Origin of the sequence: Dactylosporangium sp. NPDC049742, assembly GCF_040674675.1 — a bacterium.
Classification (GTDB): Bacteria; Actinomycetota; Actinomycetes; order Mycobacteriales; family Micromonosporaceae; genus Dactylosporangium; species Dactylosporangium maewongense.
Genome location: NZ_JBFANF010000003.1, coordinates 55489 through 113159, shown reverse-complemented (window position 1 = coordinate 113159; position 57671 = coordinate 55489). Strand labels below are relative to the sequence as shown.

The following is a 57671-nucleotide window of genomic DNA, read 5'->3' as shown; positions in this document are numbered from 1 at the left end:
CTCGAACTCGCCGCGGAGGGTCGCCCAGCCGTCGACGACGAGGAACACGTCGCCGAACGGGTCCTCGGCCGCGGGGCCGCCGGTGCGCTGGCTGCGGCGGTAGGCGGCGATGCCGTCCATGCCGAGCTTGGCGAACAGCGCGTCGCGGGCCTGCAGCAGCCCGTAGACCTCCGCGACGGTCCGGCGCACGGTGTTGACGTCGCGCCGGTTGGCGATCCCGCCGACGTGCGGCAGGCCGGAGAGGGCGCTGAGGCCGCCGCCGCCGAAGTCGAGGCCGTAGAACTGGACCTCGCGTGGGGTGTGCAGCAGGGCGAGGCTGCTCACGAGGGTCCGCAGGAACGTGGTCTTGCCGGTGACCGGGGCGCCGACGATCATGACGTTGCCGCCGGCGCCGGACAGGTCGAGCCACATCGGGTCGCGCAGCTGCTCGTAGGGCTTGTCGATGATGCCGACGACGCCGTGCAGGCGGCCGTGCAGCGACGCGTCGGCGACGGTCAGGCCGCGCTCGGGCGACTGGACGAACTGCGGCAGCAGCTGGTCGAGGGTCGGCGGCTCGTCCAGCGGCGGCAGCCACACCTGGTGCGCGGCCGTGCCCTGGCCCTCCATCCGCCGCACGAGGACGTCGAGCAGGGTCTCCCCGACGTGGGTCTCCTCCGGCTCTGGTGCCTCGTCGGCCTGCGCGGTCTCACGCGGCGGCGTGACGTAGGCGGTGGTGAAGTCGCGGACGGCGTCGACGGCCCTCCCGCCGACCATCGGCAGGGCTCCGTCGCGCCGGTAGGCCCCCGACACGTACGCCGCCTTGAACCGGATCAGCCCCTCCGTGCCGGCCTTCAGGTAGCCGTGGCCGGGTGAGCGAGGCAGCTCGTAGGCGTCGGGGGCGCCGAGGACGGTGCGGCTCTCCATCGAGGAGAACGTCCGCAGTCCGAGCCGGTAGGACAGGTGCGTCTCCAGGCCGCGCAGGCGGCCCTCCTCGAGGCGCTGCGAGGCGAGGAGCAGGTGCACGCCGAGGGACCGGCCGACCCGCCCGATCTGCACGAACATGTCGATGAAGTCGGGCCTGGCGGTCAGCAGCTCGCTGAACTCGTCGACGATGATGAGCAGGCTCGGCAGCGGCCCGAGCGGGATCCCGGCGGCGCGTGCTCGCTCGTAGTCGCGCTGCGACGCGTAGTTGCCGGCCTTGCGCAGCAGCTCCTGGCGGCGTACGAGCTCGCCCTGGATCGCGCCGAGCATGCGGTCGACGAGTGACAGCTCATCGGCGAGGTTGGTGATGACGGCGCTGGTGTGCGGCAGGCGGTCCAGCGCGGTGAACGTCGCGCCGCCCTTGAAGTCGACGAGGACGAAGTTGAGGATCTCCGGGTTGTGTTTGACGGCCAGGGCGAGCACGAGGGTGCGCAGCAGCTCGCTCTTGCCGGAGCCGGTGGCGCCGACGAGCAGGCCGTGCGGGCCCATGCCGTCCTGCGCGGACTCCTTGATGTCCAGCTCGATCGGGCGTTTGTCGGCGCCCATGCCGATCGGCACGCGCAGCCGGTCGCGGTTGGGCCGGCTGGCCCACGCCTGCGCGAGGTCGAACTCGGCCGGGTCGCCGAGGTCGAGCAGCTCGGCGAGGCCGAGGTCGACGGCGACGGAGGTCGACTCGGCGAAGGAGGCCGCCGACAGCCGCAGCGGTGCGAGCTCCCGCGCGAGCACCTCGGCTTCCGCGGGGTGCAGCCGGTCGGCCTTGCCGATCTGGATGGTGCCGTCCATGGTGATGCCGGAAACGGCGCCGTCCGCCGCGATGTCCAGCACGACGGTCGTGTCGTCGAGTAGCCGCGGCGGCGGGTTGGACAGGTCGATGATGGTGACGCCGGCGACACCGCCCTCGGTCATGAGGTGGTCGGACCCGGCGGTGGAGCCGCCGTCGATGACGACGACGGTGTGCGGGCCGGCGAAGTTCTGCGCGACGGCGGGGTCGAAGCGGGGCCGGTTGGCCAGGACGTCGTCGAGCATGGCCTCCAGGCCGGTGACGCCGGGCGTGAAGAGCCGCACCGCACCGACCGCGTCGACCTTGGTGGGGTGGGCGGCGTGCGGCAGCCACTTCACCCACGACCACTGCGGTGCCTGCGCGTCGGCGACGGCGACACCGATCAGCAGGTCGTCGGGCGAGTGGAACGTCACCATCTGGGCCAGCAGCGCGCGGACGAAGTCACGGACGGTCTGCTCGTCGGTGCCGCGGATGTAGACGTGGGAGAAGTCCCGCAGCGCGATCGCGACCGGCAGGTCGGGCACGACGGTGTAGGTCGCGACGAACTTGCGCAGCGCCATCGCGCACAGCGGCTCGAGCTCGTCGACGGGGCGGGTCTGCGGCGGGATGAGCGGGGTGGCGACCTCCTGCGCGCCGAGGCCGATCCGGACGACGCTGAAGTCGGCGTCGCCGCGGCGGCGTTCCCACAGCCGGGCGCCGGTGACCAGCGACCACAGCACTGACGGGTCGGGGTGGCGGTAGTAGATGGCCTCGCGCTGCTTCTTGATCGTGTCGCGCAGCTGGGCGCGCAGCTGGCTGAGGCGCCGCATGTACTGCCGGCGGGCCTCGATCATCTCCTTCTTGCCCGGTCCGTTGGTCTGCGTGGCCATCATGGCGATCATGCCGAGGATCGAGACGCCGTACATACCGCCGGCGACGTAGACGAGCGGGCCCGAGCGGCCGCTGGCGCCCATCATGAGACCCATCGCCACGGCGCCGGCCGCCATCGGCAGGATCATCAGCATCCGGGTCCAGGTCTTGCCGGCCGCGTTCGGCACCTCCGGCGGCGGGTCGAGCAGCACGTCCCCGGTCGGCAGCGGCGGCGCGGCACGCCGCGGCGGACGCTTGATGATGACGGACGTCACGTGCTTGCCTCCCCAGTCTGACCAGCGCGACCAATCCTATAGACCACCGTGCACCCACACTTCATCGCTCTCGTGCGTGGTGGTGGTCGTGCCCGCGGCGGGGTTCTCTGGCTCCCACAGCAGCAGTGCCTGCACGTCCTGCGCCGGCAGCTCGATCCCGAAGTCGGTGCGCGGGTTGACGGCGAGGCCGGTGTCCTCCGGCCACACGCCGAGCAGCAGCACGAACGGCATCGTCACGCTGTGCACCCCGCCGGTCGCGGGATCGGTGCGGGCTGTCGGGAACGCCGCGAAGAACGCCTCCTCCGACGTGAAGACCTCCAGGACCGGCTCCTGCTCCGTCCCGGCGGGCCGCCACCAGTCCTGCTGGTCGAGCAGCTGCTCGGGGTCCTCGACGGCGTGCGCGGTCGGCACGACGACGGTCGAGTCGAGCAGGGTGTCGATGTACGTGCCGGGATCGTTGCGCTCGGCGGCGTCCCGCAGGACCGTGTCGGTGTCGAAGACCTGCGTGGCCTGCTCGTCCTCGGCGAACCCGGCGACGATGACCTGGGCGGCGGTCGGCAGTTTGACGTCGCCCTCCGCCGCCGCCGCGACCGCCTCGACGGGCAGATACGCGTCGATCGGATAGCCCGGGTTGACCGCCAGCCGCCACTCCGGCTGCGGCCACCGCTCGAGCAGCTCCTGGTAGGTGGTGACCGTGTAGGCGTCGGCGACCCCGGCGACCGAGGCCGTCAGTCCTTCCAGCGACGTGTACACCACCAGGACGGTCTGACCGAACAGCTCCGCGGTGATGAACGTCTGCTCCTCGGTCTCCTCCTGGCCGACCTGCGGCAGGTAGAGCTCGGCGGAGGCGATGATGCCGAAGAACGCCTGCTGGTCACCGTCGGCGAGGGCCTTGGTTAAGGCGCGCTCGGTCTCGTTCGCCGGCTCCCACTGCGGAGGCTGTTGGTCAAGGGCGGGGTCGGTCATCGGGTCGCTCCTCCGCTCGCCGGTTGCGGGCCGGTGGGGCGTTTCGCGGCCGGCAGCGCGGCGCCCATCCGGTCCGGGTGCAACTGTGTCACGTCGGCAGCCGCGGCCGCCGCCCGCAGCGGCTCCGGCGGCTCGCACAGCATCTGCCAGAACGCCTTGAAGTCGTCGGCGCAGTGGTGCAGCAGCCGCTCGCACACGTCTTCCGCGGTGTCGTCGTCCTTGGCCCGCGGGTCGTCGTCGTCGAACCACCACACGGAGCCGGTCGCCTCGCCACGCACCTTCACCGCGATCAGCCCGCCCTGGACGTAGCCGGCCGCGACGTAGTCGGCGGTGAACCGGTCACCGAACCAGGCGTTGGCGTAGAGCAGGTCCTGCAGCGCGTCAGGGCGGGCCACGCCGAACATCGGCTGGTCGGCGACGAACCCGAGACCGACGTGCACGACCGCGACGTGCGGGCCGCCGCCGTTGCTGTCGCGCAGATACTGACGGTAGTCCGCCGGCAACGCACGGCCGAGGTGCTCCTCCACCTTCGTGAGGGCGTCGTCGGCGACGGTGGCCTCGACCCGGCTCGGCACCGGCCACCGGCCCGGCTCGCCGAGATAGCGGCGGGTCCGGTCGGTGCGGGCGGTGCTCACGCCGCCGAGGTGCCGGTGCGCGCCGTGCAGCTCGATCGGCACCAGCGCGGCCCGCCGCGGCGCGCCGGGTGTGACGACCGGCAGGTGCGCCCACGTCCAGCCGGCCGGTCCGCCGCCGGTCGGGGCGTCCTCATGGAGCGGGTCGGTGCCGGCGACCACGCGGTTGGCGGCGAGCACGTCCACGACACGGTTGGCATGGGCGCCGAGGTCGTCACGGACCGGTGGTAGCTGCACGACGGCCCGCGCAAACGGCACCCAGTCGGGAAATCCGTGCGCGTCCACGACGATCCCCGCCCGGTAGCGCACCCGCAGCATGGGTGAGCCCGGGTGCAGCACCTGGAACGCATGCCGGCCACCGGCGATCATCGACCGCTCCTTCCCCGTCAGGAGGCATCGAGGCTAAGCTACCGCCGTGGGTCGTCGGCTACCACGGGGGAGTTCACGCATGCTACGGGTCGCACCGCCGGTCGCCGCGCTGCTGGTGGCGGCGGGTGCACTGAGCGGCTGCAACACACCGGCGGAGAGCCCGCCGTCGGCGGCGAAGGTGACCCATACGGTGACCTATGAGCTGTTCCACTCCGGCGGTCCCGGATTGAAGATCGTCGGTGCGTACACCGACGAGCGGGGCGCGTCGGTGTCGTTCGAAAACCCGCAGTCGACCTGGAGCAAGCAGGTCGACGTGGTGTATCCGGACGTCACGATCGTGGTCCTCGGCGGTAACGCCGCCCCGGACGGCGACACCGTGATCGGCGCGCAGATCCCGCAGCTGCAGTGCATTTTGTCGGTCGACGGCTCGATCGTCGCCCAGCAGCACTCGCTGAGCCCGCGGTGCGAGGCGAAGCTCACCGGCACCGTTACGACGCCGAAGCCCGGCTCGCCCGCGCCGTCAGCATCCCGCTGACCTGTCAGCCTCGCAGCAGCTGCGCCAGGGCGGCCCTGGCCTGATCGGCCGTCGCCGTGGTGACCGGCGGGCACATGAACCCGTAGCGCAGGATGTGCCCGGCGAACGGCGGCTCGGGCAGCAGATGTTCGTGCTCCAGCCGCTCGGCCAGGGCCGGTGCCCAGATCCAATGGCCGTCGGTGCGGTAGCCGCCGCCGACGGGCGCACCGGCGCGCAGATACCGCAGATACCGCTGGCGGCGGCCCGGATTGTCCAGGTGCTCACCGCCGGCCTCCCCGGCGAGGACGAACTCCCCCACGGCGTCTCCGTTCGTCACCACGGCGGCGCCAGCGGCACGCCGTCGGCCACCGCCTCGCAGTCCCACGCCGCGGGCGCGCCGTGGGGAGCCTTCGGGATCCGGACGGTCCACCGGCTCACGTCGAGCACCGGCCTGCCGCCGACGACCTCGGTGGTCTGCCGGGACGCGAAGAACGTCAGCTGCGTCGCGTCATCGGTGTCCCGTACCTGCGGCGCCTCCACCTGCGGTAGGTCCGCCTCCGGCGGATACTCTCCGCGCCACGCGGCCGGATCGGTCACGACCTGTTTGAACCAGCCGCCCGGCCACTGGCACGAGGCGAGCACCTCCGCGTACGCCACCGGGTCGAGGTCGCCGGTGACGACGAGCGCACCGAGCGCCGCGACGGTGCCCGGGTCACGCAGGTGCAGGGCCTCGCCGTCGGTGCGCAGCAGGAAGACGTCCTGCGGCGCCGGGCCCTCGACCTCCTGGTCCTCGCGGATCGCCACGACGAGCGCTTCGACCCACGGTGCCGCACCGACGCGCAGCAGATCGGGCACGACCCGGACGTTGAACAGCCGGTCGCTGGTCTCGACGGCGAGTGCGGGATGCGGCGCGTAGTCCTTGCTCCACACGACGGTCTCGTCGTCGAAGAACACGAACCGTCGCAGGAGATCCAGCAACACCGCACCACTGACCATCGTCTGCCTCGCGTCCGCCCGTCGACTGCCGTGGGCAAGCGTAGCGTGAGTAAGGTCGTCGGCATGGTCCTGCGACTGGCACGCACGAACGTCGAGGCACACCTGTTCATCGAGTTGCACCCGTGTGAGACGTGTGGCGAGACCCGCTTCATCCCGCCGAGCTCCGTCGTGGTTGTCGATGGCGACCTGGCCAGCCGATATACGGGGCCGTGTCCGAGCTGCGGCACCGAGCGGGAGTTCACGTTCCGCCTGCCGGAGCAGGTGACGGTCCCCGACGAGGAGGAGCCGGCCTTCGGCGTCGACGGCGGCGCGTCGGAGATCATCGACGCGGGTGAGTGGCTGTGGGTGGCCGACCTCATCATCCGCAACGCGCCCGCCGAGCCGGACGAGGGGATGACCGCCGAGCAGCGCCGGCAGGCGTTGATCGACCTGCGGATCGCGGCCGCCGCTGTCGGTGAGGCGATCAAGTTCGTCCCGCCGGGCGCCGACGCCGTCCCCGTTCATGCGCTGTGGACCGAGCGCGGTCGGTCGGTGTACGACGCCGAGCCGGGCAGGTTCCGCAAGATCCGGCTCGAAGCGGTCCAGCGGACATACCGGGAGCTCTCCGACGGCTTCGCCCCCCGCTGACCGCGCAATCGGCTGTCAGGCCGTCAGGGCCAGCAGCGCCTGCCGGCACGCCTCGATGCGCTCCTGCAGGCGTTCGCGGGTGAAGGCGGCCGGATCCGCGGCGTACCTGGCCCGTCCCGTCTCCGACGTGAACGCCGAAGCCGGCACCGCGGACGCGTGCGGCGGTACGAACTTCAGCACCTCCTCCGCGGCGGCGAGCGCGTCGGAGGCGGCAGTGCGCGCGTCGTCGCGGCGGGGCCCGGACGCGTCCGCGGGGACGGTCGCGTGCTGGGCCGCCCGTTCGCTCATCGCAAGGAACTCGCCCGGGTCGATGATCCGGGACGGTTCCGGTCCCCCGTAGGCCGGCGGCGGCACCGCATCCGGCGCGATCACGAACTCGAACCGGCGGGACGCGCCGCACGACGGGCAGGGCCCTTCGTACGCCGACTGCGGACCCGGCCCGCGGTCGTGCCGCGACCACGGGAAGTCCCACTCGCCGCACCCCTCACACGGGTGCAGGGCCATGTACAGATGGCACTCGGTCACCGACCGCGCGACCAGCAACGCAACCTCCCTCTAGACCGGCCTCTAGACCGGCACGGACTCGGCGACGGTCCGCACCTGCCAGGTGGCCGGGGCGTCGGGCGGTACCGACACCGACCACACCGACACGTCCAGCGTGAACCGCCCGGACAGGTCCGGCACCTGCCGGGCCGCGGCGAACGTCAGCGTCATCGTGCCGCCGGCCAGTCGCACCGACAGCGGTTCGACGTCCGGCAGCGGCGCACCGGCCGGGTATCTGCGGCGCCACGCGACCGGGTCGCCGACGACCTCCTTCGCCCAGCTGCCCGGCCACTGCCCGTACACGAGCAGCTCCGCATACGCCGACGGCGGCAGGTCACCGGAGAGCACCCGCTCCCCCAGCGCCGCGACCGCACCGGCGTCGGCGAGGCGGACCGCGGTGCCGTCGTGCCGCATGAGCAGATACTCCCGCGGCGCCGGGCCGTCGAAGTCCTCGTCCTCGCGGGTGACGGCGACGACCGCCGCGACGAAGGACGCCCGCTCGGCCTGCAGCAGCCCGCGCACGACCCGCACCGACAGCCCACGCTCCGCCGTCGACAGGTCCACGACCGGCGTGTCGGTGCCGTCGCCGACGGCCTTCATCCACTCGATCGTCTCGTCGTCGCGCAGCACGTACCGCCTGGCGAACTCGACGAGCCGGTCAGCACCGATCGTCACCGGTCGCCCTCCGTCCAGTCACGGATCGCGGCGTCCAGCAGGCGCCGCTGCACGAACTGCCCCAGCGGTTCGGTGTCGAACCGCACCGTGCCGACCTGCCGGCCCGGCCGCAGCCGCACCGCCAGCTCGTCGAGCAGGTCCGCGGTGACGGTCGCCACCACGTCCGGCAGCACCACCCAGGCCCGCTGCGGCGACCACCGCGGCACCGGGTCGTCCGGGCCCGGCCGCCACGGCCCACGCAGGTCCCGCACGTGGTCCCGGACGCCGGCGGCGTGCTCGGCGAGGCCGACTGGGCGCGGGACGTCACCGTCGAAGCGGACGAACGACACCAGGTGCTCGGCCGGGCGCAGCCCTTCAGCGCGTTCCCGCCAGTCCGGGCCGGCACTGCGGTAGAGGCCGCCGAGCAGCTGCGCGGCTGCGTCCGCCGCGTCGAACCGGACGCTGAAGTCGGTGCCGCCGGCCAGCTCCCGCGGGCTCGGTGTGGCCGCCGCGGCGAGCCGCGCGGCCGCTTCGAGGCGGTCGGCGGCGGCCGGCATCGGCAGGCCGGTGGCGAGCGGCTGCGGCCCGCGCAGCGACGGGCGCGGCCGGGGCGGGTGCGGGGCGCCGGTGACCGCGGTGCGCAACGCGGCGGCGAACTGTGCCGCGACAGCGCTCAGCTCGCCTCCGGCAGCACCGACCGTCACGGCCGGCCGGCCCGGGGCGAGGCGGCCGGTGAGCTCACGCAGCAGCCCTCCGGCGAGCGTGTGCCACAGCCCAGGCATCGCCACGATCGTGCCCGGGGCGGGCGGCGGCGCCGCGGTGATCCGCTGCTCCCACGCCCGGACCGCGTCCGCGATCCCGACCGGGCGGCCGTCCTCGTCCACTGCGGACACCAGCTGCCATGCCGGGTCGGCGGTGCCCGGCAGCGTCGTGCGCGGCAGTGCGGTCAGCAGCATCTCCAGCTCCGACCAGCGCCTGCGGCGCTCCTGCGGCCAGTGCGCACGGCCGGCTGCCGGGGCGTGCTCGGTCAGCATCCGCGCCGCCGCGGAGTACACCCGTTCGTAGCGCTCCTGCACGTCAGATCAGCCTGCCGGGACCGTCAGGGCTGTCGGGGCTGTCGGGGCGCAGCAGCGCCGCGAGTGCGCGGGCGTTGCGCGGGGACAGGGCGGCGTCGTCGAGGTCGGGCAGGAACCAGCCGGCGAACTCCGGGCCGTCGGTGGGGAAGAAGTGCGCGGCGGAGAGCGGCACGAGATCCCGGTGTAGCTCGGCGAGGTCGACCAGGTCGAGCCGGACCGCGTCGGTGATGACCCGGCGCAGCTCCACCTGGTCCATGTGACCGCGGACGAGGTCCAGGACCGTGCGGTGCGCGACGGTGACCGGGAGCCTGCCCCGGACGGTCACCTCGTCCGGGCGCAGCGTCTCGACCAGCACCCGGGTCGCGCGCGGCGCGGGCAGCGGCTCCGGTGCGATGAAGCTGACCCGGCCGAGGCTCGGCGCACCGAGCCGCCACGCCCGGGCCGCGGCCTCGTGCGACAGCACCGCGTCGGCGGTCACATCGCCGCCGGCGCCGGGGCGTTCCCAGGCGAAGACGGCCGGGCGCAGTGCCAGCCAGGCCGCGTAGGGATGCGCGTCGATCGGTGGGGTCGGGCTGCCGCGGATCTCGAACACGTCCCAGTCGACCCGGCTCAGCAGCATCCGGCGGGACAGCTCGGCGCGCGTGGCGGGGTCGACGCCGGCACGTTCCAGCTGCGCGGCCGTCACCAGCCCGCCCTGCCGGCCCGCCGCCGCCGTGACCGTCTCGAACGCCCGCTCGACCGTCATGCCCCGCCCATCTCCGTCGACATCCATCATGCCGCCGGTCCCGGCCCGCGCTCGTCGCCACGCCGCCCGCCGTCCGTGCCGCGGCCCGGATCCCCCGGATCCCCCGGATCCGCGGAGCGACCGGGGCCGCCGACCCCACCGGCTGCGCTGTCGTCACCAACAGCACCACGCCCGGGACCACCGGCCCTCGGCTCACCGGCCCTCAGCTCACCGGCAGCGGTCCCGGCACCCGTCCCCGGCCCGCTGATGCCGCCCGGCTGCGGACCGGCCGACGCCGGCTCGGCCACGCCTCCCGATGCCGGCCCGGTCACCACACCGGGAACAGTGCCGGATGTGTGCGGCCGGACCGCGCCGCCCGGACCCTGCACCGTGTCGCGGCTCGCGCCCGGTGTCGCCTCCACGATCGCCTGCGCCAGCCCAGTGGCCGCGTGCTGCCAGGTGTACTCGGCCAGGACGGTCTGCAGCCGGCCCGCCTCGACGCGCCGCTGGACGTAGTCGCGGCGCAGCTCAGCGACCGCGTCGGCCCACACCGCGGCCCGCGCCGGCTGGTTGCCCGCAAGCCCGGCGTCCGGCACGACCGCCACCGCGCCGGCGGTACCCGGGATCCGGCCGGAGTCGGCCAGGAACTGCCCGAACCCGCTCTCGGCGGTGACGAGCACCGGCAGGCCGTGCGCTGCCGCTTCGGCGCCCGACAGCCCGTACCCCTCCACCTTCGACGGCATGACGGCCGCGTGTGCCCACTGCATGTCCTGCAGCAGTTCACCGCGATCGGTGGTGTAGGGCAGCAACTCCACGACGCCCGGGCGGCCGACGGCGGCGTCCGCCTCGGCCTGCAGGACCGCCAGCTCGTCGGGCTGGACACCGCGGACCCGCACCTGCACGGCGATCCCCCGGCGGTCGAGCTCAGCGACGGAAGCGATCATGTCGGTGTAGCCCTTGACCGGGTCCGATGCCCGGCCGGTGAAGAGCAGGTGCATCCGCTCGCCCGGCGGCGGCCCGGTCACGTCGCCGAGCAGCTCGATACCGGGGATGAGCTCGTGGAAGCTCGGCGGCCGGATCGCGCCCTCGGCGAGGTTGCGGGCCTCGGCGGTCAGCAGCGGGCCGACACCGACGACGAGGTCGCTGTTGCGCACGACGACAGCCTCGCGGCGGGCGTACTCGGCGCCGAGCTCGGCCCGGCCCTGGATCTGTGCGTACCGCTCGATCGGCATGTGCAGCACGTCGACGAGCGCGGCCGACGGGTACCACCGGTTGCGGATCTGCATGGCGGCGGTGCTCGAGAAGCGGGAGTGCCCGACGACCACGTCGTAGGCGTCGCTGTTCGCCGGTGGCAGGCCCTCGACGGCGTCGGGCTGTTCGCGGCGGCTCAGCTCGTACAGCTGCTCACGCGGGGTCATGCCCTCCTTCGGCGGGACGGAGCGGATCATCGCGGCACCGTGCGGTTCGGTCTCGCCGACAGTGAGCAGGGTGACCTCGGCGCCGGGGTGCGCGGCAAGCGCCTTGGTGATCTCGCCGCTGGCGACCGGCAGGCCGCCGAGCCCGGCACCGCGGCCGCTGGCGTGTGCGACGACGAGGACCCGCAGCCGGCCCGCGGCGGCCACCTCACCGGCGGGCAACGGGTCGGCACCGGCCCACACCTGCCGCGCCGGATCCCACACGCCGGTCGCCTCGCGGGTGCGGTTGAGCAGCGGGTCGAGGAACGCCCTCGCGACCGGCAGGGCCTCGGCGACGGTCCGCAGCGGCAGACCCGGTGTGCCGGACGCGTACTCCGCGTAGCCGGCGTGCCAGTCCGGGTTCGGGATGTAGAACTTGGCCGGCACCCGCAGCGGCTCGCCCTGCTCGATCCGCCATGTGAACTCCTCGAGCAGCATCCGTTGCACGGCGGCCGCGTCCCACGGGCGGTTCACGATCAGCATCATCGTGTCGACGAGGTCCTGCACCCGGTAGGGCAGGTCACCCGTCTGGCACGACCACGTCCCCTGCGTGCGGGGCAGGCAGTCGCCGCACTTGGTCTGCTCGGTCTTGACGCCCTGGGTGAACATGCCGGACACCTTGTGGGCGAGGGTGTCGGTGAGCGAGATGAGCCGCAGCTGCGGGCTCTCCCCCGGTACGCCGGTGCGCATGATGTGCTCGGGGAAGTCGACGAGCTCCGGCTGGGCCCACAGCTCCCGGCTGCGCGGCGGGGCCAGGTCGACGCTGACCTCGGCGACGAGCCGGCCGTTGAGGTAGGCGTCGTGCTTGAGCCGGGCACCCTTGCCGTGCTGCAGCGGCGCCTCGTACGTCTGCGTGAAGGTCAGGTGGTCCCCGAGGCTGCGCTGCAGGGCCTCGGTGTACTGGCGCACCATCTCGGTACGGGACGCGCCGGTGTAACCGACGAGGTCGATGTCGCTGGTGACCCGGGCATCCGGCCAGCGGGCCAGCAGCGTCTGCCCGCCCTTGATCATCCAGTGCTCGGGGTGGGCGGTGAACACCCGGGCCATCACCCGCTGCAGGACGAACTGCCGCAGCTCCTGTGCGGCCGTCGTGCCGCGCCGTTCGGCGACCTCGGCGACCCGGTCGCTGACCTCGTGCCAGAACAGGTCGGCCGGGGTGATGCGGTCCGGGCCGAACACGGCACTGATCAGCTCCGGGCCGTTGGGCTCGGGGTGCAGGTACCGCGCCGCAAGCCCGGCGTCGAGGTCGGAGCCGTCGGTCAGCCAGCTGGCCCGCGGCGCCAGCTCCGCATTCTCCGCGGAGGTGAGCCGCTCCAGGCCGAGCAGGAATTCGCGCTGCCGCTCGTGGGCGGGTCGCTCACGGTCGATGGTGACCTTGGCGAGGGCGGCGTCACGGTCGGCGGCGGTGGCGTTGTCGGCGAGGCCCTCAAGGCTCTCAAGGGCCGCCCGGCGCTGGGCCTCGCGGCTCGGCTGCATCGCGTGCTCGGTCTCGTGCACGACGCTCGCCGCCGCCTCCACGAACGGCGTGCCCGGCCGCAGGAACACCGCACCGGCCCGTTCGCTGTAGCCGGCGTAGCGGTGCACGCCCGGCGCGACCTGCTCCAGCATCGCGGCCGCGACCCGCCTGCCCCGTTCGCCGAGCACCGCGGCGGCGTGCTCGCCGTCCATCGGCACCGCCCGGGACAGCTCCTCGGCGTAGCGGGCGGCGAAGCGCGGGCCGAGGACCTTTTCCGCGAGCACGACCGCGACCGCCTGGTCGAGCACGTGGAACCGGCGCGTGGCCGGGTCGACGCCGAACACCCGCCGGGCAAGCTCGGCCGGGTCGAGCGGGTCGGCGAGCTCGTCGCCGAAGGCGCGGATCCGGTCGCTGAGGTCCTGCAGGGCTTCCTTGAGTGGCGTGAGGTCGCCGCTGTGCCGGGCGGCGGCGGCCAGTTCCTCGACGTTGTCGGCGGCGGCGCGGATGACCTGCAGGTCACCCAGGCGCGGGTCGCTGCGCGGCAGGCCGGCCGCGACGGCGTCGACCGAGGTGCGCACGTCGCCGGGGATCTGCGCGGCGGTCGGCCGCGACGGATCGGCGGGGCGCGGCGCCCAGCCGCCGAGTTCCGAGTCGATCCCGCGTAGCTCGGCGGCGGCGGGGTCGGTGAGCGCGGCCCGGATCGCGTCGCTGAACGTGCGGTGACCGTCCGGGTGGCGGGACCACCGCTGGAACTCCTCCCGCAGGTCCAGGCCGTGCCGGTGGGCCTGCTCGACGAGCGCCGGGTCGACGCTCGCCCGGGCGGTCGCGAAGCCGGTGTCGGGGAAGTCGGTCTGCAGCGTGCCGTCGGGGGCGGCCCGGTAGCGGCGGACGGTCCCGTCGGTCTCGGTGACGTCCAGCAGCACGTCCGCGCGGCGGACCTGGGCCAGCTGCAGCGCCGCGGTGATCGGGTCGGCGGCGTCGGGGTGCCGCGACGCGGTCGTGGAGAGCTTGATGAGGGCTGTTTCGGTGCTGCCGCGCGGGTCGAACCGCCACTGCGGGCTCGTCCCGGCGCCGGCTTCCTGCCCGGCGCGGATGGCGTCCAGCTCGTGCTGGAAGAGGGTGAGCACCGCACGGCCGGAGGCGGCGTCCGGCATCTGCACGGACGCCTCGATCGTCTCCCGCCCGCCGGGCTCGACGGTCTTGGCGACGAACGTCAGGTGGTAGTCGACGCGGGTGGTGACGGTTCGGGCGGAGCTCTCCTGGAAGTCGCTGGTCTCCAGGCGGGCACCGGACGGCGCGGATGTCTGCTCGGCGGCTGCGGCGCCGCCGGTGAAGCGTTCGCTCAGCCCGCCGAGGTTCGTCTGGTCCTCGGCGAGGGTCCGGCCGGTCAGGGCGAGCCGGGCCCGTTCGTCGCCGATGCCGACGGTGCGCTGCGACCGGTTGACCCGGCGGATCTCGGCGACCTCGATCTCGGAGGTGACTCGCAGCTGGGACTGCTCGGCCCGGACCCATACCTGGACCATCCGGTTTTCCCGGGCCGGGTCGCTGAGCGTGATCGACGGGTGCCCGCCGGGGCCGGCGATGCGTTCCAGGGCCGGGGTGTGCGCCAGCGCGGACAGCTGCCTGCGCAGGTCGGCGTCGCGGGCGGCGAGCCCGGCGCGGCCCAGCAGGTCCTTGCCGGCGAGCCGGTCGCTGATCACCTCGTGCAGGCGGCCGATGTCGGCGGTCTCGACGACGGAGCGGTCCGGCATCGGTAGTTGCCGCGGGTCGGCCGGGCCGTCCACGACGGCCGACGAGCGGGGCACCAGCTGGTCCTTGGTGGCCAGCTGCACCAGCGAGCCGCTGACGACGCCGTGGGAGCTGTTCGGGGCGCCGTGCCGGGTGACCAGGTCGGCCATCCGCTGCGGCAGCTGCTTCAGCGGGTGCGGCACCGACCGGGACACCTCGATGTGGATCTCGATCGGCCGGCGCATCCGCACGACCCCGTCGGCGATCATGAGGCCCTGCACGACGGTGCGCTGCCCGCCGACGGTGCCGGACCTGGTGTAGCCGCGGTTGGTGCCGCCACTGGCCTCCGGTGTGTCCAGGGCGGTGCCGTGCCCACTGCCGCCGGTGCCGTACCCGTACCCGCTCACCCGTGTCTGCTCATGCTGGGCGTACGCGTAGTCCTGCAGGATCGGCAGCACGTCCGGCCTGGTGCCGATGGGTGTGCCGGCGCCGAGCGTGACGGTGATCCGGACGGTGACGTGCTCGACCCACAGCCGGCCGGACGGCACCGGGAACGAGGCCGTGAACCCTTCCGGGGACAGCATGCTGTCGAGCTGACCCGTCCAGCGTTTGCCGGCGAGGCTGCCGGACAGCCCCTGCCACAGGCCGGGCAGCCGCTCGGCAGCGCCCGGCACGACCTGCTCGACCCGGGCCAGGACTTCCTGGAACAGCTCGACCGGGCGTCCGTCGCGGGCCGACAGGCGGATCGCGGGCTCCAGGACGCTGTGGCCGAGGGCCTGACCGAGGTGGTCGGCGAGGCGTAGCGCACCTTCCGCCGGCGGCACCGCCGGCAGTCCCTGCTCCTGGCGGATGATCGCGCCGATGCGGGCCGCCGGATCCGTGACGGTCCTCGGCACCGACGCGTCCGGGAACTGCTCGCCAAGCTTCCAGGCGATGCCGGTCGCCAGGTCCGGCGGCGTGCCGTACCGGTCGAGGAGCCCGGCGACGACCTTGCGGTCCAGCGTCAGGTGCCCGGTGCTGTAGCGGTGCAGTGCGTCGGCGATCATGTCGGCCGGGACGGGGTGCTCACCGGCCGCGTGAAGCTCCAGCGCGACGCGTTCCGGGATGGCGTAGACGACGTCGCGGGCCGGGAGGCTCTCGTGTGCGGTCCGGGTACCGCCGAGGACCTTCGGGTGGTGCTCGACGCCGGTGATCTCCACGTCGACGGGCATGCGGTAGATGTACTGCTTCTCGTTGCCGCTGGTGTGGATCCGCAGCCGCTCACGACCGTAGATGCGGGTCGAGGTGTGCGACTCGGCGTCGAACCAGCTGCGCGAGCCGCGCAGGCCGCCGGCGGCGTCGCCGACGGGTTCGCCTGCCACGTCGGTGTCGGCGCCGAGGTCGAGTCCGCCGCGCAGCGAGCCGCCCGCGTCGCCGCCGACCTGCCGGCCGAACGTGACCGCGTCGGCGCCCATCGTGAAGTTGATGTCGCCGACGACGAGGTCGGTCTCGCCGACGAACTGCGACGCGCCGGCCCGGCCCCGGATGGTCAGGCCGGCCCGCAGCGGGGTCACGCCGCGCGGGTCGACGGCGAGGTCGGTGCGGTGGCCGGTGAGCAGCCACTCCGGGTTGGCGACCAGGCTGCGCACGTTGGCGAACGACGTCAGGTGGGCGTGTGCGGCCGACTCTGGCCGGGCGCCGTCGGGCAGCACCCGGGTGACGGCGTCCCACACTCCGGCGGCGTCGAGGTGCAGCACGGTCGCCCAGCTCAGCGCCGCCGGCGATGTCGGGGGTCCGGTCCGTGGCGCGGGCGGCAGGACCGGCGCACCGGCGCGGGGCAGCAGGTCGGCGGGGAACAGCACCCGCGCCGAGCCGTCCCGCGACGCGACGAAGCTCTCCCCGCCGTGGGCGTCGACCCGCACGACTTCGAGGACGTGCGGCACGGTGAAGATCGCGGTCCGGCCGCCCTCGACGAGGGTCACCTGGTTGACGGTGCCGCCGGTGCGCCAGCCGGCGCTGCCGGTCACGGTGCGGGCCCCGCCGAGACCTGCCCCGCCGGGGACGACCGCACCGTCGCCTGGGGTCAGGCCGGCGACGCCTTCGCCGCGGACCGCTAGCGTCGAGGTCCGCCCGCCGGTGCGCGCGAACGTCGACGAGCCGATGTCGAGGTTGACGACGGTCTCCGCGGTGGTGTGCCCGACCAGCTCGGCGCGGTCCCAGTCCTGTTTGATCCGCAGCCGCAGCGTGACGTGGTCCGGTGCGAGACCGGGGCGCTGCCGGACCAGGTTGACCAGGATGCCGTCCTGCGCTGCCTGGTCGTAGGCGGCCTCCAGCCGGGCGGCGGAGATCTCGGTCAAGGCCCGCAGGTTCGCCTGCTCCGCGGCCCGGCGCAGCGGCTCGCCGGACAGCCGCGGGTTGCCCTCGGCGTCAGGTCTCGGCAGCAGGTTGTCCTGTGCGAGCTTCGCGGCGACATCGAGGCGCAGCGCGTCGGCCCCGGTCAGGCGCTGCACGAGGGCGGGCCCGGCGCCGTCGATGCCGCGTGCGCCGATCCAGTCCGGGAGACGCTCCGCCCTGTTCGGCGGTGCGCCGGTCACCGGGTCGTCGCGCAGGACGATGCTGCCGTCGGGCCGGTGCTCGACAGCGGCCTTGTCGACGGGCAGGCCGTAGCGGTACGCCTCCGGCTCAGGCATCCGGAACAGTCCGGTGCTCTCCACCGAGCGGGTCAGCATGTCGGGCCGCGACGGTTTCCACCCGGACGGCTCCACCGTGACGTCGTGCACGACGCTCAGCCGGTAGCCCTGGGTGTGCCCGGAGTAGCGCTGCACGCTCGGGTGGATGGCGGTGCCGCCGGCGCTGATCCCGTCGCGCGCGCTCGACCCGGGCGATACGGTGCCCTGCAGCCCGGCGGTGCCGAACGGCAGCTCGCCGGCGTCGGTGCGCGGCCCGGCGGTGATGTCCGCCTGCCGGGAGCCGCCGATGGTCACCGACCCCGAGGCGCCGGAGAACGCGATGCGCAGCCGCTCCTGGTGGTACCTGTCGCTCGCGGTGCCGACAAGCTCGGCCGAGCCGGGCACGACCCGGGTGTGCACGGTGACGGTGGCGACGACCCGGCCGCCGTCGGTGATCGGCCGCTGCACCCCGGCCGGGTCGTTGATCGCGTCGGCGAGCAGTCCCGGCAGCTCTTCGACGACGAAGGTGCGGACCTGCTGGCGGATCGGCCCGCCGACGTGGCGGTACTGCTCCGGCAGCATGCCGACGACGGTGTCGTTGAGCCGTTCCAGGCCGGTGAGCCCGGTGACGACGTGCTCCGGGAACTGTTCCGCCCGCGGCCGCCCGGCCGGCAGCGTGTCCGTCGCCGTCTGTGGCAGCGCTGGTTCGGTGTACGGGTGCGGCACCCACAGCCGCAGCTCGGCGGCCGGCCCGGCGGCGCGGTCACCGACGGGGACCGGGTCGGTCCAGACCGCGCCGGGGCGGCCGGGCCGGACCTGGACGGTCCAGTGGCCGTCGACGTCGAACAGCGCTGACTCGCCGCGGTTGTCCGCGACGGCGCCGGTGAGGCTGAAGTCGTTGCCGGACCCCTGCACGGAGAACTGCCGGCGCAGCTCGCCGCCGAGGTTCAGGGTGGCGTGCCGGGCGATCTCCTTGACCACGCCGAGCGTGCCGGGGGTGCCGTCGGCGATGGCCGCGTCGAGGGCCGCGGCGACCGGGAACGCCACCGCAGGGCCGGCGTTGCGGTTGAGGGCCGCGCCGAGGGTCCGCCCGGCGGTCGCCTGCGGCATGTGCCCGGTGATCACCTCTGACGAGCGGGTCGGCGGGCGGGGCACCTCGACCGCGTCGCCCGGGTGGAACCGGACGCGGACCTCGGCGGCGCCCATGCCGACCGGGAACACGGCCCCGTCCTCGCCGCCGGCCTGCCGCCACACCGACTGCAGGATCCGGTCGGCCTCGTCCGGTCGCAGGGCGACGTCGACGTCGGCGGCGTCGAGCAGCGCGTTGACGGTGTCGGTCACCGCGTCCAGGTGCGGCATCCGGCCGCCGGGCACGCCCGCCGTCAGGACCTCGTGCAGCGGCTGGGTCGCCGCCACCGCCTGCCGGTAGGTTTCGAACGCGGCCGTGGCGGCGTCGACGTACTCGCGCAGCCGCGCCGGATCAAGCTCGGCGAGTTCCAGCCGGACGAGCTCGAACGCGTCGCGGGCGGCGGTCGCGGCGTCGCGGGCCGCCCAGAACCGTTCGGCCGCGGAGTAGTGCCGGGCGGCCTCGTCGGCTGCCTGCTGAGCCGCGACGCTGGCCCGTTCGGCGCGGGCGTCGGAGCTGCGATCGGTCCGGTCCTGCTCCGCGTCGCGGTCGGCCGCCTTCGCCGCGGCGGTCTCCTCGGCCTTCAGCGCGGCCTCGATCCGGGCGGTGACCCGCTCGTCGAGGGCCTTCGCGGCCCGGTCCAGTGTGCCGGTGAGTTCCGTGACGGATGTTGCGGTGGGCGTGCTTGCAGCGACCCGCACCTGCTCGGCGACCTGCCCTGTGCGCAGCGGCGCGTACGGGTCGGCTCCGTCACCGGTCCGGTCGGCGGCACGGGCCGCCCGTGCCGCGTCGCGGGCGTGACCGGCCAGCTCCTGTGCGGCGGGCGGCAGCACGTCGCGGCGCCACGCGTCGGCGGGGTTGTCCGTGACGACCCGCTCCGCGACGGCACGGGCCTGCTCGGCGACGGTGTCCGGCAGGCGGCTCAGGGCGGTCAGGGCACCTTCGGCGCGGGTGCGTCCGCCCCGGCCGTAGACGTCGGTCTCCGCGCCCAGGATCGCCGCGGCTTCGGCGCGCAGCAGCGCGGCGTCGGCGCCGTCGGTGAGCCTGGAGCGCAGCCAGTCGCGCAGTGCCGCGACGTCTTCGGCCGGCAGCTGCCGGACGTGACCGTCGTGACCTGTCAGGTGCAGCGACCCGGCGGCCGGGCCCGGCGCGACGCCGGCGGCGAGCGCGGCCGGGTCGGGGCCGACGAGCAGCGGCCACGTCTCGGCGAGGATCGCCTCGGCGAGCAGGCCGTGCAGCGGCCCGGCGACGCCGTCGGGCAGCGGCTCGCCGCGCAGCGCGTCGAGCTGTGTGGCGTCCAATGTGGACAGCCGGTCGAGCAGGGCAGTGCGCCACACCTCCCGCAGCTCGGCCGGGGCCGCGTCGTGGCCGCGGGCGAGGACCCGGGCGGCGGCGAGGTCGGCGTCACCGGCCCAGAGCACGCCGAGCCGGTCGCCGAGGGCGGTGACGACGTGCGCGGCGAGGTCCGCCGCGGCACGCACCCGCAGCGGCTCACCGGCCGGCCCGGCGGTCCGGTCGGTGAGTGCCGCGAAGGGCTCGTGCACCGGCAGCGTCACCGTCTCGCCGCCGGCGGTGCGGACCTCGATCACGGCGTCGCCGCCGGGGTGCGGGCGGGCGTGGTCGACAAGACCCGCCGCCGTCAGCTCGGGCAGCGCCCCGTTGACGGCGGCCTGCACCTCCGCGTGCCGCTGCTGCGCCGCGTCGGCGCGCCACGACGCACCCGGGTCGGCCACCTCGCGGGCCGCCGCGGCCAGGTCCGCGGGGAGCCGGTCGACGACACGGGCGGCGGACTCGGGGCCGAGGCGGTCCAGCAACTGCCCGATCCGTGTGTCGGCAGCGGCGTCGGCGGCGCGGCCGTGCAGCTCCGTGGTGAGCTCGGAAAGGACGGCCCGTTCCGGACCGGTCAGCGGGGTCCGGCCGAGGAGCCGGTCCTTCAGCGTCGGCCCCGGTTCGGGCGGCGGCGGCGCTCCGCGTTCCACAGTGGACGGTGAGGGTGGTAGGGCGGCGACGTGCTCCCAGCCGGGTTCGCGCAGGTTCAGGTACAGCTGCTGCTGCGCCGGGGAGAGCCTCTCGGCGGGCACCTCGGCGTCGATCATCCGCCACAGCGCCGGGGCGTTCGGCCCGTCGAGCCCGAGATGCCGCAGGTGCGCCCGCAGGTCGGCGATCAGCGCCGCCCGCTCCGCCGGGCTCTGCTCCGCGACGATCCGCCCGACGCGCTCCTGCACGTCGCCGACGCCGCCGCGGTCGTGGTCGGAGAGCCGGTCGCCAGCGGGTGCGCCCGTGCGGTCGGTCAGCACGTCGGGTCGCGGGTCCGGGCCGGCCGGTCCCCACCATCCGCGGCGGTTCAGCCGGGCGTCGACCTCCCACGTCTCGTGGGTGAACGTGCCGAGCAGGTCGGGGCTGTCGGCGTGCCGGTCCGACAGCACGACGGTCGCTTCCGGCTCACGCGCCGGGGCGCCCTCGGCGACCTCGGTGCGGGCCCGCAGGTCGCCGACGTCACCGGCGGTGACCCGCATCCGCAGCGGCTCGCCGGTCCAGCGGTGCACCTCGACGTCGGCGGCGACGACGGTGCCGTCCGGGCCGGTGTGCACCTGGACCGGGCGGACCTCCCGGATGACGGAGTCGCTCAGCCGGTGCAGTTCGGTCGGCTGGACGCGTTCCCAGAACGACCCGCCGACCCGGGCGGCGTCCGGCGCGGGAAGGCGGTCGGCCTCCGAGCGCGTGCCGTGCACGACGGTCGCGGTCACCGGCCGCTGCGGCGGGCGGTCGCCGGGGGTGTCGGCCCAGTCGATCCGGTCGTGGCCGAGCAGCGGTGTGGCCAGCGCCGCCGGGTCGTGCTGCCCGACGACCCGGGCGCGGACGGTGAACACGTCGACGCCGGTCTGCTCGATGCCGAGGAGCCGCAGCCGGGTCCCGGCGGCCAGCAGGACGCCGGCGTCGGCCGGCCCGTCGGTCAGTTCATCGATCCCGGTCAGCCGGGTCTGTGCCGGTGCCTCGATCGCCAGCCGGATCCGTTCGAACCGCTGCGGTGTGTGCGCGGACGCGGGCAGGAACCCCTTGTGCGTGACGGTCGCACCGACCATCCCGGCGAGCCCGGTGACGTCGGGCAGGCCGAGGGCGGCCGGCGACACGGCCGCGTGCAGCAGCAGGTCCGCGCCGGCTGGGCGCATCGCCGCCTGGATGCGCAGTGCGTCGGCCCGTTCGTCGCGGCCGCCGATGCGGCCGTCGTGACCGATGTAGGTGTCGACGTTGTGCCCGGTCGTGGTGGGGTACCGCTCCAGCGCCGCCCGGATCGGCTCGGGCAGGCCGGCGGCGGGTCGCTGCGCCTGCTCCAGCGTGCCGAACCTGGCGCTGTCGGCCGGTTCGCGCCACGGCACCTGCGTCGTCACGTCCAGCGCGGTGCGGGCCTCGTGGTGAGCGCGCCCCAGCGGTGTCTCCAGCCACGCGTCGACCTGCGAGCTGTAGTGCCCGCGGCCGGGTGTGCCCGCCGTGGCGTCGAGGCCGTCGACGACGCGGGCGGCCTCGGGCACGGTCAGCCCGGACACCCCCGTCGGGGACGACCTGCCGATCCGGGTGCTCTCCTCGCGCAGCATGTCGTAGAGCTGCTCCGGCGACCGGGCAGCGGCCAGCATTGCCGGGCCCTCCGCCTGCAGCCGCGCCACTATCCGCGGGTCGACGATGGCCGGGTACCGGGCGAGGACCTCGGCCCGCATCGCCTTCAGCGGGGTGCCGTCGGCGCCGACGGCGGCTGCGGCACGGTCGATCTGGCCCTCGCCGACGGCCCGCACGGCGGTGACGGCAGCCGTGGCCCGCTCCGGCGGCATCCGGCCGTCGAGCAGCTCACCGACCAGCTGCCGAAGGTCCGGCAGGAGCGGCTCGACCCGGGCCGGCGCCGCCGATCCGCCGGTGTCGCGGGTGGGCAGCGGCGGCCCGGCCGTCTCGGCCATCCCGAGCTCGATCCGGGCGCGCAGCAGGTCCGCGCCGAGCCAGGCGAGCTGGTCGTCGCCGGTGAACACCTGCCGGTCGGAGGCGAACGACAGCGCGTCCTCACCGGCCGGGCGCTTCGTCGACAGCAGGTTGTGCACGTTGGACACGTCGACGTCGAACGTGACGCCGCGGGTCGTCGTCACCCGCAGCACCGCACCGGGAACGCCGAGCTCGTCCTGCCGGGCGACGGGGCTCGTGGTGACGCGGTCGACCCGCGCGACGCCGGGGATCTCACCGGGCCTGGCGATCTCGCCGACGGCCGCCGTGAACGCCTGCTCACCGCGCAGCCGGCTGTAGCGGCTGCTGTCGCTGGCACCGGACTCGACGTCGAACATGCTGACGTCGGCACCGCCCTCGCGGGCCTTCTCCGCCAGCATCCAGGCGTGGTCGACGGTCGGGACGTAGTGCCCGCTGCGGCCGCTCACCGACACCTGGCGGCCGTTGACGGCGACGAACTCACCGGCCGACAGGGTGTCGCCACCGGCGAGGAACGACGCGTGCTTCGCGTTGAACCGGCCCATCTGCGACTCGTGCAGCGCGTAGGTCCGCAGCGTGCCGGGCTCGACGACGAAGTGGTACAGCCCGTCCAGCGGGACCCCTTCGGCGTCGTACCACAGTCCGTCACGCAGGTGGATCTCCATCGACGCGCGGGTCTGTGCGTCGAAGTACGACACGCGGTCGCGGGCGTCCTGGAGGCGGATCTCCTCCTCCAGCCGCATCGTCGGCAGCGAGTCGTGCGTGCGCGGGCCGGTGACCTCGACCCGCGGCACCGGCACCGGGAGCTCGACCGCGTCGGTGAACAACGCGGTGTCGACAGGCTCGCGGACGTGTTCGAGCCGCCGGGCCAGTTGCAGCTCGATGCCGTCGGGCGCGCGCAGCTCGATCCGCGGTGGCCGGCCGTCGGTCCAGTAGGCGGGGTCGGCGGCGGCCCGCAGCAGCCCCCGGACGTGGCCGGTGAGCGCGTCGACGGCGTGCGAGTCGAACCGGCCGGCGCGCGCCACGACCTCCGGCGGCGGGGTGCTGACCCAGGTCCGGCCGCCGTCGGCCGCCTCGAGGAGAGCCCCGGTCAGCTCCGGGGAGCGCGGAAGGTCGGGCAGGCCGGCCAGCTCCGGGCCGGGTCGCGTGCCGGGCACGAACGCGGGCGGCTCCAGGTGCTGGGTGCCGTAGGTGCGCCGGACCCCTTCGATGGTCTCGATGATGCCGGGCAGGGCGTCCTCGGCGAGGTTGTACTGCACATGTGCGCCGGACTGCCCCGGCCGTTTGAACATCTGCCGGTCCAGGTCGAGGAGCTCCCGGGCGATGACGCCGCGCTGCCCCGCCGGGGCCTGCTCGAGGGCCTCGGAGAGCACCTTCAGCTGGGCGAGCAGCTGCCTGTCGTCACCGTTGAGCTTGAACGCCCGGCCTTCCGGCCGCAGCGCGCCGGCCTGCTCGCTGTCCTGGCCGAGGAGCCGGTTGACGAAGCCGCTGACCTTGCTGCGGGTGCCGGCGACGTCGACGGCGTGTGCCTCGAGGGCGCGTGCGGTGAACCTGTCGAGCCGGGCCGGATCGTGCAGCACCGACTCCGGCACGACGACCTCGACGGCCGGCTTTCCCGCCACGGTCGCGGCCGTGCGCACCGGCGTCGAAGGCTCGGCCGCCGGCAGCTCACCGGCGCGCGGCACGGGTTCGGCGGCGGTCCGGAAGACGATCGGCTGGCCCTTCTCCGGCTGGACCACGACGTGGTCGGCACCGGCCGACACGCTCCACCGGGCGTCCGCGGGTAGGCCTCGCTGCACCGAGTCGGCGATCGCCGGGACCTGCTCCGGGCCGCGGGCGCCGCCGGCGAGCCGGTCGGCCGGCGCGGCACGGTCGAGCCCGTCCGCCACGGACGTGTCGAGCCACTCGGTGAGCGCCGTGCGCAGCTGCTCCGGGTGCAGCCGGCCGGCGAGGGACTGGGCGACCCCTGACAGGTCGGCGACGACCGGTGCCCGGCCGGGGACTGTGACCCGCACCTGACCGTCCGGCAGGGCTTCGATCCGCGAGCCGGGGACCGCCGCGTCGACGCGGGCGGCGTAGAGGTCCACCACGTCCTCGACGGCCTGCCGAGCCGCGCCGTCGAGTCGCACCGGCTCCATCCGCGGCTGCGCCACCTTGAACGACAGGTCGATCCCGGCCCGGCCCAGCACGTCGGTGACCTGGTGCAGGTACTCGGGGGCGATCCGCTCGCCGGAGAGGAACTGGACCACACCGTCGACGACGGCGATCCTGCCGTAGCCGGCGAGCGGCATCCCCAGGCTGCCGGGGGAACGGTCCGGCGCGACCACCAGGAACGTGCCGTCGGTGCCCATGCCCCACAACGCGACGCCGTCCGGGGCGAGCGCACGGGTGTCGAGGCGGCGCCCGTCACCGTCGAACAGCGCCGACCGGCCCGGCACTACAGGGTCCGGTCCTGCCGTTACCCTGGCGCGCGCCTGTTCGGCGGCGCTGAGTGGTACATCCCGATATCCCGATGCAACGTCCGGCCAGGCGTGCAATGGCCGGGACCCGCCGTCCGCCGGGCCGCGTTCGAGCTCCGCGCCGTCACCGAACGCGTCGTGGGCCAGCTGCTTGCCGTTGGGCAGGGCGCGGACGTACTCGTTGATGATGTGCTGCCGGACTCGGCTGTCGGACTCCAGCAGCCACTGGTAGTCGCGGGGCACCGCGGCGTCGTGCCCGTCGCGGGCCAGCTGCGCCGCCGTCCGGCTGCCGGCCATCCCCTCCAGGAATTGGCGCTGCTGCTGGAACGCCGCGTATTCGCGCTCGAACAGCCGCTGGGCGATCGCGACGTCCTGCGCGTACGGGTCCGCGATCTCCTGGCGGAAGGCCGCCACCTCCCGGGACCAGCTGGGCTGCCGCGCGTGCGTCGTCTCGTGCACCGCCGTCGACGCGACCTCCATCAGCGACCTGTCCGGCCGGATGAGCAGCCGCTCGAGCCTGCCGTCGTAGAGGCCCTTGACGTTGCCCTGGATGTGGTGCTCGGTGTTGCGGTACTCCCGCGCGGACAGCAGCTCCCTTGCGTGCGCCTCGTGCAGTGGCACCGCCCGGTCGAGCTGCCCGATGACGGCGTCGGCGACGTCGCGGGGCATGACTCGCTCGACGGCCGCGCCGATGATCGCCCGGTCCATCGGGTGGAACCGGTGGGTGGCCGGGTCGATCGCCGTCTGCCGGTTGACCATCTCCACCGCGTCGAGCGGGTCGACGCCGTGCAGGTCGTGCCACGCCTCGTCGACCTCGGGACGGCGCTGGTGCTGGTCGTGCTCGACGATCGTGTGCTGGTCGCCGTACTCGCGGACCTGCCGGCTCAGCTCCCGCACCCCGTCACGGACCGGGGCCAGGTCGCCGGTCGCCCGCGCCTCCCGTAGCAGCGCGTCGAGCCGGTCCGCCTGTGCCCGGACCGCGTCCAGCGCCTCGAGCCGCTCGGTGAGCCGCGGCGACGGGTCGAACGTCCGCTCCAGTCGCGACTTGGCCTGGTCGACGAGCTCCCGGACGTTGTCGGTGAGCTGCTCGCCGGTGCGGTACCGCGTTCCGTAGTGCTCGCTGACCCGCGGCGGCCGGTCGGCGCGCTCGAGCTCGACGGCGGCCTCCGCCTCTTCCCGCAGTCGCTGCAGGGCGGCGTCGATCTCCGCCTTCGACTTCGGGGTGCCGCCGTCGGTCAGGTGGTCCTGGATCTGCCGGGCCAGCTCCGGCGGGGTCGACCTGTCGGCGAGCCGGGCCCCCACCCAGTCCGGGGTGATCTCCCGCGGCGGCGGCGACCCGGCCGGGGTGGTGTCCCGGACCCGCACCTGCTCGGCACTGACGACGGGCACCGGCTCGGACGGCTTCACCGGCAGCGGGTCGGCGGTCCGCGCCGGCGTGTCCACCGGGTTGTCCGGCACCCTGACAGGGGCGTCCGGCGTGGTCTTCGACGGCGGTATCAGGTCGTGCACCGAGTCGTGCAGCGCCCGCCACGCCGCCGGCAGCTGGTGCAGCCCGGACACGGGCACCGCGACCACCGCCGGTCCGGTCTGCACCCAGCGTTCGCCCGCCCAGACCATCTCGGGCCGCACGATCGCCGGGTGCCCGCCCGCCAGGATCGAGTTGACCTGCGGGGTGAACCACACCGAGTGCCCGTCCGGGAAGTGCGCCACCAGCCCGTACTTCTCGAGCGTGATGCGCACCGGCGAGTCCGGCTGTGCGTTGCCGAGGATGTCGTCGATGTACCGGTTGAACGCGTCGCGCGTCCCCTCAGGTGTCGAGAGCCCGTCGCGCGGTGGCACCCCTTCGACCTCGACCGGCATGATCCGCGGCGGGACCCGCGTGCCCGGCGCCGGCGGGCGGCCCGTGATCGGGTCCGGCCCCTGATCGGGCAGGCCGTCTGGCAGAGCGGGTGCACCGCGGCCCGGCGGCACGGAGGTGTCCGCGGTGTCGCGCAGCTGCTCCGGCAGTGAACCACTGGTGCGGGGCTGCGGGCCGCGCACGGTCTCCACGGGCACGGCGGTGCCGTCCGGCGGGCTCTTCAGCCAGGAGTCGACGACGTTGAGCGCCTGCCGCAGGCCGATCGCGACCTCCGCCGGGCGGGTCGCCGGATTGCCGGCCCCGACCCGTTCGTCGATGACGACCCGCACCGGACCGGCGGGGCGGCCCGGTCCCCCGTCGTCGAACCGCAGCTCGGGGAACTCCACCCGGATCCGTGCGCCGCCGGGGTTGCGGCCGATCTCGACGCGTACCTCGGCGAGGCCACCGTCGCGGAACCATACACCGTGCAGCCCTTCGCCGAGCGCCGCCATCCGGACGGCCTGCCATGGCGTGGCGAGGTTCGGTCCGCGGCCAGCGGCCGGTGCGGGCACCCGGTCGACGGCCCGGTCGACGGCACCGCGCAGCCCGGCGGCGTCACCTGCCGCGTCGGCGCCGAACGACCGGCCGAGCGTCAGGTTGCGCGGCTCGGCCCGGGTGACCTGCCCTGTCGCGGCCGGTTCGGGATAGCCGTCGCGCAGCCGCTGGAAATCCGCCGGGATCTCGGCGGGGCTGCGACCGGCGGCGGGCGGTTCGGTGGTGACCGGGTCGGCCGCCGGATCCCGGGCGGGGTTGACGGTCGTGTTCTGTGCCGGGTCGGTCCTGGGTCCGGTGGTGCGGTCCGTGCCGGCGGGGCCACGGTCGACCGGTCCTGCGTCACCGGGGCGGTCGAGCAGCGGCGGCAGGTCACCGCCGTCGGCGGGGTGGCCGTTCCTGCCCGTCGCGGTGCCGTCCTCGGGCCTGGTGACTTCGCCGGCCCTTCCGTTCTCCCCGGGCCTGCCGTTCTCCCCCGGCCTTGTTGTCTCGCCGGGCCTTGTTGTCTCGCCAGGCCTCGTGGTCTCGCCGGGTCGGGTGGTCTCGCCGGGCTTTGTGGTTTCGCTTGGCCGTGCGGACTCACCGGGTTGGATCGTCTCGGCAGGAGTGCCGTTGTCGCCCGGCCTGATGGATTCACCCGGTCTGATGCTCTCGCCGGGCCTGACGCCTTCGCCGGGTCTGATGGACTCGCCAGGTCTGATGGTCTCGCCGGGTCTGAGGGTCTCGCCGGGGCGCAGGGTCTCGCCGGGGCGCAGGGTCTCGCCGGGGCGGGCCGTGCCGCCGTCCACCGGGGTTTCCGGGCCGCGGACGAGTGTGCCGCCGTCGGCGGTCCGCACCGCCGCCGGGCCTCGCACCACCCCGCCGCGGTCGGCCGGGACCTCGGGGCCGCGCGGCGGGCCGCCGTCGACAAGGGCGTCCGGGCCGCGGACGACCCCGCCGCCGTCGACCACGGTCTGCGGGCCGCGCACCACCGGGCCGCCGTCGACCTGCGGTCCGCGGATGGCCGGCCCGGCGGGCTGGTGCGGGCCGCCGGGAGGGCCACCACCGTCCGGGCCGCCTGGGGGTGGCGGTGACCCGGCACCGACCGACGAGCTGGGCGCGATCTGCGGCTGGTCCGGCACGACCATCGGGTCGAGGAAGTGCCGGTGGACCTGGACCTTGCCGTTGGGGTCGATCACGCCGTACTCGCGCAGCCGCCCACCCTCGGGGATGGTGCCGCCCTCGGTGCGGAAGAACGCGGCACCGCGGCCCGGCGCGTGCCACTGCTCGACGCCGTTGAGGTTGGCGACCCTCGCGGGGACGTTGACGCCCTGCGGGGTGTCGAACCTGGTGATGAAGCCGGGCCCGCGCTCCGCCGGCACGATGTGCACCGACTGGCCGATCTTGATCGGCATGTGGGCCGGATTCGCGGTGAAGTGGCTGGCGGCGCCGAAGACACCACCGACGAACGCGCCGTGCAGGACGCCGTCCTTGATGCTCTCGCCGGTCGCGGCGTTGAAGAGGCCGCCTGCCACACCACCGCCGATGGCGTGGCCGAGCGGGCTGCCCCACATGCCCGCGCCGAACAGGGCGCCCTGCGCCGCGTACACCTTGACCTGGTCCAGGTCGAGCAGACCCGGGTCGAGACCGCGCTTGTCGATGATGTGCAGCTGACCGATGAGGTTGCCGCCGCCCATGAACAGCCCGCCCATGGCGATGCGGGTGCCGAGATACTTCGCCATCTCCGTGCGGAACGACACCTTGGCCGTCTGCGCCGCCGCCTGCTGCATGAGGACGCTGCGGGCGGCCTGCTGACCTGCCGCGTCGACGCCGAGGCGGCCGAGCGCCCCTTCCATGGCGCGGCCGCCGACCCGCGCGCCGAACTGCCGGGCCAGCTGCTGCTCCAGGGCCCTGGCGTAGGCGGCGCGGGTGGCCCGGCCGGCGGCCATCGTCGCGGCGCGGGAGCCGACCGACCGGCCGACCCCGGCGGCGACGCTGCGGCCGAGGGTGTTGCGGATGAGCCCGTTGGTGAGCGTCGAGCGCAGCCACTGGTTGGCCATGCGGTCCGCGACGTGCCGGGCGATGACGTTCTTGGGCAGCAGCCCCCGCATGATGCCGGCGCCGAGGTTGCGGGCGAAGTTGGGCAGTGTGGTGCGCGCGAACGTCGTCCCCGCGGTGCGCAACGCCGGCAGCGTCGAGCGGGCGAGGACCGGCAGGGCGCCGCGGCCCAGCGCCGGCAGGGCGGCGCGGGTCAGCGCGGGGGCGGTCGTGCGCACCAGCGTCGGCGCGACGCGTGCCAGGAACGGGGTCAAGCTCCTCAGCGCCACCCGGAGCGTCATCTGGCCGATCGCCGTGATGGTCTTCGTGGTGGCGATGCCGATGAGCCTGCCGGTGGTGAGGAACGCCGGGACCACACCGCTGAGTGAGGCACCGCCGGAGAAGAACGCGGCGATGATGAGCTGCAGGAGCAGGGCGCCGAGCATGATGAGGTTCAGTGCGACCATGAACTCCTGCAGCTCGATCTGGAAGCCGAAGCCGTCCAGACTCTGCGACAGGGAGCTGAGCCCCTCCAGGGTGGCGCCGACCGCCCGCAGGTAGTTCAGCCACTGTTCGGTCCACTCGACCGCGCCCTGGCTGGCCCAGTTCTGCATCAGCGCGTCGGCGACGTGGGAGACCTCTTCGTAGAGGTCGGCGAGCTCGTTGGCGGCGTCGGCGTAATGGCTCGCCAGCGTGTAGATGCTTTCCTTGTCGGCTTCGGGGACCCTGCCGATGATGAGGTCGCGGGCCATGTTGCCGGAACCCGGGATGTGCTCCTCGAGCTCGACGAACCATCCGATGATGGTGTCGATGACGTTGTCCACCGTCACCCCCGCCGGGTCGCCGGCAGGCGCGCCGGGCGCACGTATGTCGTCAAGCCGGTGCCCAGGTCACTCAGGTGCGGGCGGCGTTGTCGATGTCGGTGGCGCTGTCGTCGTCGGTCGCCGTGTAGGCCCACATGGCGTCCAGCGCGTGCTGGCCGAGGTTGGTCATGCCCTCGCCGAGCTTGCGGGCGTTGGTCTTCACGGCCTGGTTGGCCGTCGTCTTCTCGTCACCGACGCCGGACGGGACCATCTGGTGGTAACCGCCTTCGCCGCCTTCGCCGTGCAGGAAGCTGTCGGCGAAGTCGTCGCCGCCGAAGGTCGCCGTCTGGTCCAGCGGGTCGATCCGGGCGATCGCAGTCGACATGGTGCTGGTGAGCCGGCCGCCCAGGTCCTTGATCTTCTGTGCCGAGTTGAGCAGGTCGGCGGCGGTGCTGCCGAGAATGACGTAGTCACCCATCGTCGTCCCCCTGTCGCCGGATGTCGGCATCGTGGCTCTGGATCAGCTTGTTGATGTCCATGCCGCCGGCCCGGGCCGCGCGCATGTCCGACGGCAGTGCCTCGTCGTAGATCTCCTGTGCCTGCCGCGCCGATTCCTCGATGGCCTTGCGGACGGTGGCCACGATCGTCGCGGCCAGCTCCTTGGAGTTCGGCTTGCGGTAGACCCGAGGGTCGATCTCGAGCTCGATGAGGTGCCCGCGCGGGCCGACCACGGCCTTGACCGTGCGGTCGTCCGACCACGCGGTGCCCGTGACCTCGAGGGCTTTGCGCTGGATCTCGGGCAGCTCCTTGGTGACCCGCTTGAGATCGGCGAGCATCCCTTCGATCGCGCCCCAGTTGGGACGATCCACGGCACCTCCCCGTCAAGCCGCGATCACTGTGCCTCGGGTGTCCAAGTGTGCACCCGCCGAGGCTCCGGCGCAGCCCCGCCCCGGAACCCCGGCGGTCTTCGTCACATCCTTCGTGACCGGTCCAACGGACAGGTCAGATGCCCGCGGCGATCTGCTTGTCGACCGCCTGCATCCGCTCGGCCGACGCGCCCAGCTTCACACCGACCTGCGACAGGGCGGCTTTGATGTCGCTGATGCCCGAGTTCCACTCGGTGCGGGCGGAGTCGACCGCCTGGCCGGCGGCGCCGTGCCAGTCGGCGGCGAAGAGCTGGGTGAACTGCGTGTAGAGGTCCTCGAGGGACCCCTCGACCGCACCCGTGTAGGTGCCGATGGCGGTTGCTACGTCCGCGATCTGGCCGAAGTTGTAGGTGATGGCGCCGTCAGCGCCGTATCCCGCTCCCATGGATGTTCCTGCCTCTCGAAGGTCTCGTCGCGGAAGGGTCAGCCACGCAGGGCGGCGATGACCGTGGAGTCGCCGGTGGCGGCAGCCGCGGCCCGGATGTCGTTCGCCGCGTCATCGTCGTTGACGCCGAACGTCGAGGAGGCGTTGCTGATCTTCCCGGCGAGGTCGTCGAGAGCGTTCAGCATCTTCGTCAGGCCCTGGTTGAGCTGGGCCGAGGAGCCCTGCAGCGCGTTGTTCGCGGCACCGGACATGCCTGCCCCGCTGAGGCCGTTGATCCGGTCCAGCAGCTGCGCCATGCCGGTCGCGATGCTCTCGCGGGTCTCCATGCACTTGTTGGCCATCGTGTTGAGCTGGTCCTGGGTCGCGTGGACCGTGCCCACACCTGGTGTGTCGGTCAAGTTCGTCTCACCCCGTTTTCTGCTGTGGCTCCCGCCGGGGGAGCTCGCTGAGCGATGGATCGATACAACCCACCATAATGCGGCGTACCAGACGGTAGCGCCCCAGTTCAAGGTCGGTCCAGTCGGACAGGGTTAACCATTGTGGCGCTGTCCGGTTACGCTCGATCTGGACGAGGATGCCGGAGCGCCTCGGGCGATGGACCAGAGGCACGGATCGACGGGGGAGAGATCTTGGCTGAGCCGCACGACGACGTGCCCTACAACCCGTACCAGTCTCAGACCACCGCCAACACGAATCCGGCGTGGCTCGATGCCGGCCACAAGAACATCGACGCCGACATCGACGGCATGGCGGACTTCGCCAACAATATGAAGATCATCATGGAGAACCTCCGCGGCAAGGTCCCGGAGCTCAACCTGCTCGGCACCATGCCGATCAACGCGTGGGCGCCCGGCGCACTGCCCGAGGGTGCCTACACCGCGCATCTGATGCTGGCCAACTACAACGAGTTGCAGCAGTATCTGTCGTTCCTGGCGCAGGGGCTGATGAACACCGGCTCGGCCGCGCAGACCATCGCCAACGCCTATGCCGGCACTGACGGCTGGTCCGCCGCCGACCTGAACGCGGTCAAGTTCGCCTATGGCGACAGCAAGGCCGATCGGCCGGCCGGTTATCCGGAGGAATGGCTCAAGCAGGTCAAGACCTGGCAGGACGCCTACAGCGAGAACATGAGCTCCGGCAACGGTGCCGCGTCGGGCGTGGTGGTCCGCTGGACCGACCAGGGCACCTTCACCGACGCACAGGGTCAGCACAAGGTCGCCGTCAGCACCGACGGCGTGCGCCGCGAGATCATCACCAGGGTCGACCCGTACACCGGCAACACGGTGACCACGACGGTCGTGACCTATCCGCCGAACCCGAACGGGAAGACGGCCGAGGAGCGCGCGGGCTACACGCACACGAGCCGGGCGGATACCACGACATACGCCACGTCGGGCAACACCGTGCAGAAGCAGACCACCTATTACGGCAACGACGGCCAGGTGACCGGTTCGCAGACGCAGACGACGACCTACACCGACGGCGAGGTCTCGAGCACGCACACGCAGAACAAGGACAAGGACGGCAACGACACGACCGGCAACAGCGTGGTCACCAACGCCGACGACAGCCAGACCATCACCACGACGCAGGCCAACAAAGACCCCAAGGTCCTGCAGATCGGCGAGCAGACCGACGGTGTGGTCGGCGCCGGCGAGCAGCCCGCCCAGGACAAAATCAACCAGCTCAGGCCGCAGTGATGGCTGAAGACTGGCGGTACATGCGCGCGGAGATGCCGCACCCCGGCCCCTCCGGATCCGGCATGTGGTACAACGTGCCCGATCGATTCGACGTCGAGTTCACCAACCCGCCCAACGACGGCGAGAACGGCCCGTGGATCGAGGACATCCGCCGGCAGATCATGAACCAGCACCCGGAGGACATCTCCGCGCTGGCTGACCAGTGGTACCGGACGTGGCAGCTGCTTTTCGGCGTCCAGCAGGAGGTCCTGCAGACCAGCAACGACCTGTATGAGAAGGACTGGAAGGACGGCGACGCCCGCGACAAGTTCATGACCGAGGGGCCGGGCAAGATGCTGGCCTATCTGCAGTCATGGATGGACTCGGTGCTCGACAACATCGCCGCGCTGCGCGCACAGGTCACCATCGTCCGTGCCGCGCGCACGGAGATGGAGGGGATGTGGAGCCGGTACAAGACGGCCATCGACAAGGCGTCGGAGACCGACGGCACGTTCGGCAACTGGTTCTGGCACTACAACCTGATCCCCGGCGGCGACCAGACCGACTACGACAACGCCAACAAGCGTGACGCGATCGAGCAGGTCAACGAGAAGAAGAAGGAGTTCGCCCGCGAGGCGCAGGGGCTCGCGCACCGCACCGCGCAGCAGATCTTCCAGACCTACTCGACGATCGGCAACGGCCACGGCGCGCCGTTCTACCCGATGAACGCACTGATGACGCCGATCGGCCAGCCCAACCCGATCAGCCCCGGAGGGCCGCCCGGCGGCATGCCCGGCGGTCCGCCGCCGGGGCTCAATCAGAGCCTGCTCAACCTGCAGAAGAACCCGCCGGTCATCCCGAATCCGGTCTCGACCAACCCGCTGCAGCCGGTGCTCAACGTCACCAACCCGCCGAACGTGCTGCCGCCAGGCGGACTGCCCAACCCGACGATCGTGCCGCCGGTGCTGCCGCCCGGTGTCCGCCCGCCCGGGCAGCCCCTGGCGAAGCCGACGACCCTCAACCCGAACGTCACGTCGCCGGTTGCCAAGCTCGCCCCGAAGGGCCTCAACCCGGGCCTCATCCAGGCGAAGGGCATGGTCGCCCCGACCGGCGACATGACCCCCGGCGCGCTGCGCTCCCCAGGTTCGACCCCGCCGGCACCGCCGATGTCCAACCGCGCCCAACGGCAGAATCCGCGCGCCAACCCGGCCGGCACGGGCAGGCAGCAGGAGAAGCTCAACGGCATCCCGCGGCAGGGCGGGGTCGAGGAACCGTTCGCGCGGCAGCAGTCCGGCACCGTCCCGCCGGTCCTCAAGAACACGCAGCGCGGTGCGAGCGGCAAGCCCGGCAGCCAGTCGGAGCTGCACCCGCAGTCCCGGCAGGCGGCAGGCAGCACGTCGCCGCTGCGCCCTGCCGGGGCCGCACCGCCGGTGCTCAAAGCCCCGTCGCAGAGCCCGATGTTGCCGCCGGGGCAGCCCGGATCGCGCACCACACGCAAAACCACGACAGGCAACGGCCAGCCCGGCCAACCCGGTCAGCCGGTCCCGAACTCCGACTGGGTCGGGGTGGAGACCGCCCGCTCCGACGTGGCCGCGCCGATTCTCGACGCTCCGGAGCTGCCGCCGACGGGTGCCGCGGTGTCGAAGCTCGAGGAGGTCAAGCTCCGCGGGCGGGCCGCTGCGACCGGCGGTCGCTCCGGCGGGCAGCCGCGGGTCAAGGCCGGCCCGACGGTGTCGCCGGAGCTGACGGCGCGCAAGGCCCGCCGCGACGGGTCCGGCACGGGGTCCGAGGCCGACGAGTCCGGCGACCGGATCGTGACCGACGACGTCGCGTTCAGCGTCGAGACGCCCGGTGGAGGCGTGGTCGCGAAACAGCAGGACACGAGGGCCTACCGCCCGGAGGCGCCGACCGTCCTGGGTGGCGGCGCCTGATCCGTTGCCGGCTCTGCATGGAGGGTTTCATCTGCTGGTCGCCTCATCGTGCGGCGGCCAGCAGGTCCTCTAGGACGAGCATCCGGAGGTCCTCGCGACTCGGGACCCGGCCGAGGCTGCGCAGCCGCCCGGACTGCGCCTTGCGCATCCCTTCGAGCAGCTTGCGGGCCTCACGCGCGTTGCCGAAGTTCTGCCCGCGGTCCATCTGGTCGAACCACTCGTACAACGCGTCCTCGAGCCCGGGGGCGAAGACGTAGTCGTCGTTGCGGGCGATCCGTCCCGCGATCAGCACGAGCTCCTGCGGCGAGTAGTTCTCGAACTCGAGCGTCTTGGCGAACCGCGACGCCAGACCCGAGTTGGCGTCCAGGAAGTCGGCCATCTCGGCGGTGTAGCCGGCCACGATGACGGCGACCTGGTCGCGCTGGTCCTCCATCAGCTTCACCAGCGTGTCGATCGCCTCCTGCCCGAAGTCGGCGCTGGCGCCACCGGAGCGGGCCAGTGTGTAGGCCTCGTCGATGAACAGGACCCCGCCGAGCGCCTCCTCGAAGACGGTCGTGGCCTTTTCCGCGGTGTGGCCGATGTACTGCCCGACGAGGTCACGCCGTGAAACCTCCTTGAACTTGCCGATGGGCAGGACCCCGAGGGCCTTCAGCAGCTGCCCGTAGAGCCGGGCGACGGTCGTCTTGCCGGTGCCGGGCGCCCCGGTGAAGATGAGGTGGTGGCTGACCGCGCCGACGGCGAGGCCGGCACTGCGGCGCCACTCGTTGACCTGAATCTCGTCGATCAGCGAGCGGACCTCGCCCTTGACCCCGGCCAGCCCGATCATCGAGTCGAGTTCGGCGAGGAGCTTGTCGACCTTGTCGGTGTCCTGCTTCGTCGCGCCCTCGATCGCCTGCACGCCGACCCGCGGCCGGTGCCGTTCGTCGGCCTCGCGGATCGTCGGGCTGGCGCCCTCGTCGACGTGGATGCCCGGCGTGGCCGTCGACTCGACGCGGCAGCTCTCCACGAGCCCGCCGCAGCCACGGCCGAACATGATGCCGACACCGTGCGTGTCGTGGATCCACGTCTCCGTGATCGTCGGTGCGCTCTGGTGTGCGACGGAGACGCCGGCGTCGCCGGTGGCCGAGATGTCGCAGCGCTCGATCGTCGGCTTTGCGGCGTGGTACACGTAGATGCCGCGGAATCCACAGCCCTCGATCGTGCTGTTGCGGATGACGGGGCTTGCCCCGAGGCGCACGATCACCCCGTCGTCGGCGATGTTGCGCACCTCGCACTTGTCGACGATGCCGTCGGAGTCTTCGATGACCATCCCGTACTGCCCCTGCGTCACCTTCACATCGGTCGCCTCGACGTGCGCGCCGTCGGTGATGCTGAGCCCTGCCGCGAACACGGCACCGACCTCGCACGCCTCGATCGCGAGCCGGCCACCGGTGACGCTGACCGCCGGATAGTCGTCGGCGGTCAGGACCAGACCGCGCAGCGTGACCTCGGCTGACTCGCACGCCACGGCTGAGCCGCCGAGCCCTGTCGCGTCGAGCGTGACCGAGCCGGCCTTCCCCGCCGCGACGATGCTCACCTTGCGCCGCTGCAGCCGGACCACCTCGGCATAGGTGCCCGCCTCGACCGAGATCACCGCACCGTCGGTCGCGATTTCCAGAGCGTCCTGAATCGTCGGATATGCCCCGACCCGCTCCCGGGACACGATCAAAGTCTGCGCCATAACCCCACCGTCGACGGCAAACGATTGACGCGAGCGTACCTCGCGGCTCCCAGTCACTGTCGTTCAGCGAGGCTGATGGTGGAGTTGGGCGGCGCTGTTGCAATTGCCGATCGGGGGCCGCGCTGAAGCGAACGCCGACCGATCTTCAGATGGCGGTGGCGAGTTCGGTGAACGCCGTGGGACGGCTCGGCGACGTCACCTTCGACGGCGCGCACGGCGCGGTCGACCTCGACGAGGCCGCGAGCGTGCGCCTTGTCGCCCACGCCGGCGACATTTCGGTCGGCCGTCTGGGCGGCCCCGCGGAGATCAGCACCCAGCAGGGCGACATCCGCATCACCGAGGCCGTGCGCGGCACGGTCGTGCTGCGCACGCAGCACGGTGCGATCTCGGTCGGCGCCGCGCACGGAGTCTCGGCCTCCCTGGACGCCGGCACTTCTTCCGGCCGGATCCGCAACACGCTCAGGAACTCCGAAGGTGCCGCCGCCCAGCTGAACATCCGTGCGACCACCGAATACGGCGACATCACCGCCCACAACCTCCCGGCCTACGACGTGGCCGGCGGGCAGGATCGTCCGGAGTTGCAGCAGATCCTGGAGGCGTTCGTCGACGCCGGCTTCGGCAGCGCGGAGCTGCACATCCACGACGAACGGGGCGACTGGGACGGCCGCGCCGGAGTGAGCAAGCTGGGCGAGACCGCCGAGCCGCCGGTGAACGGGCAGGTCTGGGCGGGCAGTGTCCTCAAGACGTTCACCGCCACCGTGGTGCTCCAGCTGGTGGGGGAGGGCAAACTCGGGCTGGACGACCCGGTGGCCGACCACCTGCCCGAGCTCGGACTGGACGAGCGGATCACCGTCCGGATGCTGCTGCAGCACACCAGCGGGCTGTACAACTACACAGGCGAGCCCGACCCCGACGGAACGTTCGTGATGGGGCTCCCCTCGCAGGGCAAGGAGTGGGTGGACAACCGATTCCACACGTACCGGCCCGAGGAACTGGTGCGGTTCGCGCTGGCCAAGCCGGCGCGGTTCGAGCCGGGCACCGACCAGAGCTACGCCAACACCAACTACACGCTGGCTCTACTGCTGATCGAGAAGGTCACCGGCTGCTCCTACGCCGATCAGGCGCAGCGCCGGATCCTCGGGCCGCTCGATCTGTCCGACACCGTCGTGTCGGCCACCTCGCCGGATCTCCCCGGGCCGCACGCCCACGGCTACTACCGCTACCAGGACGCCGGCGAGTGGAAGGTGGCCGACGTCAGCCGCCAGAACCCCTCCCTGCTGGCCGGCGCCGGTGACCTGATCTCGACCGCCGGCGACCTCCGCACCTTCATCACCGCGCTGCTGGGCGGCAAGCTGCTGCCGGCCCCGCTGCTGGCCGAGATGCTCACGCCGCACGGCAAGTTCGGCCTCGGGCTGGGGCTGTGGGTGCAGGACCTGGGCCCGGGCAATGGCACGATCGTGCACCACAACGGCGGCGCTCCGGGCGGCTACGGAGCGCTGATGATCAGCAGGCCCGACGGCAGCAAGACCCTGACCGCCTCGCTGACCATGAGGGACATCGACCCGGCAGCAGTGTTCCCCAAGGCGTTGGCCGGGCTGATCGAAGCGGTGTTCTGCGACCGTCAGGCCCGGCAGGCCCAGCCGACGGACTGAGCGCCCAGCGGCCAGGCATTGAGGTGGCCTCTCCGGTCGCGCGCCAGCCACAACACGAATCGGGCCGAGCAGGCACAATCGGTCGACGATCCCGCCCGGGCCGGCATCGGCCGAGGGGTTGACTGCTCAGCCGTGGCGCGGCCGACCGGGTGCCATCCACTGTGGACTGCTGCGGGTGCCGCCCGGCGGACAGCCGAGTCCTGCCCGTCATGAGCGGTCGGCCAGGCGCAGTGCCTGGCCGGCCGCCCGGGCCAGCAGCGTGACGTCCGTGGCCACCAGGACGAAGCGGTATCCGCGCGCAAATCGCTCGGCGGCGGTCCCGTCGGGGCGGTCGTGACCAGCGCATGGCCTGTTGGCACCACTGGCGCGAACCACAAACTAGTCTCGTGCCTATGGAAGACGTTCAACGAACCGTGTTTCGTACCGCTCGGCCGACCTCCTCGGCGATCTGACCGGTCCAAGCCCGGTCGACCGCGGCAAGCCCGGCAGCAAGATCCATGCCATGGTCGAGCGTGGCGGCCTGCCGTTGACGACGGCCATCTCCGCGGCCAACACCCCCGACGCGGCCATCCTGCTGCCGCTGCTGGACGGCATGCCCGCGGTGGCGGGCCGGCGCGGCCGACCCCGCCGCCTGTCCACAAGCTCCACGCCGACAAGGCCTACGACCACAAAGCGCTGCGGGCGCAGGTCCGCCGACGCGGTATCACCGTGCGGATCGCCCGCAAGAAGGTCGAGTCCTCACAACGCCTCGGCCGGCACCGCTGGGTGATCGAGAGAACGCTGTCGTGGCTGATGCGCTACCGACGCCTGGTACGTCGCTACGACCGCTACGCCACCCACTTCGCCGCGTTCACCACCATCGCCTGCACCCTCATCTGCTACCGCAAGCTACTCAAAACTCCCAAATGAAACAGGGTCTTAAAGTCCATTTCAGGCGCGCGCGTCAGTACCGGTTGGGCTTGGCCTCTACCTTCGTGGTCGCCGAAACGCGCGGCTTCCCGGTGAACGAGTTGAACCTGGCGCGGACCAATTGCAGCCGGTCGAGCCCCTGCATCGACTCGGGCAGTTCGGTGAGCAGATTCTCATCGAGGTAGAGCGCGCGCAACGCGTGCAGGTTGCCGATCGAGTCGGGCAATGAGCGCAGCTTGTTGTACGACAGGTCCAAGGTCTCCAGCTCGCAGAGCCGGCCGATCGACTCGGGGACCGTCGCGAGCTCATGGCCGGAGAGGTTCAGCGAGGTCAGTGCGGTGAGATTGCCGATCGACTCGGGCAACTCGGTCAGCCGACCGCTGCTGCGGATGTCGAGCTCTGTCAGCCGGGTCAGCTCGCCGATCCAGCTGGGCAGTTCGCTCACCATGCCGGTGAAGTAGAGACGCTTGAGGGCGGTGCAGCCGCGCAGCTGGGCCGGGAACTCAGTGAAATGGTTGGATCCCAACGACAGCCCGATCAGGTTGACGAGGTCGGCGAACGACGCCGGCAAGGCGGTGAGCTGGTTCGTGTTGAGAAGCAGTCCGGTCAGGGAGGACAGCTTTCCGATCGACTCGGGCAACGCCACGATCTTGTTGTGGTCCAGGAGCAGCGTACGAAGACCGCCGAGATCGCAGATCGTCTCCGGCAGCGCGTGGATCAGGTTGTTCCCGGCGCGAAGTTCGACGAGTGCGGCACACTCGCCGATGGTGTCCGGCAGCCGTGTCAGCTTGTTGCCCTCGACGGTCAGGGTGTGCAAGGAGCGCAGGTCCGCGCACCACTCGGGCAGCGTCGCGAGCTCGTTGCCATCGAGCCGCAGCGTGGTCAGCGCAGCAAGGTCGCGCATCCGGTCGGGCAGCGTCCGCAGTTGGTTTCGACTGGCCGTGAGGTGCTGGAGCGCGACCAGCTCGCCGATCTCGTCAGGCAGCGCGGTGAGCTGGTTGTTGTCGAGGCGTATCTCGGTCAGCGCGGTCAGGTCGCCGATCCAGGCGGGCAGCGCGGTCAGCCGGTTGTCGCTCAGGTCGAGGGTGGTGACCGTGGTGAGATCTCGGATGGCCGGACGAAGCCTCGTGAGCCGGCGGCCGGACAGGTCGAGGTGGGTGCCGCCGTTCGTGCGGACGTCCTTGATGATCTCGTCTGTCGTGGGCATGCGTTGCCAACCGTTTCCGTTGAGGGCGGGGTGTCCGGCACCCTAGTAGCCCTCCGCAACCCCCGTCCGCGACCTACTTGCGGCTCGTGCCGGACGCCAGACCGGCAGGCGGGACAGGCAGCGCCGGTGGGCCTCGGCGGGGGTGGCCGGCCCGTCGGGGGCGAAGGAGACGTGGGCGACGAGCGGCTCGCCGTCCACGTCGGCGAAGACCCGGGTCACGGCGGGGGCGAGCGCCTCGTCGAGGAAGCTGACCGGCAGCCGTCCGGACGGGTCGACCCGGCCGGTGAGCACGCCGGCGACGGCGGTGGCGCCCTCCGCCCGAGCGTGCGCACGTGCTATCGGGCGGTCGAGCGGGCGGTCGAGCAGGCGTTCACGCCGGGCGAGCTGGCCCGCCCGTCGCTGCACCGCCAGCCACACGACGAGCGCGCAGCCCGCTGGTGGCCAGTCGGCGCCCTGACGTTCGTGCCCGGTCTCGTGCGCGCACACCTCGACGGCATCGAACCGGCCCTGCGCGAGCACTGGGGCGCCGCCGGCGGGGACGCCACCGCATCGTCGGCGGCGGAAGCTTGTCGAGCACCTTGCCGTCCGCACAGCGGCCGGCTCGAACACCCCGCCGGGACACCAACGCTCCACATTCAGCCTCCAAATGAGACGCGGTCTAAACAGAACCGTCGCTTGGCTTGGTGGGGTAAGACGAACCCTTGACAGTCCTCCCCGTCCTAAAGGGCGGGGATTTCCTGGGTCGCCCCAGGGGGTTCCTGCTTCACCGACGACTGCCCCGTCCGAGAGGACTCTCGTTGAGGTCTTACACCGCCTCCACAGGCGATCACGGAGAGCCCCTCCGCGAGGATGTTGCGGGCCGCGTTGACGTCGCGGTCGTGGACGGTGCCGCACCGGCAGGTCCACGTCCGCACGTGCAGCGGCATATGTTCAGCGAGCGCACCGCAGGTCGAGCACAGTTTGGACGACGGGAACCAGCGGTCCACGGCGACCAGGGTGCGGCCGTGCCAGTCGGTCTTGTATTCGAGCATGGTGCGGAACTGCCGCCAGGCCGCGTCGCCGATGGCGCGGGCGAGGCGGTGGTTTCGGATCATGTTGCGCACCGTCAGGTCCTCGATCACGATCGTTTGGTTTTCACGAACGAGTCGAGTGCTCAGTTTGTGCAGGTGATCCCTGCGCCGGTCGGTGATCCGGGCGTGGACGCGGGCGACCTTCAGCCGGGCCTTCGCCCGGTTCGCGGACCCCTTCTCCTTCCTGGCAAGGTTGCGTTGGGCGCGGGCGAGCGCGGCTCGGTCCCGGCGTTCATGCTTGGGGTTGGTGACCTTCTCCCCGGTGGACAGGCAGAGCAGGCTGTTGAGCCCTGCGTCGACACCGACCGCGCCCGTGGCCGGGACCGGCTCGACCCGGTCGTCGCAGAGCAGCGACACGAACCAGCGGCCAGCGGTGTCCTGCGACACGGTCACCGTGGACGGCGAAGCTCCTTCGGGCAGCGGCCGGGACCACACGATGTCCAGGGGCTCAGTCATCTTGGCCAGGGTGAGCCGGCCGTCGCGCCAGCGCAACGCGCTGGTCGTGTACTGCGCCGAGCGGCGCGACCGCTTCCTGGACTTGAACGTCGGATACCTGGCACGCTTCGCCCAGAAGTTCGTGAACGCCACCTGCAAGTGGCGCAGCGCCTGCTGCAACGGCACGCAGGAGACCTCGTTGAGGAACGCCAGTTCCCCGGTCTTCTTCCAGCCGGTGAGCATCGCGCTGGTGGCGTGGTAGTTGACCCGTTCCCGGCGCAGCGTCCACGCCTCGGTCCGGGCCTGCAACGCCAGGTTGTAGACCAGTCGGACACACCCGAACGTCCGGGCAAGGTCGGCGGCCTGCCCGGGGGTCGGGTAGAAGCGGTACCTGAACGCCCGCTTCACAGCCCTGGACACGGCCCACACGATAACCGCCTAGAGGGTGAACCTTGCGGTGACACCCGGGCAAACACCTATCCGCCTTGGCGGCGGATCGGCTTTCCCTGCCCTGCTCCGCAGGAGTTCCGTTTCCTCCCCGGCCTGAAGGCCGGAGTATCCACGGAAGGAATCCGGTGACTCAAAATCGCAGGTTGGGCAGGAAACTCGCTCCTCAATTGAACTCTCGGCCCTGGCGAGGGTGAGGTGACCGACGCCGCACCGGGGGCAGGCTACCTCAGCATCAGGGTTCTCCAGGATCTTCAGAACGGCCACGACGGCTGGCGGTCGCGTCACAGTCAGCACCCCCCGGCCGGCAGCGTAGGCTCGGTCCGCGAAGGAGTGCGCGCCATCGGTTTCAGTCTTTGCCACGTCGGCGCTGATAGTACGTGTGGATGGTGCCGACAGCGGCCACGACTTCATCATCATCCGCATCAGCGGGCTGGCCCACACGACGAGGTCGCGCCGTCGATCACCCCGTGCCGTTGGGGCGCCCGGACACCACCGGCATGGACACGGACCGTCGCCGCTGCCGGCGTGGTCGGAACCGTCGTGGCAGCAGCGCGGGCCGTGCCGGGGTCATCGGACTGTGGGGTCGATGAGGATCTTCGCGTGGACCTCTGGGTCGGCCAGGGCGGTGAACGCGCCGTCGACGCCGTCGAGGCCGACGTGGCCGGTGACGATGTGTGACACGGTGAGCCTGCCGTCGGCGAGGGTGTGCAGGGTGTCGCGAAACTCCAGGGGTGTGTAGCCGACGACGAAGCGCAGGTCGAGGTCCTTGTTCACGGCCAGGGCGGGGCGGAACGCGTCGGCGCCCATGCAGACGCCGACGACGATGATGCGGGAGTGCAGCGGCGCGGCGGCGAGGACCGAGTCGATCATGCCGGGCACGCCGACGCATTCGAAGACCACGGGGCGTTTCGGGCGGGTCGCGCCGAGCCTGTCCAGGGCGCGCCACGCCGTCCACCACGGCACGGGCAGGCGGTGGAGGCCTTCCATGGCGTCGATGCCGGCGGCGTACTCCACGGGCATCGCGGTCACGAAGCCGTGGCCGTCGAGCGCGGACCACGGTGAGCCGGTGGCCGGGTCGACGACGATGTCGGCGCCGCAGCGGGTGGCCAGGGCGCGGCGGGCCGGCGAGTAGTCGCTGGCGACGACGGTGGCGACGCCGCGGGACTTCAGGACGGCGATGACCGCGAGGCCGACGGGGCCGCAGCCGAGCACGACCGCCACGTCCTTCTTCGTCACCTTGGCGCGGTTGACGGCGTGCCAGGCGACGGCGAGGGGTTCGGTGAGGGCGGCGACGTCCGGGGCGAGCCCGTTCGGCACCGGGAGGGTGAGCGACTCCTGCACGACGACGTGTTCGGCGTAGCCACCGGGGGCGTCCGCGGACAGGCCGATGCCGTCGACCTGCTGGTCGCGGCGCACCAGCGGCACCGCCACGACCGGCGTTCCGGTGCGGATTCGGCCGGTCGTGGAAGGGCCCCGCTCGACGACGTCGCCGTAGATCTCGTGGCCGAGCACGACCTGTTGCGCCGGCCGCAGGTACCGCGGATAGCCGCACACGGCGAGGACGTCGGCGAGCTCGTCGGCGTGTTTGCGGGCGTGCAGGTCGGAGCCGCAGATGCCGCACCGGCGCACCGCGAGCAGCAGCTGCCCGGGGCCCGGCCGGGGCGTGGGCAGGTCCGCCACCTCGAGCCGGCCGTCAATGAGCGTGACCGCCTTCATCGGGCGTCCTCCAGGGTGTACGCGTCCCGGCGCCACCGGATGGCCTGGCGGCGGAACCGGAAGGTCCAGTCGGGGTAGATGGTGGCGTTACGGCCGTTGGCGTCCTGGTAGAAGGTGCGGCATCCGCCGACCTCCCACACCGTGCCGGCCATCTTGCGGTCGATGTCGCTGTTGTACGAGTCGTGCGCCGCCCTGGTGACCTCGATGCTCCCGGCGCCCGCCTTCGCGAGTGCGGCGACGGCCAGGCGGACGTGCTCGGCCTGCGCCTCGATCATGTACACCATCGAGCTGTGGCCGAGCCCGGAGTTCGGGCCGAGCATCATGAAGAAGTTCGGGAAGCCGGGCACGGACACGCCCAGGTACGCGCGGGGCGACCCGGCCCATCCGTCGCTCATCAGCGCGCCGCCGCGGCCGCGGACCTTGTCGGCGAACGGGATGTCGGTGACGTGGAAGCCGGTGCCGAAGATGATGGCGTCGACGTCGCGCTCGACCCCGTCGGCGTCGACGACGCTGTGCTCGCGGATCTCGCGCAGCGCCCGCGGCACCAGCTCGACGTTGGGCCGTTGCAGCGCCGGGTACCAGTCGTTGGACGGCACGATCCGCTTGCAGCCGAGGGTGTAGTCGGGCGTGACGGCGCGGCGCAGTTCGGGGTCGGCGACCTGCCGCTCCATGTGCTTGCGCGCGACGCCTTCCAGCGCCTTCATCAGCCGGGGGTACTTGGCCATGCCGAGCACCAGCAGTTCCTTGCCGGCGTACACCTTGCCGCGCTCGAACCGCTGCTTGCGCGGGCTCCGGCGGAATGCCGCCCGTTCGGCGTCGGTGATCGGGCGCTTGTCGTGCGGCGTGATCCACGGGGCGCTGCGCTGGAACACGTACAGCGTGCCGGCCTGCTTGGCGACGTGCGGCACGTACTGGATCGCCGACGCCCCAGTGCCGACCGACGCGACCCGCCTGCCGGTCAGGTCGTAGCCGTGGTCCCAGCGCGCCGAGTGCATCGTCGTGCCGCGGAACCGGTCGATGCCCGGCACGTCCGGCAGCTTCGGCTCGGTCAGCGGTCCGACGGCGCTCACCAGTACATGAGCGATCCAATCCCCCTCGTTGGTGGTGACGTGCCAGCGCTGCTCGGACTCGTCCCACCGCGCCGCGAGCACGTCCACGCCGAAGCGGATGTGCGGCAGCAGCCCGAACTGTTCGACGCAGCGCCGCAGGTACGCGCGGATCTCCGGCTGCGGTGAATACGTCGACGACCAGTCGGGGTTGGGTGCGAACGAGAACGAGTAGAGGTGTGACGGCACGTCGCAGGTGCAGCCCGGGTACGTGTTGGACTGCCAGACGCCGCCGGTGTCCGGCTCGCGTTCGAGGATGACGAAGTCCGTCTTGTCCGCCAGCAAGGCTCTGGCGACCGCGATGCCGGAGAAGCCGCCGCCGACGATGAGCACGGTCGTGTGGTTCATGCGGTCGCCAGCATCGCTTCGCGGTCCGCCTGCACGGAGCGCGCCGCCAGCAGCATGCCGGCCGCGGCGACCGCGAACGCCAGGGGCACGGCGATCATCATGGCGGTCTTCAGCCCGTTCGCCTCGGCGGCGGCGGACGCGCCCGGGCCGGCGATCGCGTCGGAGACGATGCCGACGACGATCGGGCCGCCGGCGCCGCCGAGCAGGTAGCCGACGGCGGACATGAGCCCGATCGCGCCGGAGCGCTGCTTCGGGCGGATCACGTCGGCCATGACCGGGACGGCGGCGGCGAGGTAGATGATGCCGAGCAGGTACCCGACGCTGAGCAGCAAAACCAGCAGCCACAACGCGTCCGCTCCGGCGGCCAGCCCGCCGGCGGTGCACACGGCCGCCCCGGCGAGGCAGGCGACGGCGACGTGGACGCGGGCGGCGGCGGACCTGCGGGCGGCGGCGTCCAGCAGCCGGCCGCCGACGAGCAGCCCGGCCAGGCCGGTGACGCCGATGACGATTCCGCCGACCGCGCCTGCCTCGACCAGGTCCAGCCCGTAGTACCGCTGCAGGACCGGGGTGAGGAACGTGCCGATGGCGTACGCGGCGAAGTTGTACCCGGCGAACGCGATGATCAGCCCGTACACGGATCGGACATTCCTGATTTTCTGCATTTCCTGGTTGTTATCCTGCGCTGGCTCTGCGGCGCCCCGCTCCGGTTCCCGCACGCGCAGGACGAGGAACGCCACCAGTACACCCGGAACAGCAGCGATCAGGAACGGCGCGCGCCAGCTGTCGAAGGCGACGGCGAGCCCGCCCGCCGTGAAGAACGCCAGCAGCGTCCCGATCGGGAAGCCGAGCATGAAGACCGCGTTCGCCCGGGAGCGCCGTTCGCTGGGGTACAGGTCGGACAGCAGCGAACCGGTCGCCGGCGAGTAGCTCGACTCCCCCACGCCGACGCCGACCCGGGATGCCAGGAACCCCCAGAAGCTGGTCAGCACGCCACCGGCCGCCGTGAACAGGCTCCACGCGAACAGGCCCCAGCCCGCCACGGTCTTGCGGGGGATCCGGTCCGCGAGCCGCCCGAGCGGAACGCCGGCGATCGCGGCCACGAGCACGAACGCCGACGCGAGGATCCCGACCTGCGTGTCGTCGAGGCGGTACTCCTCCTTGATCGGTTCGAGCACGACCGCCGGCAGCGCCCGGTCGTAGAAGTTCAGCAGGTTGCCGACGAACAGCAGCGTGAGGATGTACGCCCTGTTTGCCATCCTTGTCACCTTTGCCTTGGCGGAAGCAGGAGATGGCGCGGGGAACAAACGCGCCCATGAGGTGCATCACAGTGTGGCGGCGCCCGCACTGCGCAGCTACGGTGTGCGAACCAACGTCCCGCGCACGACTTTGTTCCTGGCTACAAAGTCCCTATGGTGATGCGATGACGAGCGCGATCCCGCCGTCGTGGCCGTCCCGCCGTGGCATGCCGGACCTCGCCACCCTCGACGAGCCGACCCGCCGCACGATCGCCGCCGCCGTCGAGCTGCTGCGCGCCAGGCAGGACGCCTTCGGCCACCGCTTCCTCAAACTCGCCCGAGCGCACCTGCCGGGCTACGACGTCCTCACCGACGAGGAGATCCGCGCCACCGCCCAGCAGTTCATGGACACCCTGGTCTCGGAGCTGTCGTTCCTGCGCGTCCCCGACGGCGCGCTGCGCGAACTGCTCAACAAGTTCGCCGTCGAACGCGGCGCGCGCGGCATCCCCCCGGAGGTCCTCGCCGCCGGGTACCAGATGGGCTCCCGCGAGATGCTCACCCTCCTCGACGAGGTCGGCCTCGAGGTGGGCCTGCCGATGGACCTGCTCCTCGCCGTGCACGACAGCACCTGGGAGTTCTCCAACGAGGCATCGTCCGTCTTCGCCCGCGTCCAGCACGACCTGGCCCTGGAGCGCGCGCACTTCGACGCCGAACGCCGCTCCACCTTCGCCGCCGGCGTCCTCAGCGGCACGTTCCCCGCCGAGCAGATCAACCGCGACGCCCACCTCTTCACCCTCGACCCGCGCGCCCGCTACGTGCCGCTCGCCGCCCCCACCCTCGACCCCGCCGCCATCCGCCGCGCCGTCGCCTCGGCCCTGCGCATGCCCGCGGACCGGCTGCTGTTCGCCGAGATCGGCACGTGCCTGGGCTTCATCGCGCCCGGCCCGCCCGAGCACCTCACCGGCCACCTCGTGGCCGCGGGCCCGTCCGCGCCGCTCGACCAGCTCCACGACGGCTTCCAGGAGGCGATCCTGGCGCTGACCACCGCCGAGCAGTTCCACCTCTCGGGGCTCGTCCGCCTCGCCGACCTCGGCCCGCGCCCGCTCGTCCTGTCCGACACCCGCATCGCCGCCGGCCTTACCGCCCGGCACATGCGGGCCCTCGACACCCCGGCCCGCGCCACCACCGACATCGAGGACACCACCCGCGTCTACCTCGAGTGCGACCAGCAGGTCCGCGAGGTCGCCCGCCGCCTCGCCGTCCACCAGAACACCGTCCGCTACCGCGTCCACCGCTTCCAGGAGCTGACCGGCCTCGACCTGCACCGCACCGAGGACCTCGTCACCGCCTGGTGGCTGCTCAACCGCCGCCGCCCGCGCCCGGCCTCCTCCGCGTGAACTCAGGCGTGGGCCTGGCAGCGGCCGCCGCCGGTCGCCACGCCGCAGGGTGTGCCGCGTTTGGTGGGTGCGCCGCAGAGGACTGCCGGGTCGTGGACGTGGCACAGGCCGGAGGGGCGGGCGGCGATCGGGCACGGCTTGCCCGACTTCGTCCGCGCCCGGCAGAGGACGCCGTCGGTCCTGGCGGGCGCGGTGCCGCTCCTGGCGGGGGCAGCGGCGGCGCGGGCGGGACGGGACACGGGCGCCGGAGTGGCCGCCGGCACCGGCATGCCGGCCGCCTCCAGGGCCTCCCGCTGCCCGCGGGCCGCGAGCCGGTCGGCGCGCTCGTTCTCCACGTGGCCGGCGTGGCCCTTGACCCAGTGCCAGGCGACCTCGTGCCGGGCGACGGCGTCGTCGAGCTGCCGCCACAGGTCCTCGTTCTTCACCGGCTCGCCGGCGGCGGTCCGCCAGCCGTTGCGCTTCCACTTCGCGACCCACGACATGATGCCGTTGCGGACATACGTGCTGTCGGTGTGCAGGTCGACGGCCGACGCGCGGGTCAGTGCCGTCAGCGCCCGGATCGGCGCCGTCAGCTCCATCCGGTTGTTCGTCGTCGGCGTGGCCTCGCCACCGCACAGCTCCTTCTCCACCGAGCCGTACCGCAGCAGCGCACCCCAGCCACCGGGGCCCGGATTGCCGCTGCAGGCCCCGTCGGTCCAGATCTCCACCCGCTCAGCCACCCAGAGAACCTACGTCACGAACCCGGCCCGATTTTGTCGTACCCCGCTGGCATGCTCTCTGCCATGACACCAATGCGGATCATCAAAGGCGACGCGACCAGCCCCCAGGCGAGCGGCCCGAAGATCATCGCCCACGTCTGCAACGACCAGGGGCACTGGGGCGCGGGATTCGTCCTCGCCGTGTCCCGCCGCTGGCCCGAGCCCGAGCGCGACTACCGCCGCTGGCATCGCGAACGCGCCGGCAACGACTTCGCCCTCGGCGCCGTCCGGGTGCTGGAGGTGCAGCCGTCCGTGTTCGTGGCCAACATGATCGGGCAGCACGGGATCAAGACAGGCAGCTCCGGGCCGCCGGTCCGCTATGAGGCGATCGGGCGGGCGCTGACGACGGTCGGCGACCGCGCGCTGGACCTCGGCGCGTCCGTCCACATGCCGAGGATCGGCTGCGGCCTGGCCGGTGGCCGGTGGGACAAGGTCGAGCCGCTGGTCGTCTCGGCGCTGTGTGAGCGCGATGTCCCTGTGACGGTCTATGACTTGTCAACTGCCCGCCCATGAATGGGCGGGCTTGCGGGTCACTTCCTCGCTGGCTGCGAGGTCAGGGCGCGTGCGGGCGATTGACTGCGCCCCAGTCCACGACACCGCGCGCAGCGATGTTGCGAGCTGCATTGTGATCAGCGTGGGCAACGACCCCGCACGATCGACAGTTGAACGTTTCCTGGTCGGGCCGGTTCCGCTTGTCCCGATACCCGCAACCTGCACAGGTCTGGGAGGTGTGCCGGGGGTCGACCTCGACCAGCGGTACACCCGCCCGGCGCGCCTTGTAGACAAGGTGTGTGCCGAGCTGCTGGAACGCCCATGCGTGCAGCGTGACCCGTTGGGGCTTGCGCAGCCGGACCCGGTCGCGGACACCCGTCAGCTTCTCGACGGCGATCCCGCGACCGGTGCGTGCAGCCTCGATCACGATGCTCTTGGCGATGCGATGGTTGACGTTCGCGGCGTGCCGCGCTTCCTTCTTGCGGCGGCGGGCCAGCAGTCGCTTCGCGGACTTGGTGCCTTTCGCCTGCAACCGCTGACGCAGCCGCTGCTGACGCCGTCGGTAGCCGTTCAACGCCGTCCCGGAATAGCGCACGCCGTCGCAGTCGTAGGCGATGTTCGCGATACCCATGTCGACGCCGAGGAACCCGTCCGGGTCATACATCTCGGGCTCGTGCACCTCGACCGTGGCATACAGGAACCACATGCCGTCGCGATGCATCAAGTCGGACTCGCCGACCGGATGGGTGGCGACGGCCTTCAACTGGTCGGCGGATCCGGCGAACGCCACCGCCTTGAGTCGCCCGTCCACGGTCCAGATGGAGACGGTGCGGGCGTCATGCCGCCACGACAGCATCCGCGCGTCGTACGGTTGCGCCGCGTCCCAGCGGAAGCTGATCGGGTTCGTCTCGACCTTGCGGCGGCGCTTCGAGCCGGGCTTGCCGTAGTTGCCGGCCTTGAGGTTGGCCGCGAGCGTGCGGTACGAGTCGGCGACCTTCTTGATGACGTGCTGGGCCGCCTGCGCACCGAGCCGGTAGTCGTCCTTGACACCGTGGTAGGCGTGCCGCCGCAGGTCGTAGTTGCGGTAGCAGCCGATGCCGCGGGCCACTGCCGCAACGTCGGATGCGGCAGCGTTGCAGGCGCGCAGGGTCGCTTCCAGCGCCGACGCCTGCTCCGGCGTCGGCAGGAGCTTCACCTGCACGACCAGCTTCACACAGCCACCGTAGCAACCGGTCTATGGCACCACGATGGACTCCCGATCCGGATGTTCGCAGGGGTCGCAGCGTTGTCCATCACCTGCATGCGCACTTGGTCTTCACCACCAGGTATCGACGTGGCGCACTCACCGACCCGATCCTCACCCGGTGCCAGCAGATCATGGCCGAGGTGTGCCGGGACTTCGGCGCCGAACTCCGCGAGTTCAACGGCGAGGACGACCACGTCCACCTGCTCGTCAACTACCCGCCGAGCGTCGCCCTGTCGCGGCTGGTCAACAGTCTCAAGGGCGTCTCGGCCCGCTACCTGCGCCGCGAGTTCGCCGGACACCTGCGCAAGTACCTTTGGGGCGAGCACCTGTGGTCGCCGTCATACTTCGCCGCGTCCTGCGGCGGCGCGCCCCTCGCTGTGGTCAAGGAGTACATCGACAACCAGAAGCGTCCCGGTCCGTAACGGCGTTCCTCCCGACCGTGAACGGCCAGGGTTCCCGCCTTACCTGCCGCTGATGGCATTGGCGGCTGATGTACTGACCAGCTCAGCCCTACTGACAGATGCCGGCGCCACGTTGCGTTCGTCCGCCCCGGACGGCGGCGACCGCTACTGGTCGCTGCCGGCAGCCAACTTTCGCACCCGGGCATTGGCGCGACAACGTGTCCGTCATTGCCGCGGCGTGGTCGCCAGCGGCGCGGTCATGAACGGGACGATGACCGCCGGCACGGCCTGTCCCTGGCCGGTGGCGGCGGGTGCGGGCTGGGTCGGCCGCGGCGTCATCGGGGCCGGCGCGGATGGTGTTGCCGACGAAGGAGGTGGAGCGAATGGGTCGGTGCCGGCGAGGAAGGCGGTCGCCTGAGCGGCGAGGGCCGGCGCGCCGATGGCCGTTGCCCAGCGGGCGATCTCGGTGGCCAGGGTGACGGCACCGGCCTCGTTGCCGGTGTCTCGGGTCGCGACGGCGAGGAGGAGTTGCTGGGACAGCGTGCCGGGGACGTTGCCGGCGGCGGCGCCCAGTTCCGTGGCGAGGCGCCAGCGGGTGAGGGCGGTCTCGGTGTCGCCGTTGTCGTGGTCGTGGCCGCCGAGGTGGCGCAGCGCCTCGCGGGCGAGGAGCGGGTCGGCGGCTCCTGCCTCCAGCGCGACGCGGTAGTGGGCGGGTGCGGTGTCCGGCTTGTTGAGGAGGTTGTCGCAGATGAGGCCCTGGTACATCTCGGCCCAGCCGTTGCGGACCGCGTCCGGCGCGGTGGTGGCCAGCGTGGCGGCGCGGTGGAGGAGCGCCGTGGCCGCTTCGCGCTCGGCCTGGTCGGTCATCAGCACGGTCCGGTACTCGGTCCGCAGGCCGGCGAACGCGAGGTCCCACCGTCCCTCGTCATCGAGTGAAGAGGCGTATCGGGTGGCGATGGCGAGCCGGTGGGGGGCGGCGGTCGTACCGGCGAACCAATCCGACTCGACGGCCACCTGCGCCGAGGTGAGGGCCAGCACCGGGTCTCCGGGCGGCGCCGCGTCGAGCAGGGCCGCCGCGTCCTGCCACCGGCCGGCGTGGGCGAGGGCGCGGGCGGCCGACGCGAGGACCTGCCGGGGAACTGCGATCTCGGTCATGACGGCGACAGTAGTAATCGAAAAAACTATCCTCAAGAAAACTACTTCGGGCGGCGGGAGCGGCGATGGAGGACGATGTCCAGGAGCACATCGAGGCGTGGGAGCGGGAGCTGCCGTGGCTCGATCCGGTCAAAGAGGCGATCTTCGTGCGGCTCTCGATCCTGGCCCGGCACACGCAGCAGTTGCGCCGGGACACCCTCGCCGCGGACGGGCTGCCGCACTGGCAGTTCAAGATTCTGATGAAGCTGCGGAGGCTGGGTCCGCCGTACGCGACAAGCCCGTCCCAGCTCGCCGACGTGCTCGGGCTGACCCGCGGTGCGCTGTCCGCGCGGCTCGCGCCGATGGAGGAGGCGGGGCTGATCGACCGCACGAGCGACACGGCGGATCGGCGGCGGGTGCACGTACGGCTGACCGAGGCCGGCAGCGCCGCGTTCGAGCAGCAGGCCGGGCGCGAGGACCACGGCGAGTCGATCCTGCTGGAGGCGCTCACCGCCGACGAGCGGCAGACCCTCGCCGAGCTCCTCCGCCGCCTCGTCCTCGCCGCCGAAACCCGCTAGTCACAGCACTAGGCGCGCATCGTCGCGAGGAGTTTCCGGGCCGTCTCGTCGTGGCACATCGTGGAGCTGCGGAGCGTCCGCGCGAGGTCGCCGAACGACCACACCGACTCGGCGATCCGTTGCAGCGCCGCCGGGTCGTCGCCGTGCAACCACCAGGCGGACCCGCCGGCGTCGCCGGTGATCTGGATGAGGCCGTCGGGCATGCCCCAGTACCTCGTCGCGCCGGCCGACGTCGGCTCGCCGTGACGGCGGGTCAACTCCTGCCCGACCGCGTCCGGCACGGGCAGGTCGCGGGCGCGCAGCCACAGTTCGTTGCCGAACGGCAGGACCGGCCGGCGCTCCTCGGACGCGTCGTGGTCGGCGTCCGGCCCCCAGAAGGACGCCGGGCTGCCGGAGTCGTTGTGGAACGACACGAACCAGTCGAACAACCAGCCGCTGAACGGCTCCTCCTCGACGCTCCAGCCCTCGCCGCGCGTGTGGTGGTGCAGCACCGGATCGTCGCCCGCCGGCTGGAAGTACACGTGATGCATCCGCATGACGTCGGCCTCGAAGCACACCTTCTCCTCGCCCATCCCGGCGAGGACCTCGTCGAGTGTCCACAGCGTCGCGTCGCCGCTGAACTCGCGCCACAGGTTGGTGAAGGGCAGCGTCCAGGTGCCGCCGTCGGACAGTTCGAGGGAGACGTCGGTGGTGTAGAACTCGCGGACGGCCGCCGGCAGCGCCAGCCCCGTCCGCCGGCTCCATGCGTCGACCGCGGCCACGGCGGCGGCGTCGGGAGCCGCCGTCGCGCACATCAGGTCGAGCGAGTCCTGAAGCCGCGAAAGTGTCATACCCAGATCCTATGGTTGACGCATGAGCCCTGCGCCACCGCTCGCTCCCGACGAGCTCGTCAGCGCCGCCGGCGAGCGAGATGTACTGGAAACGTTCCTCGACCTGTATCGCGACATCGTCGTCCGCAAGGTCTCGGGCCTGTCCACAGTGGACGCTTCACGGCGGCTCGTGCCGTCCCGGACCACGTTAGCGGGACTGGTGCTGCACCTCACCGACGTGGAGCGCGAGTGGTTCCACGGCGTGCTCGGCGGGCGGCCCGTGCCCGGCGGGGACCGCGCGTCGCCGAGCGACAACTGGGACGTGCCCGGCGACGCGAGCATCGAGTCGCTCGTCGCCGACTACCGGGCGGCGTGCGCCACGTCGCGGGAGATCTGCGCCGGTTTCGCGCTCGACGACACGGTGCCGTCACCGCGCCTGGGCCGGGTTTCGCTGCGCTGGCTGTATGTCCATCTCATCGAGGAGACCGCGCGGCACGCGGGCCACGCCGACATCCTCCGAGAGCAGACCGACGGCGCCACGGGCTTCGACGGATGACCCCGCATCACCGAGCCGGCTCGCGCACTGCGGGCCGATTGAGAGGATGGTGGACATGACGGTCGACCTGTTCGCGGGCATCGCGGTGCGCGACCTGCCGGCAGCACGGCGGTTCTACGAGCAACTGCTCGGCGAGCCGCCCGAGTTCGAGCCGAACGACACGGAGGCCGTGTGGGCGCTGGCCGAGCACCGGTACCTGTACATCGAGCTCCTTCCGGAGCGCGCAGGCCACGCGATGCACACAGTGTTCGTCGACAACTTCGACGAGCGCCTGGCCCGAGCCGCCGAGCGCGGTCTCACCCCGACGAGAACGGAGACGTACGACAACGGCGTAAGGAAAGCCATCTACGCCGACCCCGACGGCAACGAGGTCAGCTTCGGCGGCGGCCCCGCAGGAGACCCTGACCCCGAGGAGTCCTGATTCGCAGCAGGCTCGAGCGGCGGGAAGTCTGAACACGCGGGTCGCTTGGCAATTGGCGTCCACTCGTCAGGCACCCATGCGACGGGCACCCATGCGACGGACCAGGAAGTCGCCGGCAGCGCGGAAGCGATCGGCGGCCAGCCACGGGCGCGGGCTCCGGCGCGAGGTCGGCACAGGGCCTCGGAGACAGGCTGCGGGTGCGGGCTCTGCCGAGAGTTTGCCGCGAAGGCGTGGCGGGCACGAGGCCTCGCATAAGTGCAGGACTTTGGATCGGGGTTGCGGTCGCTCTGCTCGCCGGGATCATCGGGGTCCCGCTGGCGCTCGGAATGTTCCGCAATCGGGACCGCTGACTCGGGCGGGTGGCGTGACCTCCTGGATGCGTCACGCCACCACCGCCGCGACGCGGCGACCGACCTTCACGCGCAAGCGACCGAGGCCGTCACCCGCCCGTCGCCGGAGCCGCCCCGCGCAAACGACCGGAGCCGACCACCGCACGCACTCGATCGAGACCATCACACGCGCGCAGCTGAAGCGAGCTCCGGCGCGAGGAGCTGAAGCCGCCCCGCGCACAGGACCGAAGCCAACCGCCGCACGCACCCGATCGACACCATGACACACGTGTAGCCGATGCGAACCCCCAGCGCGAGGAGCTGAAGCTGGCCCGCGCGTAGCCGAAGCCGTCGCCGCGAGGAGCTGATGCTGGGTCCGCGCACACGACCGGAGCCGGCCGCCCCACACACGCGGTCGAGACCATGACACACGTGCAGCCGAAGCGAACCCCGCCGCGAGGAGCTGAAGCCGGCCCGCGCGTAGCCGAAGCCGCCGCCGGTGCGCGGGGCCGACGCTGCCCCCGCGCATGCGGGTGAAGCTGCCGCGCGGCAGCGCTGGCAGTGCGAGCGGGAGCGAGCATTGGGGGTGCGGGGTGAGAATCCCCCGCCCCGCGGGCTTGCCCGCGGAGCAAGCACAGTCAGACGAGGCGGTGGCCGCCGTCTGCGTGGAGGACGGTGCCGGTGATGAAGGGGTTGTCGAGGAGGGACAGGAAGGCCTGGGCGATGTCGTCGGGGGTGCCTACGCGGCCGGTGGGGAGTTTGGCGGCCATGGCGGACAGGCGGTCGTGTTTCGCTGGGCCGGCGAGGGTGTCCCAGATGGGGGTGTCGACCCAGCCGGGTGAGACGACGTTGACGCGGATGGGGGCGAGCTCCAGGGCGAGTGAGCGGGCCAGGGATTCCAGGGCGCCGTTGGCGGTGGCGATCATCGAGGCGCCGGGGCCTGGGCGGTACGCGGCGATGCCCGACGTGAAGGTGAGCGAGCCGCCGGGGCGCAGGGCGGGGGCGAGGTGTTTGGCGACCAGCCAGGGGCCGAGGACCTTCGTGGCGAGGACCGCGGTGGCCGCGGTGAGGGTGAAGGAGGGTAGCGGCGCGTAGGCGCCCACCGCGTCGGCGGCCGTCACGACCACGTGGTCGAGCGTGTCGTCTGCGAGGGCGGCGACCTGCGATTCGACGCTGACGTCGGCCTGGACGCAGGTGACGGGGGATGCGAGGTGGGCGGCCGCGGCGGCGAGGCGGTCGGGGGAACGGCCCGCGATCGTCACGCGGCGGCCGGTGGACAGGAGTCGGGCGGCGAGGGCGAGGCCCATGCCGGAGCTGCCGCCGATCACCAGTACGTGCTGCTGTGTCATGACCAGCAGCCTGCCGCCGTTCGTACAAGGGCGGGAGGACCAGGTCAGGCCAGGTCCCAGCGGGAGGGGTCCTCGCAGGGCCCCTCCCGGGGAAGCAGAAGACCGGCAGAATCAGACCGTGAGTCTCGGGGAGTTTCTGCGCAACCGGCGCGGCAGGGTCAGTCCGGCCGAGGCGGGGCTGCCCGCCGGGACCGGGCGGCGGCAGACGCCGGGGTTGCGGCGGGAGGAGCTGGCGGCGCTCGCGGGGGTGAGCGTCGACTACTACACGCGGCTGGAGCGGGGGCGGGACACCAACCCGGGCCGGTCGGTGCTCGACGCGCTCGCGAGTGTGCTGCGGCTCGACGACGACGAGCGGGCGCACCTGCACCGCCTGGCCGGTCCGGCGGACGACGTCAAGGAGTCGGGGAAGGAGGTCAGGCCGGCGCTGCTGGAGTTGCTGGAGACGGTGCGGCCGACTCCGGCGTACGTGCTGACGCAGACCAGCGATCTGCTCGCCGCCAACGAGGAGGGCGGTTCGCTGCTCCCAGGTCTGACGGTGCCGGGGAACCTGGTGACGTACGTGTTCACGCACCCGGCGGCCCGGGAGGTGTTCGTGTCGTGGCGGCGGATGGCGGAGGACTGCGTGGCGCACCTGCGCACGGTCGCCGACGGGCCGGAGCGTGCCGGGCTGGTCGCCGACCTGCAGCACCGCAGCGACGAGTTCGCGGACCTGTGGGCGACCTATGACGTGCGGGTGAAGAGCGGCTCGCGGCGGGCGTTTCAGCATGTACGGGCGGGGCGCCTGGAGCTGACGTCGGAGATCCTGACGGCCGTGGACGGGCAGCGGTTCGTCATGTTCCGGGCCGACCCGGGCGGCCCCGACCACGCCGCGCTCGAGCTGCTGACGCCACCCGGCGGCGCCGCGCAAAGCGCCACCGGGCAGCACGACTGAAGCCGGGCACAACTGAAGCCGGGCACAACTGAAGCCGGGCACGACTGAAGCCGCTCAAGAAAGAGCGAACAAGGAGCCACCCCGAAGACCGGAGAAGGGGCTACGACGCGTACCGCAGCAGGACGACGCCGTTGGTGAACGGGCGGGACTCGGTCAGGCGCAGTCGCAGCGAGGTGCCGGGGTGGAACAGCGGGTTGCCGGCGCCGATCACGGCCGGGTGCACGTAGATGCGGTACTCGTCGACGAGGCCGTGCCGCTGGAACGTGGTCAGCAGGTCAGGTCCGCCGACGAAGAGGTCGCCGGACGCGGCCGACCTGAGCGCCTCGACCTCGGCTGGCACGACCTCCCGCACGATCGTGGTGTTCCACGACGCCGACTGCAGGGTGCGGGAGTAGACGACCTTCGGCACGTCGCGCCAGATGCGGGCGTAGTCGGCGACGAACTTCGGCGCGTCGGGGTCCTCGTCGGCCGTCGGCCAGAAGCCGGCCATCAG

Annotated in this window: 39 protein-coding genes and 1 pseudogene (2 of these 40 only partly in view); 13 read left to right on the top strand and 27 right to left on the bottom strand. The window is 72.4% G+C overall.

The annotated features are described in order from the left end of the window. The 3 genes in view from eccCa to AB0J72_RS05855 are tightly spaced (at most 36 nt apart) and all read right to left on the bottom strand, a layout consistent with a single transcriptional unit that may run on beyond the window. On the bottom strand, positions 1 to 2865 hold the 5' portion of the coding sequence (gene eccCa, locus AB0J72_RS05865; RefSeq protein ID WP_363394828.1) for a type VII secretion protein EccCa. The gene continues 1098 nt to the left of window position 1, outside the view; only the first 2865 of its 3963 coding nucleotides appear in the window; it begins with the start codon at positions 2863 to 2865; the stop codon falls past the left edge of the window. A 36-nt stretch (positions 2866 to 2901) separates the two neighbouring features. Further along, positions 2902 to 3831: an SseB family protein gene (locus AB0J72_RS05860; RefSeq protein ID WP_363394826.1), complete on the bottom strand. Its 930-nt coding sequence runs from the start codon at positions 3829 to 3831 to the stop codon at positions 2902 to 2904. After that, complete coding sequence (locus tag AB0J72_RS05855) at positions 3828 to 4832, bottom strand: SMI1/KNR4 family protein (protein WP_363394824.1); 1005 nt, start codon at positions 4830 to 4832, stop codon at positions 3828 to 3830. The genes AB0J72_RS05860 and AB0J72_RS05855 overlap by 4 nt, the downstream gene beginning before the upstream one ends. Positions 4833 to 4911: 79 nt before the next feature. On the opposite strand from AB0J72_RS05855, the gene AB0J72_RS05850 reads away from it, so the two are divergent. Next, on the top strand, positions 4912 to 5367 hold the full coding sequence (locus AB0J72_RS05850; RefSeq protein WP_363394822.1) for a hypothetical protein: 456 nt from the start codon (positions 4912 to 4914) through the stop codon (positions 5365 to 5367). A 4-nt stretch (positions 5368 to 5371) separates the two neighbouring features. Here the strand turns inward: AB0J72_RS05850 and AB0J72_RS05845 are convergent, their stop codons facing one another. Both AB0J72_RS05845 and AB0J72_RS05840 read right to left on the bottom strand, forming a co-directional pair. Continuing rightward, on the bottom strand, positions 5372 to 5665 hold the full coding sequence (locus AB0J72_RS05845) for a hypothetical protein (RefSeq protein ID WP_363394820.1): 294 nt from the start codon (positions 5663 to 5665) through the stop codon (positions 5372 to 5374). Between the two features lie 14 nt (positions 5666 to 5679). Continuing rightward, entirely contained in the window at positions 5680 to 6327 is a 648-nt protein-coding gene (locus tag AB0J72_RS05840) for a hypothetical protein (RefSeq protein ID WP_363394818.1), read from the bottom strand. Positions 6328 to 6405: 78 nt separating this feature from the next. Between AB0J72_RS05840 and AB0J72_RS05835 the strand changes: the two genes are divergently transcribed. Next, positions 6406 to 6969 (top strand): hypothetical protein, encoded by a 564-nt coding sequence (locus tag AB0J72_RS05835; RefSeq protein ID WP_363394816.1) that lies wholly within the window; start codon positions 6406 to 6408, stop codon positions 6967 to 6969. Positions 6970 to 6984: 15 nt separating this feature from the next. On the opposite strand, the gene AB0J72_RS05830 is transcribed toward AB0J72_RS05835, so the two are convergent. The 9 genes from AB0J72_RS05830 to AB0J72_RS05790 all read right to left on the bottom strand — a co-directional run bounded on the left by AB0J72_RS05830 (position 6985) and on the right by AB0J72_RS05790 (position 31717). Continuing rightward, complete coding sequence (locus AB0J72_RS05830) at positions 6985 to 7512, bottom strand: hypothetical protein (protein ID WP_363394814.1); 528 nt, start codon at positions 7510 to 7512, stop codon at positions 6985 to 6987. 24 nt (positions 7513 to 7536) lie between these two features. After that, positions 7537 to 8187: a hypothetical protein gene (locus tag AB0J72_RS05825; RefSeq protein ID WP_363394812.1), complete on the bottom strand. Its 651-nt coding sequence runs from the start codon at positions 8185 to 8187 to the stop codon at positions 7537 to 7539. Further along, on the bottom strand, positions 8184 to 9242 hold the full coding sequence (locus AB0J72_RS05820) for a hypothetical protein (RefSeq protein ID WP_363394810.1): 1059 nt from the start codon (positions 9240 to 9242) through the stop codon (positions 8184 to 8186). Before AB0J72_RS05820 ends, AB0J72_RS05825 begins: the two co-directional genes overlap by 4 nt. Before the next feature lies 1 nt (position 9243). Beyond that, positions 9244 to 9987, bottom strand: coding sequence for a hypothetical protein (locus AB0J72_RS05815; protein ID WP_363394808.1), 744 nt, complete (start codon positions 9985 to 9987; stop codon positions 9244 to 9246). Positions 9988 to 10013: 26 nt separating this feature from the next. After that, positions 10014 to 30029, bottom strand: a complete 20016-nt coding sequence (locus AB0J72_RS05810) for a glycosyltransferase (protein ID WP_363394806.1) — start codon at positions 30027 to 30029, stop codon at positions 10014 to 10016. A gap of 70 nt (positions 30030 to 30099) precedes the next feature. Continuing rightward, entirely contained in the window at positions 30100 to 30486 is a 387-nt protein-coding gene (locus AB0J72_RS05805; RefSeq protein WP_363394804.1) for a hypothetical protein, read from the bottom strand. After that, positions 30479 to 30844: a YbaB/EbfC family nucleoid-associated protein gene (locus AB0J72_RS05800; protein WP_363394802.1), complete on the bottom strand. Its 366-nt coding sequence runs from the start codon at positions 30842 to 30844 to the stop codon at positions 30479 to 30481. Before AB0J72_RS05800 ends, AB0J72_RS05805 begins: the two co-directional genes overlap by 8 nt. 166 nt (positions 30845 to 31010) lie before the next feature. After that, on the bottom strand, positions 31011 to 31319 hold the full coding sequence (locus AB0J72_RS05795; protein ID WP_363394800.1) for a WXG100 family type VII secretion target: 309 nt from the start codon (positions 31317 to 31319) through the stop codon (positions 31011 to 31013). Between the two features lie 38 nt (positions 31320 to 31357). After that, complete coding sequence (locus AB0J72_RS05790; RefSeq protein WP_350548554.1) at positions 31358 to 31717, bottom strand: WXG100 family type VII secretion target; 360 nt, start codon at positions 31715 to 31717, stop codon at positions 31358 to 31360. 141 nt (positions 31718 to 31858) lie between these two features. On the opposite strand from AB0J72_RS05790, the gene AB0J72_RS05785 reads away from it, so the two are divergent. Together AB0J72_RS05785 and AB0J72_RS05780 are read left to right on the top strand one after the other, a co-directional pair. Beyond that, the gene (locus tag AB0J72_RS05785; protein WP_363394798.1) at positions 31859 to 33019 is read left to right on the top strand and encodes a hypothetical protein; all 1161 of its coding nucleotides are present in this window, start codon (positions 31859 to 31861) and stop codon (positions 33017 to 33019) included. After that, positions 33019 to 34929 carry a hypothetical protein gene (locus AB0J72_RS05780; protein ID WP_363394796.1) on the top strand — a complete coding sequence of 637 codons (1911 nt, stop codon included), beginning with the start codon at positions 33019 to 33021 and terminating at the stop codon, positions 34927 to 34929. The genes AB0J72_RS05785 and AB0J72_RS05780 overlap by 1 nt, the downstream gene beginning before the upstream one ends. Before the next feature lie 43 nt (positions 34930 to 34972). On the opposite strand, the gene AB0J72_RS05775 is transcribed toward AB0J72_RS05780, so the two are convergent. Beyond that, on the bottom strand, positions 34973 to 36649 hold the full coding sequence (locus AB0J72_RS05775; RefSeq protein ID WP_363394794.1) for a right-handed parallel beta-helix repeat-containing protein: 1677 nt from the start codon (positions 36647 to 36649) through the stop codon (positions 34973 to 34975). Between the two features lie 23 nt (positions 36650 to 36672). Between AB0J72_RS05775 and AB0J72_RS05770 the strand changes: the two genes are divergently transcribed. Both AB0J72_RS05770 and AB0J72_RS05765 read left to right on the top strand, forming a co-directional pair. Next, the gene (locus tag AB0J72_RS05770; RefSeq protein WP_363395316.1) at positions 36673 to 38301 is read left to right on the top strand and encodes a serine hydrolase; all 1629 of its coding nucleotides are present in this window, start codon (positions 36673 to 36675) and stop codon (positions 38299 to 38301) included. A gap of 333 nt (positions 38302 to 38634) precedes the next feature. Beyond that, positions 38635 to 39210: a transposase gene (locus AB0J72_RS05765; RefSeq protein ID WP_363394792.1), complete on the top strand. Its 576-nt coding sequence runs from the start codon at positions 38635 to 38637 to the stop codon at positions 39208 to 39210. A gap of 34 nt (positions 39211 to 39244) precedes the next feature. On the opposite strand, the gene AB0J72_RS05760 is transcribed toward AB0J72_RS05765, so the two are convergent. From AB0J72_RS05760 to AB0J72_RS05735, 6 genes are all read right to left on the bottom strand, one after another. Beyond that, a complete protein-coding gene (locus tag AB0J72_RS05760) occupies positions 39245 to 40417 on the bottom strand; it encodes a leucine-rich repeat domain-containing protein (protein ID WP_363394790.1) in 1173 nt (390 codons plus the stop codon). Positions 40418 to 40459: 42 nt separating this feature from the next. Next, a complete protein-coding gene (locus AB0J72_RS05755) occupies positions 40460 to 40936 on the bottom strand; it encodes a hypothetical protein (protein ID WP_363394788.1) in 477 nt (158 codons plus the stop codon). 200 nt (positions 40937 to 41136) lie between these two features. After that, positions 41137 to 42342 carry an RNA-guided endonuclease TnpB family protein gene (locus AB0J72_RS05750; RefSeq protein WP_363394786.1) on the bottom strand — a complete coding sequence of 402 codons (1206 nt, stop codon included), beginning with the start codon at positions 42340 to 42342 and terminating at the stop codon, positions 41137 to 41139. Positions 42343 to 42939: 597 nt separating this feature from the next. Next, entirely contained in the window at positions 42940 to 44088 is a 1149-nt protein-coding gene (locus tag AB0J72_RS05745) for a zinc-binding dehydrogenase (protein ID WP_363394784.1), read from the bottom strand. Continuing rightward, positions 44085 to 45542 (bottom strand): NAD(P)/FAD-dependent oxidoreductase, encoded by a 1458-nt coding sequence (locus AB0J72_RS05740; protein WP_363394782.1) that lies wholly within the window; start codon positions 45540 to 45542, stop codon positions 44085 to 44087. Before AB0J72_RS05740 ends, AB0J72_RS05745 begins: the two co-directional genes overlap by 4 nt. Next, entirely contained in the window at positions 45539 to 46798 is a 1260-nt protein-coding gene (locus AB0J72_RS05735; RefSeq protein ID WP_363394780.1) for an MFS transporter, read from the bottom strand. The genes AB0J72_RS05740 and AB0J72_RS05735 overlap by 4 nt, the downstream gene beginning before the upstream one ends. A gap of 164 nt (positions 46799 to 46962) precedes the next feature. On the opposite strand from AB0J72_RS05735, the gene AB0J72_RS05730 reads away from it, so the two are divergent. After that, complete coding sequence (locus AB0J72_RS05730; RefSeq protein ID WP_363394778.1) at positions 46963 to 48174, top strand: helix-turn-helix domain-containing protein; 1212 nt, start codon at positions 46963 to 46965, stop codon at positions 48172 to 48174. A gap of 284 nt (positions 48175 to 48458) precedes the next feature. Here AB0J72_RS05730 and rnhA read toward each other — a convergent pair. Beyond that, positions 48459 to 48893 (bottom strand): annotated as a pseudogene (gene rnhA / locus AB0J72_RS05725) (ribonuclease HI); the annotation flags it as partial. Between the two features lie 72 nt (positions 48894 to 48965). Here rnhA and AB0J72_RS05720 point away from each other — a divergent pair. Beyond that, positions 48966 to 49445: a macro domain-containing protein gene (locus AB0J72_RS05720; RefSeq protein WP_363394776.1), complete on the top strand. Its 480-nt coding sequence runs from the start codon at positions 48966 to 48968 to the stop codon at positions 49443 to 49445. A 40-nt stretch (positions 49446 to 49485) separates the two neighbouring features. On the opposite strand, the gene AB0J72_RS05715 is transcribed toward AB0J72_RS05720, so the two are convergent. Next, a complete protein-coding gene (locus AB0J72_RS05715) occupies positions 49486 to 50637 on the bottom strand; it encodes a transposase (protein WP_363394774.1) in 1152 nt (383 codons plus the stop codon). 23 nt (positions 50638 to 50660) lie between these two features. On the opposite strand from AB0J72_RS05715, the gene tnpA reads away from it, so the two are divergent. After that, on the top strand, positions 50661 to 51092 hold the full coding sequence (gene tnpA / locus AB0J72_RS05710) for an IS200/IS605 family transposase (RefSeq protein ID WP_363394772.1): 432 nt from the start codon (positions 50661 to 50663) through the stop codon (positions 51090 to 51092). A 204-nt stretch (positions 51093 to 51296) separates the two neighbouring features. Here the strand turns inward: tnpA and AB0J72_RS05705 are convergent, their stop codons facing one another. Then, on the bottom strand, positions 51297 to 52226 hold the full coding sequence (locus tag AB0J72_RS05705) for a hypothetical protein (protein WP_363394770.1): 930 nt from the start codon (positions 52224 to 52226) through the stop codon (positions 51297 to 51299). A 65-nt stretch (positions 52227 to 52291) separates the two neighbouring features. On the opposite strand from AB0J72_RS05705, the gene AB0J72_RS05700 reads away from it, so the two are divergent. After that, positions 52292 to 52783, top strand: coding sequence for a MarR family transcriptional regulator (locus tag AB0J72_RS05700; RefSeq protein ID WP_363394768.1), 492 nt, complete (start codon positions 52292 to 52294; stop codon positions 52781 to 52783). An 8-nt stretch (positions 52784 to 52791) separates the two neighbouring features. On the opposite strand, the gene AB0J72_RS05695 is transcribed toward AB0J72_RS05700, so the two are convergent. Then, positions 52792 to 53613 (bottom strand): hypothetical protein, encoded by an 822-nt coding sequence (locus AB0J72_RS05695; RefSeq protein WP_363394766.1) that lies wholly within the window; start codon positions 53611 to 53613, stop codon positions 52792 to 52794. A gap of 22 nt (positions 53614 to 53635) precedes the next feature. Here AB0J72_RS05695 and AB0J72_RS05690 point away from each other — a divergent pair, with 22 nt between their 5' ends. Both AB0J72_RS05690 and AB0J72_RS05685 read left to right on the top strand, forming a co-directional pair. After that, positions 53636 to 54148, top strand: coding sequence for a DinB family protein (locus AB0J72_RS05690; protein WP_363394764.1), 513 nt, complete (start codon positions 53636 to 53638; stop codon positions 54146 to 54148). Positions 54149 to 54203: 55 nt separating this feature from the next. After that, a complete protein-coding gene (locus AB0J72_RS05685) occupies positions 54204 to 54569 on the top strand; it encodes a VOC family protein (protein WP_363394762.1) in 366 nt (121 codons plus the stop codon). A gap of 967 nt (positions 54570 to 55536) precedes the next feature. Here the strand turns inward: AB0J72_RS05685 and AB0J72_RS05680 are convergent. Next, a complete protein-coding gene (locus AB0J72_RS05680; protein ID WP_363394760.1) occupies positions 55537 to 56247 on the bottom strand; it encodes an SDR family oxidoreductase in 711 nt (236 codons plus the stop codon). A 118-nt stretch (positions 56248 to 56365) separates the two neighbouring features. Between AB0J72_RS05680 and AB0J72_RS05675 the strand changes: the two genes are divergently transcribed. Beyond that, entirely contained in the window at positions 56366 to 57178 is an 813-nt protein-coding gene (locus tag AB0J72_RS05675; RefSeq protein WP_363394758.1) for a helix-turn-helix transcriptional regulator, read from the top strand. A 100-nt stretch (positions 57179 to 57278) separates the two neighbouring features. On the opposite strand, the gene AB0J72_RS05670 is transcribed toward AB0J72_RS05675, so the two are convergent. Beyond that, positions 57279 to 57671, bottom strand: partial view of a dihydrofolate reductase family protein gene (locus AB0J72_RS05670; protein ID WP_363394756.1) — the 3' portion only. The gene runs 162 nt beyond the window's last position; only the last 393 of its 555 coding nucleotides appear in the window; the start codon falls outside the window, past its right edge — the gene reads right to left on this strand; it ends in the stop codon at positions 57279 to 57281.

What these genes read in the sequence shown, in the direction of transcription:
- AB0J72_RS05860 (WP_363394826.1), bottom strand. Translation starts at nt 3,831, where the DNA reads ATGACCGACCCCGCCCTTGACCAACAGCCTCCGCAGTGGGAGCCGGCG.
- AB0J72_RS05855 (WP_363394824.1), bottom strand. Translation starts at nt 4,832, where the DNA reads ATGATCGCCGGTGGCCGGCATGCGTTCCAGGTGCTGCACCCGGGCTCA.
- AB0J72_RS05850 (WP_363394822.1), top strand. Translation starts at nt 4,912, where the DNA reads ATGCTACGGGTCGCACCGCCGGTCGCCGCGCTGCTGGTGGCGGCGGGT.
- AB0J72_RS05835 (WP_363394816.1), top strand. Translation starts at nt 6,406, where the DNA reads ATGGTCCTGCGACTGGCACGCACGAACGTCGAGGCACACCTGTTCATC.
- AB0J72_RS05815 (WP_363394808.1), bottom strand. Translation starts at nt 9,987, where the DNA reads ATGACGGTCGAGCGGGCGTTCGAGACGGTCACGGCGGCGGCGGGCCGG.
- AB0J72_RS05805 (WP_363394804.1), bottom strand. Translation starts at nt 30,486, where the DNA reads ATGGGTGACTACGTCATTCTCGGCAGCACCGCCGCCGACCTGCTCAAC.
- AB0J72_RS05800 (WP_363394802.1), bottom strand. Translation starts at nt 30,844, where the DNA reads ATGCTCGCCGATCTCAAGCGGGTCACCAAGGAGCTGCCCGAGATCCAG.
- AB0J72_RS05795 (WP_363394800.1), bottom strand. Translation starts at nt 31,319, where the DNA reads ATGGGAGCGGGATACGGCGCTGACGGCGCCATCACCTACAACTTCGGC.
- AB0J72_RS05780 (WP_363394796.1), top strand. Translation starts at nt 33,019, where the DNA reads ATGGCTGAAGACTGGCGGTACATGCGCGCGGAGATGCCGCACCCCGGC.
- AB0J72_RS05775 (WP_363394794.1), bottom strand. Translation starts at nt 36,649, where the DNA reads ATGGCGCAGACTTTGATCGTGTCCCGGGAGCGGGTCGGGGCATATCCG.
- AB0J72_RS05760 (WP_363394790.1), bottom strand. Translation starts at nt 40,417, where the DNA reads ATGCCCACGACAGACGAGATCATCAAGGACGTCCGCACGAACGGCGGC.
- AB0J72_RS05745 (WP_363394784.1), bottom strand. Translation starts at nt 44,088, where the DNA reads ATGAAGGCGGTCACGCTCATTGACGGCCGGCTCGAGGTGGCGGACCTG.
- AB0J72_RS05740 (WP_363394782.1), bottom strand. Translation starts at nt 45,542, where the DNA reads ATGAACCACACGACCGTGCTCATCGTCGGCGGCGGCTTCTCCGGCATC.
- AB0J72_RS05735 (WP_363394780.1), bottom strand. Translation starts at nt 46,798, where the DNA reads ATGGCAAACAGGGCGTACATCCTCACGCTGCTGTTCGTCGGCAACCTG.
- AB0J72_RS05730 (WP_363394778.1), top strand. Translation starts at nt 46,963, where the DNA reads ATGACGAGCGCGATCCCGCCGTCGTGGCCGTCCCGCCGTGGCATGCCG.
- AB0J72_RS05720 (WP_363394776.1), top strand. Translation starts at nt 48,966, where the DNA reads ATGCGGATCATCAAAGGCGACGCGACCAGCCCCCAGGCGAGCGGCCCG.
- tnpA (WP_363394772.1), top strand. Translation starts at nt 50,661, where the DNA reads ATGGCACCACGATGGACTCCCGATCCGGATGTTCGCAGGGGTCGCAGC.
- AB0J72_RS05705 (WP_363394770.1), bottom strand. Translation starts at nt 52,226, where the DNA reads ATGACCGAGATCGCAGTTCCCCGGCAGGTCCTCGCGTCGGCCGCCCGC.
- AB0J72_RS05700 (WP_363394768.1), top strand. Translation starts at nt 52,292, where the DNA reads ATGGAGGACGATGTCCAGGAGCACATCGAGGCGTGGGAGCGGGAGCTG.
- AB0J72_RS05695 (WP_363394766.1), bottom strand. Translation starts at nt 53,613, where the DNA reads ATGACACTTTCGCGGCTTCAGGACTCGCTCGACCTGATGTGCGCGACG.
- AB0J72_RS05690 (WP_363394764.1), top strand. Translation starts at nt 53,636, where the DNA reads ATGAGCCCTGCGCCACCGCTCGCTCCCGACGAGCTCGTCAGCGCCGCC.
- AB0J72_RS05685 (WP_363394762.1), top strand. Translation starts at nt 54,204, where the DNA reads ATGACGGTCGACCTGTTCGCGGGCATCGCGGTGCGCGACCTGCCGGCA.
- AB0J72_RS05680 (WP_363394760.1), bottom strand. Translation starts at nt 56,247, where the DNA reads ATGACACAGCAGCACGTACTGGTGATCGGCGGCAGCTCCGGCATGGGC.